Here is a 57,025-nt window from a genome sequence, read left to right as displayed (position 1 = left end):
CCACGGCCGTCACGGGAATGTTGTGGCGCACGCAGGTCATCGTTTCCATCAGGCTCATGCCCCAGGCGCCGTCGCCCGCATACGACACGGCGGGACGGTGCGGCGCCGCCACTTTCGCGCCGATGATGGTCGGGAACGCATAGCCGCAGTTGCCAAAGCTCATCGCCGCAAAGAAGCTGCGCGGCTTTTCGAAGCGCAGGTAACTATTCGCCACCGAGTTGATGTTGCCGATGTCGGTCGACACCATCACGTCTTCCGGCATGGCCTTTTCCAGCTCGCGCAGCACCTGGCGCGGGTGCAGGTAGTTGCCCGGCTCCTTCTTCTGCTCTTCGATCATGTCCAGGCTGTACGCATCCTTTTCGTGCGTCCAGTTCGTCAATTCCTCTTCCCACGCGGCCTTCTCGGCTTGCACGGTGGCATAGCGCGCGTCGCGCGTGGCGTCGCAGTCGAGCGTCTTGCCGTCCAGGCGAGCAATAATCGCTTTCGCGGCCGCCTTGGCGTCGCCGCAGATGCCGACCGAAATCTTTTTGACCAGACCCAGCATCTTGTTGTCCGCATCGATCTGGATGATCTTGGCATTCTTCGGCCAGTAATCCATGCCGTGCTGCGGCAAGGTGCCGAACGGTCCCAGGCGCGAGCCTAATGCGACGACGACGTCGGCCTGGGCGATCAGTTTCATGGCCGCCTTCGAACCCTGGTAGCCGAGCGGGCCGCACCACAGCGGATGGCTGGCGGGGAACGAGTCGTTATGCAGGTAGCTGTTCACGACGGGGGCGCCGAGGCGCTCGGCCAGGGCCTTGCACTCCTCGATCGCTTCGCCCATGACGACGCCGCCGCCGGAAATAATCACGGGGAACTTGGCCTTGGCCAAGAGCTCCGCCGCATCGTTGAGGCTTTGCTCGCCGCCGGCGCCGCGGTCCAGGCGGTTCGGTTTCGGGATCTCGGCCTTGATTTCGCCATAAAAATAGTCGCGCGGGATGTTCAGTTGCGTCGGACCCATTTCCGACATGGCGCGGTCGAAGCAGCGGCCCGTGAATTCCGCCATGCGGGCGGGATTGGTCACATGACCCTGATATTTCGTAAATTCCTCGAACATCGGCAACTGGTTCGCTTCCTGGAAGCCGCCCAGGCCCATGCTCATCGTGCCCGTTTCCGGCGTGATGATGACGACGGGCGTGTGCGCCCAGTAGGCGGCGGCAATGGCGGTGACGCAATTGCTGATGCCGGGGCCGTTCTGGCCGATGACGACGCCATGGCGGCCCGAGACGCGGGCATAGCCGTCGGCCATGTGGCCGGCGCCCTGCTCGTGCACGACGGGGATCAAACGGATGCCGGCGGGGGCGAAGATGTCCATCGGGTCCATGAAGGCCGAGCCCATGATGCCGAACATGTCGGTCACGCCATTGGCGGCCAGGGTTTCCACGAACGCTTCGGAAGGCGTCATCTTTTGCGGGCCGGTGGGGATGGCCGCTGCGGCGGCGGCTTTTTGCTCGGTCATGTCATTCATGGGTGTCTCCTGGTCTGTGGTAATGAACTGCAGCGTATTTATCAACTTATTTATCAAAAAACGGTATATTTTGTTCCGAAATTTGATATACAATTCAATTTAAGCGTTCGGCAATCAAAAGTCAAACAGAATTTCGAGGAAACGGTACAATTTGAGTTCGAAAATGAAATAAGCTGATGTAACACTCAGATACCCAACCGAGGCCACCATGGACATGATTTCATCCCCAAAACTTGAGCCGGAAAAACTGGAAGGCGACACGCCCACGATGCGTTTGTTTGCCTTGCTGGAAGTGATTGCCGAAAAAGACCAGTTGCTGTCGCTGCAAGCGCTGGTGGAAGAAACGGGGCTGCCGAAGCCCACCCTGCACCGCATGCTGCAACAGCTGGAAAGCGTGGGCGTGCTGCAGCGCGAAAGCGACGGCCGCCACTACAGCACGGGCGTGCGCCTGCGCCGCCTGGCGTCTAACCTCTTGATTAACAACACCTTCCATGGCGCCCGCCGCATGGTCTTGCGCCAGCTGGTCGAGGAAGTGGGCGAAAGCTGCAACCTGACGGCCTTCAGCGGCAGCGAAGTGGTGTACCTGGACCGGGTGGAAACGGCGGCGCCGCTGCGCTTCTACCTGCATCCCGGTTCGCGGGTGCCGGCACACTGCTCGTCGAGCGGCAAGCTGTTCCTGGCGCAAATGACGCCTGTGCAACGGCGCCGCCTGCTGGGCCACATGGAATTGACGCGCTTTACGGACAAGACGGAAACGGACCCCGTCAAGCTCGAGCGCGAACTGGAACTGGTGCGCCGCAACGGCTATGCGCTGGACGACGAGGAATTCCTGCCCGGCCTGCTGTGCGTGGCCGTGCTGGTGCCGAACCCGAACGGCCGCTCGAACCTGGCCGTGGCGATCCAGGCGCCCATCATCCGTTTGACGCACGACAAGGCTTTACATTTCTTGCCAGCATTGCAACGCGCCGCGCAAGCCCTGGCCGCCATCGAATCGGAAACCATGCCGACGACGGGCGGGGACGACGACGCATTGCAGACAGGTAATTCATAACCGCTGCGGCACCCATGCTGCGGCTTGACCAGGAGAACAAGGTGCCAGATTCACGCCAACATCCCCCCGCCGCCGCAGCGCAAACCTTGCAGTCCGTGCGCAGCCTGTTCCATATCGACAGCGACTTGCTCGTGCCCGTCTTCACGGAACGCGACCCGCACGTGCCCGACATCGATCCCGCCTACCGCTTCAACAAGGACGTGACCCTGGCCATCCTGGCCGGCTTCACGCATAACCGCCGCGTGATGGTGCAGGGCTTGCACGGCACGGGCAAATCTACGCATATCGAGCAGGTGGCGGCGCGCCTGAACTGGCCCTGCGTGCGGGTCAACCTCGACGGCCACATCAGCCGCCTGGACCTGGTCGGCAAGGACGCCATCGTGCTGCGCGAGCAGCAGCAGGTGACGGAATTCCAGGAAGGCATCGTGCCCTGGTCGCTGCAACGGCCCGTGGCCCTGATCTTCGACGAGTACGACGCGGGCCGCCCCGACGTGATGTTCGTCATCCAGCGCATCCTCGAGCGCGACGGCAAGTTTACTTTGCTCGACCAGAACCGGGTCATCACGCCGCACCCCCACTTCCGCCTGTTCGCCACGTCGAACACGGTGGGTCTGGGCAACCTGAACGGCATGTACCACGGCACGCAAGTGCTCAATCACGCGCAGATCGACCGCTGGAACATCGTTGCCACATTGAACTATTTGCCGCAGGACGAAGAAACGGAGATCGTGCTGGCGCGTGTCCCCGCCATGAATGACGACGCGGGCCGCCAGCTGGCAAGACGCATGGTGGCCGTGGCCTGCCTCACGCGCCACGGCTATGCGGCGGGCGACCTCGCGTGCCTGATGTCGCCGCGCACGGTAATCACCTGGGCGGAAAACTGCCAGATCTTCCGCGATCCGGCCCTGGCCTTCCGCCTGTCCTTCCTCAACAAATGCGACGAGGCCGAGCGGCCCATGGTGGCCGAGTATTACCAGCGCTGTTTCAACGAGGAATTGCTGTCGAGCCAGGCATGAGCACCGAAGCGACCGCGCCCGCCGCCTACACGCGCGAACAACAGGAAACGGACGAGTTGTGCGCGGGCGCGATCCGCGCACTGAGCGGCGTTGCCTCCGTCCGCTACCGGGGCCGGCGCCTGCACGACGGCCACCGTCCCCTGCCCATCCACGCGGCCCATCTGCAGCCCGATGCGGCGCTGCAGGATTTGCCCTCGCTGCGCGGCGCGGCCGACAGCGTGGCCCTGCGCCTGCTGCACACGGATGCGGCCCTGCACAAGTCGCTGTGCCCGCTTGACCCCGTGGCGCGGCTCGTCTTCGAGCTGCTGGAGCAACTGCGCGTGGAAACGCTGGCGCTAGATCAACATGCCGGCGTCATCGCCAACCTGCGCCACCGTTTTACGGTATGGTCGCACGCGTTCTACGATTCCGGCCTGGCCGAAGGCGCATCGGGCTTGCTCTTGTATACAGTGTTCCAGATGTGCTGGTCGCGCCTGACGGCCCGGCCCGTGCTGGAAAAGACGGAAGATTTCATCGAAGCGACGCGCTGGTCCCTGTCCTCGCAACTGAGCGGCGACCTGGCGGGCTTGCGCCGCCACCGCGCCGACCAGCTTGCCTTTGCGCGCCATGCGCTGGCCATCGCCCATGCCGTCGACGCCATGCTGAAAGAGGCGCAGGCGGCGCGCGACGGCAGCGAGGACGACGGGGGCGACGCGAAGGCGCAGGCCGCCTTCAAGCTGCTGCTCGATTTCGACAGCGACAATGACCACCTGCCCGATGCCGCCCCGCTGGGCGACAGCCGCGCCTTCAGCGATGGCGATGGCGGCTACAAGGCTTACTCCACGGCATATGACCGCGAAGACAAGGCGGGCGAGCTCGTGCGCCGCGCCCTGCTGCTCGAATACCGCGAACGCATGGATGCGCGCATCGCCAGCCTGGGCATCAACACGGCCCGCCTGGCGCGGCGCTTCACGCAACTGCTGGCCGTACCCCAGCGCGACGGCTGGTCGTTCGGCGAGGAAGAGGGATACATCGACGGCCGGCGCCTGGCCCAGCTGATCAGCTCGCCGTCCGAGCGCAGGCTGTTTCGCAAGGAACAATTCCTGCCGCAGGCCGATTGCCTCGTCACTTTTCTTGTCGATTGCTCCGGCTCCATGAAGACGCACGCGGAATCCGTGGCCGTGCTGCTGGACATATTGCTGCGCGCGCTGGACCAGGCGGGCATCACGACGGAATTGCTGGGCTTTACGACGGGCGCGTGGAATGGGGGAAGAGTCAAACGCGACTGGATGCGCGCCCGCTCGCCCGCCAACCCGGGCCGCTTGAACGAGCTCGTGCACATGGTGTTCAAGGATGGCGAGACGAACTGGCGCCGCGCGCGGCCCGATATCGCCGCCCTGCTGAAGGCGGACCTGTACCGCGAAGGCGTCGATGGCGAAGCCGTGGATTGGGCGTGCACGCGCATGCTGGCGCGGCCCGAGCGGCGGCGCATCCTGCTCGTCGTGTCAGATGGTTGCCCGATGGATACGGCCACGAATCTGGCCAATGACGAGTTTTACCTGGCGCAGCATCTGAAACAGGTGGTGGCGCGCCGCGAAGCGCAGGGCGCCGTGGAAATTTGCGGGCTGGGCCTGGGCCTGGACCTGGGCGCTTATTACAGCCGCAGCCTGGCCACCACCCTGCCCGCCTCGCTGAACAATGAACTGTTCAGCGAGATCGCCCAGCTGATCGCCGGGCGCGGCCGGCGCTGATCAGGCGCGGGGCTTGCGGCGGCGCGCCATCACGCCGGCCAGCGCCAGCCCCGTCAGCAGCATCACATAGGTTTCCGGCTCCGGCACGGCGCTCACGTATTCATACGTCACTGCCACGCGGCCGGAAGCGGACGTCTGGAACTGCGTCAGCAAATTGCCCGCGCCGCTGCCCATCGAGGAGCCGATGGCATTCAAGCCCAGGTAAATCAAACCGCCGCCCGCCGAGGAAAACAGGGCGAAGTCGCTGGCGCTGGCGCTCGTGTAGCCATTCGAGCCCGTGCTCGAGCGCAGGCCCGTGCTGGCGCCCGAGGTGCCGGCAAAATCGATGCTGCCATCAAAGGCGCTCAGGGCGAATGTCTGCGTGAACAGCGGATTGGCCACCAGCAAGGTGGAGTTGTCGGGACGGTACAAGGTCAGCAGCGAGGCCAGGCTCAGGGTCACATTCGACGCGCTGGCGTCCAGGCTTTCCGTCCGGCCGCTGCCCTGCACGGCGCCTTCCAGATGGAACTTGATCGACGTCAGGGTGCCCAGGTTGCTGTCGAACTTGCCCAGGCCCAGGGTATCGGACCAATTGGTGGCGCCCAGGGCGCGGTCGGCGCTGAAGCTGATGGTCTGGGTGGCCGCCTGCGCGGAAGATGCGGCGCCAAGGCCTAGCACGGCGGCTGCGGCCAGTGCGATAAGAGATTTGTGCATCGATGACTCCTGTTCATTCAATGAGGAAGAGTGGATCACGCAGTGATTCACGCAGGAAGCGCGAGGGAGGTCCCTCGCGCCACAGCCCGGCCATTCAGCTAACCAGACAATTCATTGTAATAAATGAAAGACTCACAATATACTCAGTTTGTTGCAATTTTAAAAATAACCATTAACATTTTGATTGCTCATGCAACTATCGCAAAAGCGGACGAACGCAGTGCGACACATTGGCGGGCGCCTCAATCGACGCAGTAACGCACCGCATGCGCCTCCATCGGCAGCGGAATTTCCCAGTTCCACAGCATCGCTTGCAGCTTCTTGTTGCTGAGCGATGTGTCGCGCTGGCCGTTGCGCCTGAGCAACTCCTTGCGCGGCTGTTCCAGGTACACGAGCTCCACCTGCGCATGGTATTTGTACAGCAGGTTGAGCGTCTTCTCGCGCATCAGCTTGGACAGATGCGTGGCATTCCACACGAACGGTTCGTGCTTGCGCAGCAGTTCGCGCGCCCGCTCTTCCGCATAATCGCCCACCTGCCCCTCGTTCTTGCCGTGCTTCAAGCCCAAGGCCGTCCGCGCATCGTCAAACGACACGATGGGCAGGCGCGGATGGTGCTTGTCCACCCACGTGTTCTTGCCCGATGCGGGCAAGCCCGACATGACGATCACGTGCGAACCCGGCTCCTGGAACAGCGGATAATCGGGATGCGCCTCGGCGCCGCGAAAGTATTTGACGCGCGTGTGGTCGTCGACGAAGACCCTGCGCTGGCCATAGCAGCCCTCCTCGCGCGCCAGTTCGCGGAACAGCTCGATGGCGTCGAGGATGCGCTGCGGGTCGGGACAGATGCGGCCGCGGATATCGGCCTCGGCCAGCATGGCCAGCAGGCGGATATCGACCTGCCACGACAGTTCGCGCACGGTAAATTCCGGCGTCACGCCGCGCCGCGATTGTTCCAGCGCAAAGAACGGCACCTGGTGCACATTGATCAGGCGGCAGATTTCCTCGCGCACGGCAAACGGCACGTCATAGTCCCACAAGGCAATGCGCGCATCGAGGGCGCCCTTGCGCGAGTGACCGGGCTGGCCGATGGCGCCCGTCACCGGGTCGATCACCGTGGTGCTGCACTTGGCCACGTCGTGCAGCAAGGCGGCGAGGAACACGATTTCCTGTTCCGCCCGCGTGGCTTGCTGATATTCAGGCATGCCCAGCAGGGATTCCACCACCATCATCGTATGCGTCCACACGTCGCCTTCCGCGTGATACACGGGGTTTTGCGGCGTCGTCTTCGCCAGTTCCAACTGCGGGAAGGCGGCCAGGCAGGCGCTGAAATCGGGCGACTGGCCCGCTGGCGGCACCAGTTGCTGCAGGGTTTTCCAGTTCATCATTGTGTACTCCTTGAGTAAGCTGCCAGCTCGTCGAGCGAGCTGCAGGTGTGTAAACCCAGGCTCTCCCACGTCACGAGCGGCTGCGGCGCATACAGGTCGACGCCGTCGGCCAGCTGGTTCGGGATCAATGGCCGCGCGCTGTGGTGCGAACCGCTGTCGAGGATGGTTTGCGTAAAGTCATGGCGCACCAGCTTGTAGCGGGCCAGCACTTGCTCGTCGTCTTCCACTTTCAGGTACAGGCCTTCCGCGTGGTCGGACTTGTCCGTCTGCTTCCAGCACAGGTCCAGCGGCAGGCGTTCGCGCGCCACCACGTTTTCAAAGGCCTCACGCCATAGCAGGGACTTGGCCAGCGAATGGCGCAGCAGCTGCCACAGCTGTTTCGGCGACGCGGGCATGGTGCCCGCGTACAGCACGGGGACCGACAGCACGGGCGAGCCGGCCAGCATGGCGTGGCGGCGCGCCGTCGACAGAAACATCTGGCTGCGGCGGCAATACACGTCGAACTCGTTGAAATAATGGGGCAGCCGGTCATAAAACACGGAATGCTTGCTGTAAGACCACTCGCCAAACAGCACATACTGGTCTTGCAGCAAGCCCAGCAAGGCGTGCTCGTGCGCATGGGCCCACGGTTTCAAGAGGTTGAACTGGCGTTCGCTGCCGCCGCCCGCCAGGTAGTGGCCGCGCGACTGCAGCAGCACCTCGCCCGCATCGCTGAACGACACGGCGGAGTTGGCGCCATCGATTTTTTCCTCGATGACGACGTACTGGCCGGCCAGCTTTTTCAATGGCATCTGGTCGGAACCGTCGTCGCCGTCCTGCAGGCGCGAGCCTTCCAGGTGCGGCGTGCGCGGGTATTTAAATAAAGGCAAAGATTGTAAAAACATAGCGTCCCACGCCGCGTTCACCGGGGCGTGTCCATACAGGGTCAGGGGTGCTGACGACGTGTTCGGGCGTGGACGATCAGGACGGTGGTCCTGGATACGTGCGCGGAAAGAGCAAAAACAGTGCCGCAGCAATCGGGGGCGTCAACGCGCCGAACGATGCTGCAGAGAGCATTTCGTCAGCGTTAGCAGGTGATGGCGAAGAAGCGAGGCACTTTTGGCTCCAATAAGGAAGAGGTTCGAGAAAGAACGGGGAATATAAAGGCTGTTTGATTATTTTGCAAGTGGCTCATCCGTATCGTGCGCATTCTTGTACGCTCCCCCGCTTTGCAATCCCCGCAAAATTTGCTAAGCTGGCGGCACTTCCTGTCGCTGCTGCGTGGAAAACAAACATGGCCCTTGCAAAAGGGCCGTGCATTCGTTATTTCCGGAGCAGAATCGTGTTTCCCCTATCCAGATTACAAAAAGCCCTGCGCCGCCAGGGCATCGACGTCGCCTATGCCGACGGTATTTATACGCTCAGCAATCCGCACGCCCAGGCGTCCGTGCTGCTGCCCCATAACTTTCCCCTCGAGGAAAAAGCCGTGCGACAGCTGATGGAATTTGCCGCCGTCGCCGTGCCCGGCCAGGATGGCCATGTGTGCAAGGCGTGCGCCACGCCCGACTTCCACCCTGGCAGCATCGCGCCCGTCGGCAGCATCGTCGCCACCAGCCCCGACATGGTGATCCCCGCCATCCCCGGCACGGACATCGCCTGCGGCATGCGCCTGATCACGACGGGCTTGACCCTGGCCCAGTTCGAAGCGCGCAAGCCGCAACTGCTCGCCAAGCTCAAACACGTGTTGCTGGAAGACGGCCGCAACGTGCCGCTGCGCTCGAAGGCGTTTGCCGCCCTGTTCGACGTGGGTCCGGCAGCGTTCATCGACAGCCTGCATGACGATGGCTTGTGGCCCCGCGTCGACAAGGAGCGTTTGCTGCGCGAGCTCGACGCTTGCATCGCCCTGCGCGAACTGGGCGGCGGCTTGCGCCATGCGCCCGCAGCGCTGGTCGGCACGCGCGAAGTGATACGCGATCCCAGCCTGGGCACGACGGGATCGGGCAACCATTTTGTGGAAATCCAGCTGGTCGATACGGTCATGGACCGCCACGCCGCGTACCGGCACGGGCTGGTACCGGGCGAAGTGGTCGTCATGATCCACAGCGGCAGCCGCGACGTGGGTTTTTTTGTCGGCAGCCGCTGGATGGATCGCGCCAGGGAGGCGTGGCCGAAAGGCGTGCGCCACCCGCAGTCGGGCCTGTACGGCTTGACGGGCGAACTGGCCGGCGAATACATGGACGCCATGGGCGTGGCCTCGCGCTATGCCTGGGTCAACCGCATGGTATTGGCCGAACTGGTGCGCGACAGCCTGTCGCAAGTGTTTGCGCAGGATCAATCGCGCCTGGTGGTCGACGTGCCGCACAACGTCATCCTGCGCGAGCATGGCATGAACATCCACCGCAAGGGCGCCACGCCGGCGCGCGAAGGCGACCTGGCGCTGATCCCCGGCTCCATGGGCGACTATTCCTACGTGGCAACGGGGATGGGCAACCCCGACTGGCTGTGGTCGTGCTCGCACGGCGCGGGACGCAGCATCCGCAGGCAAGCCATGCGCGCCATCCGGCCCACGGTGGGCGGCGACGAGATGATCTTCCAGTGCGTGACGCTGCGCGAGGAACGCCGCGTCGAGGAAGCGCCGATGGCGTATAAAAAGATCGGTCCCGTCATCGCCGCGCAGGAGGAAGCGGGCTTGCTGCAATCGGTGGCGCGCTTGAAACCTTTATTGACGTTCAAGGCCTAGCGCAGCAATTGCGGCACGGCCGCCGCCATCAGCGACAGGCCGATGGCGGTCAGCACGGCAAACGCGATGCGGCGCATGCCGCGCTGGGCGATCGGCGGCGGATAGCGTTTGCCGGCCATCGTGGCCAGTACGCCCACGGGCAAGGCCAGCGCACACAGCAACAACACTTTCCCATCGAGCTGGCCCTGGCTGCCCGCCATCAGCGAGCGCCCGCCCGCGCTGATGGCGAACAGAAAGATCAGGCTGTAGCGGATGGTGGTTAAACTCATTTCCTGACGGTAAAACTGGTACACGAGGGGCGGGCCGGCCAGCGAAAACAGGCCCGAGAACAGGCCGCCGCACACGCCGCTGATGAAGAAACTGCGCTTGTCCGCCGCGCCCGGTCCCGGCGGCGCCTGCAGCAGGATGCTGACGCCGCCATACACGATGGCCGCGCCCAGCAACAGTTTCAGCAAGGGCGCATATGCCTGGTCCAGATATCCCAACAGCAAGACGCCGGCCGCCATGGCCGGCAGCAAGCCGATGCTGGCAGCGCGGATGGCGCGCCAATCGAGGTGGTGCAAGGCGCCCGGCAAGGCCACGAGGCAATTGGCAAGCGACAATAAACTGACGAGGGCCGCCAGCGCGGGCACGGGCGCCAGGCCGAGGCCGCTGGCCACGCCCATGACGATCATGCCCAGGCCAAAGCCCGTGACGGTCTGGAAATACGTGCCGGCCGCCACCACGCCCAACAGCGCCAGCACGGGCAAGCTGAAAAACTCAGCTCCCACCCTGGGCCTGCACGGCCGTCACGGCAATGACGTTGTAGACGTCGTCGGCGCTGCAGCCGCGCGACAAATCGTTGGCCGGCTTGTTCAAGCCCTGCAGCAAGGGCCCGATGGCGACGGCGCCGCCCATGCGCTCGGCCAGCTTGTAGCCGATATTGCCCGCGTCCAGGTTCGGGAACACCAGCACGTTCGCGCGGCCGTTGACGACGGAATCCTTGACTTTTCTCTGCGAAATTTCGGCCACGATGGCCGCGTCGAGCTGTACGTCGCCATCGATGGCCAGCAGCGGGCGCTGGGCCTTGACCCGGTCCGTGGCCGCATGCACCTTGTCGACGGCCGCATGGTGGGCGCTGCCGCTGGTGGAAAACGACAGCATGGCGACCCGCGGTTCTTCCATCAGCAAGGCTTGCGCGCTGTCGGCGGCGGCCATGGCGATGTCGGCCAGTTCCTCGGCCTTCGGATCGACGACGAGGGCGCAGTCGGAAAAGATAAAACCGCCTTTGAGGCTGTGGAACGGTTCGCACAGCATCATCAGGAAAAAGCTCGACACGAGCTTGAAGGCCGGGTCGACGCCGATGATCTGGATGGCGCTGCGCACCACGTCGGCCGTCGTGTGCACGGCCCCCGCCACGCAACCGTCGGCGTCGCCCAGGCGCACCATCAGGTTGGCGTAGCACAACGGGTCTTGCACGGCGATGCGCGCCTGCTCCACCGTCATGCCCTTGGCTTGGCGCAACACGAACAATTGCTGGGCATAGTGTTCCGACTCGTCGGACGTGGCCGGGTCGACCAGGCGCACGCTATCGAGGTCGAGCCCGTGCTCGTGCGCCAGGGCGAGGATGGCGGCCGGCTGGCCGACGAGGGTGATGTGCGCCAGACCTTCGGCGGCAGCCCGCGCGGCCGCCTGCAGCACGCGCGCATCGCCGCCCTCGCACAACACGATGTTTTTCGGCACGGCGCGGGCTTGCTCGATGATGCGGTGCAGGGCTTTCATGGCGACTCCAATTCGGTAAAAAAAGTGCCGGAACCATGGAAGCATAAAGATGGTTCCGGCACATAAAACCCGGCAAGCCGGGGTCATACAAGGATCGGTCGGGGTGGTGTCGGATGACGCCGGGCCTGGCTACTGCCCGGGTGGTGTCGGATTACGCCGGGCTTTGCCCGGCTAATCCGACCTACGCCAGCACCACGCGTAAATTGCGTAGGTTGGGTAGGTTGGATTAGCCCAACGGGCGTAATCCAACAACCTCAGCGCATCAAACGTAGTCTTTATACTTATCCAGATGACGAATTGGTTTACTCAGCGCATCGCGGCGGAACGGGTCGCCCAGCTCGCGCGTGCACATGATCTCAATGATGGTCGTCTTGCCTTCATTCATCTGCATGTCGATCGCCTTCTTCAATGCCGGTCCCACGTCTTCCAGCTTGTCGACCGTGATGCCTTCGGCGCCCATGGCCCGCGCAATTTCCGCGAAACTCTGGTTGTCGAGCTCGCCGGCAACAAAACGGCGGTTGTAGAAATCGACCTGGTTCTTCTTTTCCGCGCCCCACTGGCGGTTGTGGAACACCACGGCGGTGACGGGAATGTTGTGGCGCACGCAGGTCATCGTTTCCATCAGGCTCATGCCCCAGGCGCCGTCGCCCGCATACGACACGGCCGGACGGTGCGGCGCCGCCACCTTGGCGCCGATGATGGTCGGGAACGCATAGCCGCAGTTGCCAAAGCTCATCGCCGCAAAGAAGCTGCGCGGCTTTTCGAAGCGCAAGTAACTATTCGCCACCGAGTTGATGTTGCCGATGTCGGTCGACACCATCACGTCTTCCGGCATGGCTTTTTCCAGCTCGCGCAAGACCTGGCGCGGGTGCAGATAATTGCCCGGCTCTTTCTTCTGCTCTTCGATCATGTCCAGGCTGTACGCATCTTTCTCGTGCGTCCAGTTCGTCAATTCCTCTTCCCACGCGGCCTTCTCCGCTTGCACGGTGGCGTAGCGCGCGTCGCGCGTGGCGTCGCAGTCCAGCGTCTTGCCATCGAGGCGGGCAATAATCGCCTTGGCGGCCGCCTTGGCGTCGCCGCAGATGCCGACCGAAATCTTTTTGACCAGGCCCAGCATCTTGTTGTCGGCATCGATCTGGATGATCTTCGCATTCTTCGGCCAGTAATCCATGCCGTGCTGCGGCAAGGTGCCGAACGGTCCCAGGCGCGAGCCTAAAGCGACGACGACGTCGGCCTGGGCGATCAGTTTCATCGCCGCCTTCGAACCCTGGTAGCCAAGCGGACCGCACCACAGCGGGTGGCTGGCGGGAAACGAGTCGTTGTGCAGATAGCTGTTGACGACGGGCGCGCCGAGGCGCTCGGCCAGGGCCTTGCACTCGTCGATGGCTTCGCCCATGACGACGCCGCCGCCCGAGATAATCACGGGGAACTTGGCCTTGGCCAAGAGCTCCGCCGCATCGTTGAGGCTTTGCTCGCCGCCGGCGCCGCGGTCCAGGCGGTTCGGTTTCGGGATCTCGGCCTTGATTTCGCCATAGAAATAATCGCGCGGGATGTTCAGTTGCGTCGGGCCCATTTCCGACATGGCGCGGTCGAAGCAGCGGCCCGTGAATTCCGCCATGCGGGCGGGATTGGTCACATGACCCTGATATTTCGTGAATTCCTCGAACATCGGCAACTGGTTCGCTTCCTGGAAGCCGCCCAGGCCCATGCTCATCGTGCCCGTCTCGGGGGTAATGATGACGACGGGCGTATGCGCCCAGTAGGCGGCGGCAATGGCGGTGACGCAATTGCTGATGCCGGGGCCGTTCTGGCCGATGACGACGCCATGGCGGCCCGAGACGCGGGCATAACCGTCGGCCATGTGGCCGGCGCCCTGCTCGTGCACGACGGGGATCAGCCGGATGCCGGCGGGGGCAAAAATGTCCATCGGGTCCATGAAGGCCGAGCCCATGATGCCGAACATGTCGGTCACGCCATTGGCGGCCAGGGTTTCCACGAACGCTTCGGAAGGCGTCATCTTTTGCGGGCCTACTGGAACGGCAGCGGCGGCGGCTTTTTGGTCGGACAAATCGGTCATGGCTCAGTCTCCTTACGGTTTTATGAAAAATCGGTATATTTTGTTCCGATATTTGAAATACGTGTTCAATTTAACGGTTGCGAAATGCGCTGTCAATGAAAATTCATGAAAAATCGGACTGTTTCATTCCTGAATCCGGAATCCATGACTTAGGCCCATTCCTGAAACAACAATGGCGGCTTATCCGCAACAGACAAGCCGCCATCGCCACCTGCGCTGCCGCGCTTAGAACTTCAGGCGCATGCCGGCCGTGAAGGCGCTCGAGTTATGCCCAGGCAAGGGCACGCTGCCGCCGCTCGATGCATCGCCGACGAAGTTGGTGCCCGCGCCATCGTTGCTGATGCGCCCGTACGAGGTGTACAGGTTCGTGCGTTTCGACAAGGCATACGTGTAGCCGATGGCCAGCTGGCGCCCGCCGCGGCGCGCATTCGTGCGGTCATCCTTGCGGATGTACGAGGCCATCACGCTGCCCGCCGCGCCCACAGGGGCGGACACGCCCAGCATGTAATCGCGGAAATCCGTGCCCGCATCGTCCTTGTCCGTCTCATACGCGGCATGCAGCTTGGCGGGACCGAAGTCGTAGGTGCCGCCCAGCAAGGTCACTTTCGCCGTGTTCAATGGCGTGTCCTTGCGGTTGTCGTGCGCCAGGGTCAGCACGAGCGGACCGTTGGCGTAGTCGATGGAAAAGTCGATGGTGCGGCCCAGGGTATTGCTGTCCGGCTTTTCGCCCAAGCCATACATGACGGCGGCCGACAGGCCGTTCACCTTTGGCGTTTCATACATGATGGAATTTTTCGTGCGCAGGCTAGCCACGCTCATCAGGTTGATCGAGGCGCCCGTCATGCCCGTCTCGAAGGGGTCGATATTGTCCAGCGCGGTGAACAGCGGGTTGTGCTGCAAGCCCAGGTTCACGGCGCCGAAGCCGCCGGACAGGCCCACGTAGGCCTTGCGCCCGAACAAGGCGCCCTGGCGGTTGGCGCCCGTGTCCACGTCGAGGCCATTTTCCAACAGGAAATTGGCTTTCAAGTTGTTGCCCAGGTCTTCCGTGCCCTTGAAGCCGATGCGGCTGCCCGACTGCACGCCGGTGGCCAGCTTGGTGACGGAACCGTCCGCGCCGCCGTGCTCGGACGTGAAGCCCGCGTCGAGCAAGCCGTACACGGTGACGGACGATTGGGCGCTGGCGTTGCCGGCGAAGAAGGAGGCCAGGATGGCTGCCGCTACGAGTGTGTGTTTCATGTCATCTCCAGGTATTGTGGTTTTTATGGGTGCTTCAAACAGAATCAACAACGGTGCTGCAAACTGCGGTAAATGCGGTAAATGCGGCAACTCAGGCGATCAGCCCGGCCATCGGCGACGAGGGCGAAGCGCTCATGACGCCCGCTCTCCGGGGCATGCGTCCGGCCAGATAGGCCTCGCGTCCGCCCTGCACTGCCAGTTTCATGGCGCGCGCCATGCGGATCGGCTCGCGCGCCGCCGCGATGGCGGTATTCATCAAAATGCCGTCGCAACCGAGTTCCATGGCGATGGCCGCGTCCGACGCCGTGCCCACGCCCGCGTCGACCAGCACGGGCACCTTGGCTTGCTCGATGATCAGCGACAAGTTCCATGGATTGAGAATGCCCATGCCAGAGCCGATCAGGGACGCCAGCGGCATGACGGCGATGCAGCCGATGTCTTCCAGCATGCGCGCCTGGATGGGGTCGTCGCTGCAATACACCATCACCTGGAAGCCGTCGCGCACCAGCTGCTCCGCCGCCTTTAACGTTTCCGGCATGTTCGGGAACAGGGTCTTTTCATCGCCCAGCACTTCCAGCTTGCACAACTGGTGGCCGCCCAGCAGCTCGCGCGCCAGTTGCAGAGTGTAGACGGCATCGCGCGCGTTGTAGCAGCCGCCCGTGTTGGGCAAAATCGTGTATTTCGACGGCGGGATGAAGTCGAGCAGGTTAGGCTCGCCCTTTTCCTGGCCGATATTCACGCGCCGGATGGTCACGGTGACGATTTCGGCGCCGCTTTCCTCGATGGCGAGGCGCGTTTCCTCGAAATCCTTGTACTTGCCGGTGCCCACCAGCAGGCGCGACTGGTAGGTGGTGCCGGCCAGGGTCAGGCCGACGGGGGGGTGGCTGGGGGTGGCGTCGTCTCTCATCGTGATCTCCTAAGTTAAAGCTGGGGTCAGACCCGGCGGGTCTGACCCCGGAACTCCTCTGCCGCAGACTGCGGTGCCAAGCGTTGCCCGCAAAACGCAAAATCGACTTCCGGCCGCCGTCCCGACACGAGCTCGGCGATCGCCCTGCCCGCGCCGCAGCCCATGGTCCAGCCCAGGGTGCCGTGGCCCGTGTTAAGGAACAGCTGGCGGTAGCGCGTGGCGCCGATGTAGGGGACGTTCGACGGTGTCAGAGGGCGCAGGCCGGCCCAGTAGACGGGGTCGCTGTAATCGCAGGCGCCGGGAAACAGCGCTTGCACGCGGCGCGTGATGGCGGCGCAGCGCACAGGATTGAGTTCCCGCGTGTAGCCGTTCAGCTCGCACGTGCCCGCCACGCGCAGGCGCGATCCCAGGCGCGAAAACACGAGCTTATGGCCGTCGTCCGTCAGCGACACGCTCGGTGCGGCGGCGGAATCAAGAATCGGATACGTGGCGGAATAACCTTTGCCCGGATACAGCATCAGCCGGATGCCCAGCGGCTGCAGCAGCGGTGCGGAAAAGCTGCCCATGGCCACCACCACGGCGTCCGCGTATTCCAGGCGATGGCGCCCCTGCGCATCGATGCATTCCACGCCCGTGATGCGTGCGCCATTCGCACCATCTTCCAGCAGCCGCGTCACCGTCGTGCTGTACTGAAAATCCACGCCGGCCGCCGCCGCGCGGGCAGCCAAGGCCGTGGTAAACAGATGCACGTCGCCCGATTCGTCGCTGGCCGTAAAATCGCCGCCCACGATGCGGCTGCGCGCGTGGCGCAAGGCCGGCTCCAGCCGGATCACTTCATCGGCGCTGACGGGATTGCGCGGGCAGCCCAGCTCACGCAGGAGCGCGGCGCCCGCTTGCGATTTATCAAACTCCTGCTCGTCCGTATAGAAATGCAGAATGCCCCGCTCCAGGTGGTCATAGGCGATGCCCGTCTCGCGCCGTAATGCCTGCAAACTCTGCCGGCTGTACTCGGCCAGGGCGACGATCTGGCGCATGTTGCGCGCCACCCTGGACGGCAGGCATTCGCGCAGGTAGTGCAAGGCCCACTGCCATTGCAGCGGATCGAGGCGGGGACGGAACAGCAGCGGCGCGTCGTCCTTGCCCAGCCAGCTAACGACCTTGCGCAGGGTGGCGGGATTGGCCCACGGTTCCGCGTGCGAGACCGAAATCTGCCCGCCGTTGCCGAAACTGGTTTCCTGCGCGGCGCCCGCCTGGCGTTCGAGCACGCGCACGTCGTGGCCCGCCTGGCGCAAGTACCAGGCCGATGCCGTGCCGACCACGCCGGCGCCGAGAACGAGGACTTTCATGGCGGGCCCGATGCGCTTAACGCGTCAGCAGCACGGCGATGGCGACGAAGGCGGCGATCCACACGGTCTCCATCACCAGCATGATCACGGGACGCCAGCCCAGCGAGGCCAGCGACTGGAACGAGGTTTTCACGCCCAGAGCGGCAATCGCAATGACGAGGCAGGCGCGCGAGGCATTGTTGATCCAGCCATTCACTTCCTGCGGAATCAGGCCCAGGCTGTTCGTGATGACGAGCCAGACAAAGCCGATCAGGAAGAACGGCACGAGCGGCGGCGCATCGACTTCGCTCTTGCCATCCTTGCGCTTGAACATGATCGACAGGCCCAGCACGACGGGCACGAGGCAGGCGACGCGCGTCAGTTTCACGAAGGTGGCGACGTCGCCCGTATGGTTGCTCACCAGGTAGCCGGCACCCACAACTTGCGCCACGTCATGGATGGTGCCGCCGATGAACACGCCCGCCTCGGTCGGGTCAAAGCCCAGCAGCTTGACCAGCAGCGGGTAGACGATCATCGCCAGGGTCGACAGCGAGGTCACGCCCACCACCGTCAGCAGGGTGAACTTTTCGTTTTCCTTGGTTTGCGGCAGCACGGCCGAAATGGCCAGCGCGGCCGACGCGCCGCAGATGGCGACGGAGCCGCCCGACAAAATACCTTCCGTGATCGGACGTTTCAGCCATTTGGCCAGCAGGTAGCCGAAGCCCAGGGTGGCGATCAGGCCGCCCACGACGATCAATAACGGCGTCACGCCGACCGAGGCGATCTGGTTGAAGGTGATGCGCGCGCCCAGCAGGGCCACGCCCGTGCGCAGCAGCACCTTGCTGCAAAACTCGATGCCGGGCTTGCAGGTGGGATCGGACGCGAGGAAGTGGAAGGCCAGGCCGAAGAACAGCGCGTACAGCAGCTGGGGCCCACCGTAATTGCTGGAAATAAAGGTCGCCGACAGGGCGATCACCAGCGCGATGGCCACGCCGGGCCAGCTGCGCAGCACGGCGCGGGGCCGCCAGATGGCGACGGCGGAAGACAAATAGGGAATGTTCTTGTCGACAACGCGTGTTATCGCTGAGGAGTTAGTTTTCATGCTGGTCCGCTCATAATGTTTTAAAAATTGGGACATTTCATCTCGTTTTTTAATAATACACGATGAGCTAGCGAAGTCCATGCTTTTCCATGAAAATCGAAACCAGATGTTCCGGAAACTGACGTTTTAATGGTATCAGCACCGTAAACGACAAGCGGCGCGGCCCTGGGCAGGGACGCGCCGCTCTTTACTGAAGAGTTAAAAAGTTACTTTTTGTTCAGGCGGGTAATCAGGCTGGAGGTGTCGTAGCGGTTGCCGCCCGCCTGCTGCACTTCGCCATAGAACTGGTCCGTCAAGGTCGTCACGGGCAAGTCGCTGCCGTTGCGTTTCGCTTCGGCGAGGCAGATGCCCAGGTCTTTGCGCATCAGGTCGACGGCGAAACCGAAGTCGAACTTGCGCTCGATCATGGTCTTGCCCCGGTTTTCCAGCTGCCATGACTGCGCCGCGCCCTTGGAAATCACGTCCACCACCAGGGCCGCGTCGAGGCCCGCGTTTTCCGCAAAGGCAATGCCCTCGCTCAAGGCTTGCACGAGGCCGGCGATGCAGATCTGGTTGACCATTTTCGTGAGCTGGCCGGAACCGGAAGCGCCCATATAGGTGACGGCGCGCGCGAACAGGGCGATGACGGGCTCGGCACGTGCATACGCTTCCGCGTCGCCGCCCACCATCACGGTCAGCTTGCCGTTTTCCGCGCCCGCCTGGCCGCCGGACACGGGCGCGTCGAGGAAGAACACGCCCTGCTCTTTCGCCGCCGCGTGGATGGTGCGCGCCGCTTCGGCCGAGGCCGTCGTATGGTCGATCAGGATGCTGCCCGGCGCCATGGCGGACAGCAAGCCGCCCTCTTCCAGGATCACTTGATACAGGTCGTTATCGTTGCCGATGCAGGTGAAGACGAATTCGGCACCCGCTGCGGCGGCGGCCGGCGTGGCGGCGCTGCTGCCCTTGTATTGCTCCAGCCAGGCGGCCGCGCGGGCCGGGTTGCGGTTGTACACGGTGACGTCGTGCCCGCCCGCCGCCAGATGACCTGCCATGGGGAAACCCATGACGCCCAAGCCGATGAATGCCACTTTTGCCATTTTGTCCGTCCTGTCGATGTGTGAATCCGATTATTGTTGCACAAACAGTCGCCGCCGGCAGCATCAAGGCGCGGGGGCGCGCCGATAATACAGGTCGAACTCTTCCTCGCCATCCGGCACGAAGCCGTGACGCATATAGAAGCGGTTCGCCTCGCTGCCGCGCAAGGCGCCCACGCGCACGCTCTTGCGGGCCGCATCGGCCTCGGCAAACACGCGCGCCAGCACGGACGCACCCATGCCTTGCCGCTGGCATTCCGGCGCCAGGTAGAGGTGGTCGAGCAGCAAATAATCCGCTTGCGGGCGCAACACATAGAAGCCGGCCAGCGCGCCGCCGTGGCGCAACTGCCAGGCGCAATCGGGGTCGTAGGTGGACAGGAAACGCTGGCGCGCCCGCTGCGGATCATAGCGGCCGATGCGCTCCAGGCTGTCGCGCATGGCGGCCACGCGCAGGCTGGCCAGCGCCTCGCCATCGGCGCTGCTGGCTGGGACGAAGGTCAGCATGGCGTCACAGCACTGCGCGCAAGGCCGCCATCAAGGCGGCGCACTCGGCCGGGTTGCCGATGCTGATGCGCAAATACTGGCTGATGCGCGGTGCATTGAAATGGCGCACGATCACCGACTTGGCGCGCAAGCCGGCCGCCAGTTGCGCCGCATCATGCTGCGGGTGGCGGGCAAAGACAAAGTTGGCCACCGACGGCAGCACCTCGAAGCCCAGCGCCGCCAGGTCCGCCGCCAGCTGTTCGCGGCTGGCGATCACGGCCTGGCGCGTCTGCTGGAAATACGCTTCGTCTTGCAGCGAAGCGACGGCGCCGGCCAGGGCCAGCCTATCCAGCGGATACGAGTTGAAACTGTTCTTCACGCGCTCCAGCGCCTCGATCAGGTCCGCATGGCCGAAGGCGCAGCCGACGCGCAAGCCGGCCAGCGAGCGCGACTTCGAGAACGTCTGCACCACCAGCAAGTTCGGATACCGGTCGACCAGGGCCACGGCGCTCTCGCCGCCGAAATCCACATACGCTTCATCGACCACGACCACGGCGTCGGGATGCTCGCGCAGCAAGGTTTCCACGCCGGCCAGCGGCAAGTCCACGCCCGTGGGCGCGTTGGGATTCGGGAAGATGATGGCGCCGCACGGCCCTTGATAGTCTTCCGGGCGGATGCGCATGGTGTCGTCGAGCGCGACCGTCCGGTAATCGATGCCGTACAGCTTGCAATACACGGGATAGAAGCTGTAGCTGATGTCCGGGAACAGCAGGGGTGCGTCGTGCTTGAGCAAGGCCATGAAGGCCAGCGCCAGCACTTCATCGGAACCGTTGCCGACGAACACCTGCGCGCTGTCGAGTCCGTGGTAGGCGGCCAGGGTTTGCTTCAGTTCGCTGGCCGTGGGATCGGGGTAGAGGCGCAGGCTGTCGTTGGCCGCTTCGCGCAGCGCGGCCAGCACCTGCGGCGACGGGCCGTAGGGGTTTTCGTTGGTGTTGAGTTTCACCAGGTCGGGCAGTTTCGGCTGCTCGCCGGGGACGTAGGGGGTCAGCTCGCTGACGATGTTGCTCCAGAATCGGCTCATTGCTTTTATGGGTGGGGTCGGGATGGGAGGGGGTAGATTAACATAGGCTGAGCGGGGTCAAGGTGGCGGGGGGTGTCGAAGCCAGATATGCAACAGCGCAATAGCCGGACCGTGCACGATACCCTCGGGACACGGTTTGACAGCGCTGAAAGAAGCGCGGAGCATGAAGTGGGTAATGAGGAGGATACTGTCATGAGCGGATGGGGCGACACACAGGAGCGGGATACGGCGGATATGAAAATGGAGCATGCCGATTACGCGACCAAAAGCGATGTGGCTGCGGCCAGATTGGCCATGATTTTATGGTGCGTGGGGACGATGATTGCTACGTCAGCTGTAGTGTTTGCGGTGGCGCGGCTGGTGCACTAGCTTGCGTTGCGTTAGTGGGGTGCTGGCTTTCAAGGCCTGAATGGAGGAAAAAACGCCTTGCGCTGCGCGCTTTGGGCGGTTTTTCTACCTGCATTGATACGTTGGTGGTTTTTTTGGCGTTGCGGGCATAAAAAAAGCTCCCTTGCGGGAGCTTCTCTTATGTATTCTGGCGGAGAGGGTGGGATTCGAACCCACGGTACGATTTAACGTACGCTTGATTTCGAGTCAAGTACATTCGACCACTCTGCCACCTCTCCGTTTACTGCGGTCTATTCGTTCAAACTGGCATGCCTGTTTGAACGAGGCGCTATTTTAGCATGGGTGTTGTTGGGTTGGGTAGGGGTTTATTGGTGATTTGCAACTGAGGGCTGGCAAACCAAAACCTATCTGGGCGATTCGGAGAGCCCCGCGCGAGTATGCGCTCGTCTTCGAACCTGCCGCCTTGGCGCACGCGTAAAAACCAATTGGGCGATTCGGAGGGCCCCGCGCAAATATGCGCGGGGCTTCGAATCCCACGCGTACGCCCCGCAGGGGGCGTACTCCTCTTCGCCGCCACAAATAAAAAAAGCTCCCTTGCGGGAGCTTTCTCTATTTGTTCTGGCGGAGAGGGTGGGATTCGAACCCACGGTACGATTTAACGTACGCTTGATTTCGAGTCAAGTACATTCGACCACTCTGCCACCTCTCCATTTGCTGCGGTCTTTTCCCGCATTGCTGCGAGAAGGCAAGATTATAGCAGCCGCTTGAAAAAATGGAAGGACTATTTTAAGCCTTCCATTGCAGCAAGCTGCCTGGTCTTTTTTACGCCTTCAGATGCGTCAGGCCGCCCATGTACGGGCGCAGCACTGGCGGGATTTCGACGCTGCCGTCCGCTTGCTGGTAGTTTTCCAGCACGGCGACCAGGGTGCGGCCCACTGCCAGGCCGGAGCCGTTCAGGGTGTGGGCCAGTTCCGGCTTGCCGGCTGCGTTGCGGAAACGTGCCTGCATGCGGCGGGCCTGGAAGGCTTCCGTGTTCGACAGGGACGAGATTTCACGGTAGGTGTTCTGCGCCGGCAGCCATACTTCCAGGTCGAAGGTCTTGCTGGCCGTAAAGCCCATGTCGCCCGTGCACAGCGACATCACGCGGTATGGCAGGCCCAGGCGTTGCAAGATCGTTTCCGCGTGGCCGACCATTTCTTCCAGCACCTGGTACGAGGTGTCCGGGTGCACCACTTGCACCATTTCCACCTTGTCGAACTGGTGCTGGCGGATCATGCCGCGCGTGTCGCGGCCATAGCTGCCCGCTTCCGAACGGAAGCATGGCGTGTGGGCCGTCATTTTCAGGGGCAATTGATCGAGCGCGAGGATTTCATCGCGCGCGATGTTGGTCAGCGACACTTCCGACGTGGGGATCAGGTAGAAGGTCTCGCCCTCGCCTTCCACGCCGCCTTTTTTCACCGAGAACAGATCGGCTTCGAATTTCGGCAGCTGGCCCGTGCCGCGCAGCGAATCGGCGTTGACCATGTACGGCGTATAGCATTCCGTGTAGCCGTGCTCGTCCACGTGCGTGTTGAGCATGAATTGCGCCAGTGCGCGGTGCAGACGGGCGATGCCGCCCTTCATCACGGAGAAGCGCGAACCGGTCAGCTTGGTGGCCACTTCGAAGTCCAGGCCCAGCGGGGCGCCCACGTCGACGTGATCCTTGACTTCGAAATCGAACGTGCGCGGCGTGCCGACCTTGCGCACTTCCACGTTGCCCGACTCGTCCGTGCCTACCGGTGCCGATTCGTGCGGCAGGTTCGGCACGGCCATGATGAATTCGCTCAGCTTGGCTTGCACCACGGTCAGGGCCGCTTCATCGGCTTTCAGTTCATCGCCCAGGCCGGCCACTTGCGCCATCACGGCCGAGGTGTCTTCCCCCTTGCCTTTCAACATGCCGATTTGCTTGGACAGCGCGTTGCGCTTGCCCTGCAGCTCTTCGGTGCGCGTCTGGATCGCCTTGCGTTCGGCTTCGAGGGCGGTAAAACCTGCCACGTCGAGCTGGAATTTGCGCGTCGCCAGGCGTTCTGCGACGTTTGCGATGTCTTTACGGAGAAGTTGGATATCTATCATGGGTGGATGGCGGTGCCGATGTATCGAAAGCACTCATTGTACCAAGACCCGTTCAGTTCTTTATGAGTTTTGCACTCGCTCTGCCATCGTCATGGCGGCATGGCCGGGCACTCGCGCCCGCTTTACGGCGGATACTTAAATGAAAGCGGCTTTTTCGGCGGCGGTCAGGCGGCGGGCGCTGACGGTGACGACGGGCATCGTGCTGTCGGCGGCCTGGGCGATCAGGGTCGACGTGGCGCTCACCTCCACCGTGTTGGCGCCGGCGGTGGCGAAGCTGCCGCCGATGGCCAGGACGGCGGCGGCGATAAAGGCGATTTCCATGTTTTTCAGTGCGTGCATGATGTGACTCCTGGTTAGTTTGCGTCGTTGACTGCTGCTGGTATGGTGCTACTTTAGCCAACGGCGGCAAACAAGGCCACCGGCTTGCGACCGGCGGCGAAAAACAGGGAGCGAACGGTGAAAAACGGGGACTGAAACGCAAAGAATAGTTACAAGGCCTCATGCACCAGGCGGCCCAGCCGGCCGATCGCCTGCTCGATGCGCGGCGTCCACGCATTGCCGCAATTGAGGCGCAGATAATTGCCGAACTTGCCCGAAGCCGAGAACAGCTGGCCCGGCATATACGCCACGCCGTCCGCAATGGCTTGGCCATGCAGGGCCAGCGCATCGACCTGCGGCGGCATCTGCACCCACAGCACGAAACCGCCCTGCGGCTCGGACAGCATGCAGTCGACCGGAAAGCTGGCCGCCACGGCATCGGACATGCGCGCGATGCGCTGCACCAGCGTGCGCCGCATCTTGCGCAGCTGCTGGTCGTAGCCGCTGCCCTCCAAGAAATCGGCCAGTACGGCCTGGAAAAAATGGCTGGTGGCGCCGCTCGACACGGTTTTCAGCAAGGCCACTTCCTGCGCGAAACGCCCGGCCAGCACATAGCCCACGCGCGACGCGGGCGTGATGGCCTTGGAAAACGAGGAACACAGCAGCACATTGCCGCTCGTGTCGTAAGCCTTCACAGGCCACGGGCGCTGCGGCGCAAAGCACAGGTCGCCATACACGTCGTCTTCCACCAGCGGAATATTGAATTCCGACAGCAGCCCCGCCAGCCGCTTCTTGTTCGCTTCCGGCATGACGCAGCCGAGCGGATTATTCGCGTTCGGCACGAACAGGCACGCCTGCACGAGGCCGGCGCGCAAGGCCAGCTCGAGCGCATCGAGCGACGGCCCCGTCTTCGGGTCGGTGGGGATTTCCAGCGCCTTCATGCCCAGGCTTTCTATCATCTGCAGCAGCACGAAATACGTGGCCGACTCGATGGCGATGGTGTCGCCCGGCTTGGCCACGGCGCGCAGGCACAGGCTGATCGCTTCCGTGCAGGAATTCGTCACGACGATCTCGTGCGGGTCCAGCTTGCCCCAGTCCAGCGCCCGGCGCGTGACCTGGCGCAAGAAATTGCCTTCGCTGACGTCGTAGCAACTGACCTTGCTCAATAAAGCGGGCTCGCGCCGCGCCACCGCGCTGATGGTGCGCTGCATGCGCTTGATGGGCAATATCTCGTCGGGCGGCCAGGCCGTGCCCAGCTGCACGATAGCGGGCGCCTCATTTTCCTTCAGCACGCGCATCAACAGGTTGTTGATGCCGACAAAGGCCGGCTCCTTCAAATGCTGCGCGTCCGCGCTGCAGGGCCGGCGCGGCGCCCGGTGGCGCACGAAATAGCCGGACTGGGGCCGCGCATCGACCTGCCCCCGGTCTTCCATCAGGCGCAAGGCTTGCATCACCGTGCTGACGGAAATGCGCTTTTGCTGCGCCAGGTGGCGGATCGACGGCAGGCGGTCGCCGGGCGCGAACACGCGCGCGTCGATCAGGGCGCCCAGCTCGTTGGCCAGGTGCTCGTACAGATTCAAAGGCGCATTCATGTTCATCCCTTCAGTATGCGGCTGGCGCGCGCGGCACGCACAGATACAGTTGCCCGTTTTTTTGACAAGCACAGTGTACGACGAAGCACACTGTATGCATGACAATTTCGGTTTCCTGCATCTGTCATGGTTCAAGCCCAGCGCCTAAGCTGTTCCTGTCCGCACAACAGGAGCGATGCCATGCAAACCGACCACGAATTACGCAGCGAACGCCCCTTGCGCCTGGAAAAAGCGCGCGCCAGGGTCATCGAATGCCTGTCCGGCACGGCCTGGATCACGGCCTATGCCCAGTTCGAGGATTGCGTGCTGCGCAGCGGTGAACGCTACACGATACCGAATGACGGCCTGGTGCTGGTCGAAGCCGTGGGCAACGGACGCATCCGCGTGCATGGGACGGCCGCCCCGCGCCCCGCCCTGCTGCGCTGGCTGAACCAGACACTGCCTCACACACTCAATACAAGGAATACATGATTCAACAACCTTTGCGCGTCCTCGTCACGGGCGCCGCCGGCATCATCGGCACCGCTTTCTGGAAGCGCCGGCACGGGGAATTCTCCCTGCGCCTGGCCGACCTGCACACGGACGGGCTGACGCAAGCGCCCTGCCCGTCCATGCAGCTCGACGTCAGCGATTACGCCGCCTGCCTGGCCGCCTGCCTGGACATTGACGTGGTGCTGCACCTGGCCGGCGTGCCGCACGCCAGCGCCGATTTCGATGCGCAACTGCTGCAGCCGAACATCATCGGCACGCACAACATCTTCCGCGCGGCACAGGCACAGGGAGTGAAAAGAGTGGTATTCGCCAGCAGCGCGCAAGCCATCGAAGGCTATCCGCTCGATATGCAAGTGCATGAGAACATGCCGGCGCGCCCGGCGAACATGTATGGCGCCAGCAAGGCCTTCGGCGAAGGCGTGGCGTCGGCCTTCGCGCACCAGCATGGCATGACGGCGATCGCCGTGCGCATCGCCAACGTGGCCCGCCTTGCGCCAGGCCAAGAGCACAGCGCGCGCGACATCGCCGCCTTCATCAGCGAGCGCGACGTGGTGCAGCTGCTGGCCCGCTGCATCGTGGCGGACGTGCCGCCCGGCTACCACGTCGTGCATGGGGTGTCGGACAACCGCTACAAGCGGCTATCCATCGACGCGACGCGCCGGCTGGTCGGCTACGCGCCGCAGGACGACGGTTTTACCTTGCTGGGCCTGTAGCCTCAGCCCTTGCCGGCCGGCTTTCCTGCTTTCCTGTCAAGCTCGCGCAGCCAGGCCAGCTTGTCGGCAATCTTGCTTTCCAGCCCGCGCGGCACGGGCTGGTACCAGCCCGGTTCCGCCATGCCGTCCGGAAAATACGTTTCGCCGGCCGCATAGGCATCGGGCTCGTCGTGCGCATAGCGGTAGGCGTGGCCGTAACCGAGTTCCTTCATCAGCTTCGTCGGCGCATTGCGCAAGTGCACGGGCACTTCCTTCGACTTGTCTTTCTTGACGAAGGCCATGGCCGTATTGAACGCGTTGTAGCCGGCATTGCTTTTCGCGGCGATCGCCAGGTAAATCACGGCCTGGCCCAGGGCCAGCTCGCCTTCGGGCGAACCGAGGCGTTCATATGTTTCCGCCGCATCATTGACCATCGTCAAGGCGCGGGGGTCGGCCAGGCCGATGTCCTCCCAGGCCATGCGCACGATGCGCCGCGACAGATAGCGCGGGTCGGCGCCGCCGTCGATCATGCGGCAAAACCAGTACAAGGCTGCATCCGGGTTCGAACCGCGCACGGACTTGTGCAGGGCGGAAATCTGGTCATAGAAATTGTCGCCGCCCTTGTCGAAGCGGCGCGAATTCAAGGTCAGCGCATTGTCGACGAAGGCCGCGTCAATGGTGGTCGTGCCCGTCGAGCTGGCGGCCGTCTCGGCCTGTTCCAGCAAGTTCAAAAAGCGGCGCGCATCGCCATCCGCATAGCCGATCAGGGTATCGGCGGCCGCCTCGTCGAAGGTCAAATGCGTCAGCGCCGTGCTTTGCGCCTTGGCCAGCAACTGCTTCATCTCGTCTTCGTTGAGCGACTTCAACACATACACTTGCGCGCGCGACAGCAGCGCCGAGTTGACTTCGAAGCTGGGGTTTTCGGTGGTGGCGCCAATAAACGTCACCAGACCCGACTCCACGAAAGGCAGCAAGGCGTCCTGTTGCGATTTATTAAACCGGTGGATTTCGTCGACAAACAATAAAGTGTGCTTGCCGAACTGGTCCAGGCTGTGGCGGGCCTGGTCCATGGCCGCGCGGATATCTTTCACCCCTGCAAACACGGCCGACAGGGCGATGAATTCGCTGTCAAACGCGTTAGCCATCAGGCGCGCCAAGGTCGTCTTGCCCACGCCGGGCGGCCCCCACAAGATCATCGAATGGGCCTTGCCCGCCTCGAACGCCAGGCGCAGCGGCTTGCCGACGCCCAGCAGATGCGTCTGACCGATGACTTCGTTCAGGGTAGCAGGCCGCAAGGCTTCGGCCAGCGGCTGGCGCGGTGCGGTGGAAAAAAGATCCGCCATAATATGTACCGGGTAAGAATGCAAAGGCCCCGCATGGTGCGAGGCCGGTCAAAAAAACAGCACGTGAAAAACTTAGTTGTTGATCACGTCCGCGCCTTTAGGCATCACGAATTTGAAATGGTTCGCAGACAGTGCCGGATTCTTCTGGAAATTCTTGAACGCCAGCACCGACGTCTGCCCGAACGAGTCGCGCAATTCCATCGCCTCCGGCACGCCGTTGCGCAGGCCGATGGTGATTTCGTCGAAGGTCGTGTCCTTGGCCTTCGGCGTCGCCTTCAGCCATTCCAGGCCATCGCGCGTGCCCGCTTCGGCCAGGGTGAAATTCTTTTCCAGGTCGTTGCTGCCAAACAAGATGGCGGCTGGCGAGGAACCGAGCGCGTCGCCCAGTTTCTTGACCGTCACCTGGCTCAAGTCCTTGTCGTAGATATACAGCTTGTCACCGTCCGCCTGCAGCAGTTGCTCGTACGGCTTCAGATAGGTCCAGATGAACTTGCCCGGGCGGGCAAACTCGAACGTGCCGCTGGCTGGCGTCGACACTTTCGCCTTGCCGCTGGCGTCCGCCTTCTTGACTTGCCGCTGCACGAACTCGCCCTTGGCCGACTTGGTGCCGGCGGCAAAGCTCTTGAACTGCTCCAACGCACTGGCCGAGGCGCTGGCCGCGAACAGCATACTGCAGGCGACGCTGGCCGCGCCGATGATCATTTTTGCTGCGAAAGTCGTATTCTTCATTCCGTTACCCTTGTTCACTACTCGCCGCCGGCACCAGGATTTCCCGGTTGCCATTGGATTGCATGGTTGATACCACCCCGCTCTGCTCCATCTGCTCGAGCAGACGGGCCGCGCGGTTGTAGCCGATGCGCAAATGACGCTGCACCAGCGAAATTGAGGCGCGGCGGTTTTTCAGCACCACCGCCACCGCCTGGTCGTACAGGGCATCGGCCTCGCCGCCGCCCTCGCCCGGCGCGCCGCCTTCGGCGCCGTCGCCTTCCAGGGTGCCGCCTTCGAGGATGCCCTCGATGTAATTCGGTTCGCCCTGCAGCTTCAGATGGCTGACAACGCGGTGGACTTCTTCATCCGACACGAACGCGCCGTGCACGCGCATCGGCAGGCCGGTGCCGGGAGGCATGTACAGCATGTCGCCCATGCCCAGCAGGGTTTCCGCGCCCATCTGGTCGAGAATGGTGCGCGAGTCGATCTTCGACGAGACCTGGAAGGCGATACGCGTCGGGATATTCGCCTTGATCAGCCCCGTGATCACGTCTACAGATGGGCGCTGCGTGGCCAGAATCAAGTGCAGACCGGCGGCACGGGCCTTTTGCGCGATACGCGCGATCAATTCCTCGACTTTTTTACCCACCACCATCATCAAGTCGGCCAGCTCGTCGATGATGATGACGATGGTCGGCAGTTTTTCCAGCGGCTCGGGCGAATCCGGCGTCAGGCTGAACGGATTCGGGATATGTTCTTCGCGCTTTTTCGCGTCGGCAATCTTCGCGTTGTAGCCGGCCAGGTTACGCACGCCCATCTTGCTCATCAGCTTGTAGCGGCGTTCCATCTCGTTCACGGCCCAGTTCAGCGCGTGGCCGGCCTGGCGCATGTCCGTCACGACGGGCGCCAGCAAGTGCGGGATGCCTTCGTAGACGGACATTTCCAGCATCTTCGGATCGATCAAAATCAGGCGCACGTCGAGCGGATCGGACTTGTACAGCAGCGACAAAATCGTGGCATTGATGCCGACCGACTTGCCGGAACCGGTCGTGCCGGCCACCAGCAAGTGGGGCATCTTGGCCAGGTCGGCCACGACGGGCTTGCCGGCGATATCCTTGCCCAGCGCAATCGTCAGGCTTGACACGCCATCGTTGTAGACCTTGGAGCCGAGGATTTCCGTCAGGCGCACGATCTGGCGCTTGCTGTTCGGCAGTTCGAGCGCCATATAGTTCTTGCCGGGAATGGTTTCCACGACGCGAATCGAGGTGAGCGACAGCGAACGGGCCAGGTCGCGCGCCAGGCCGACGATCTGGCTGCCTTTGACGCCCGTGGCCGGTTCGATTTCATAGCGCGTCACGACGGGGCCGGGGTAAGCGGCCACTACCTTGGCATCCACGCCAAAGTCCGACAATTTCTTTTCGATCAGGCGGCTCGTAAATTCCAGGGTTTCCACGGACACGGTTTCCACCACGGGCGGCGCTTCGTCGAGCAAGGACAGCGGCGGCAGCTTGCCATCGCCCAGGTTCTCGAACAGATGCGCCTGGCGTTCCTTTTCCACGCGCTCGGATTTCACCACGGTCACCACCTGCGGCTCGATCTTCACGGGCGGCGCGGCCACGTGCTTTTCCACGTGCTTGGCCCGCTCGATGACCACCACTTCATCGCGGCGCACGGCAGCCACTTCGCCCTGGCGGCGGTCTTCGCGGTCCTGGTAGCGCAGCACGAACCAATTAAATGCGTCTTCGATGGCGCCGCCGATGCGTTCGGCCACTTGCAACCACGACACATGGAAGAACAGGCTGAAACCGAGGCCGAACAGCAGCAACAGTAATAAAGTAGCGCCGGTGAAACCGAAAGCCACGTGGGCCGAATGCCCCACCAGCTGGCCCAGCACGCCGCCCGGATCGCGCGGCAGCTGCACGTGCAGGCTTTTCGCCATGCGCAGGTATTCGAGCCCCATGCTACCGATCAGCATGATGGAAAAGCCGACGATGCGGATCAGCATCTCGACATGGTGCTCGCGCTCCACCTCTTCCTCTTCCAGCAGGAAGCGCTTACTCAGCCGGCGATAGCCATTCCACACCGTGCGCAGCAGCCACACGCACCACCACCAGGCGGAAAAGCCGAAGATATACAGCAACAGATCGGAAAAGGTCGCGCCGAGCTTGCCGCCCAGGTTGGCCACCTTGTCGACATTGGTGGCGTGCGACCAGCCGGGGTCGAGCTTGTTGAAGCTGGCCAGTATCAGCACGAAATACAGGGCAAACGCGGCCAGCGCGAACCAGCGCGCCTCGGACAGCAGCCGTACCAGCCGGTTGGGCAAGGGCCGGCGTTCGACCGGTTTTCGGGTGTAGCTATTTTGATTGGCCTGGGCTGGTTTAGTCATTCTGGGAAGCGCTGCAAGGTGAAAAATGTTTCTGAAAGGGAATTTCCCATAATAAGGAAGTATTCTAAGCCATATATGCCCCGGACGGCCCCACGATTCGTCGCTACAGGCGGCTTGGTCTATAATCGAGGATTGCTTGCGCAAGCGCAATACAGCCTTGTTCTTCGCGCGTATGCCCCCAATTCGGATAGACCCCACTCATAGAGAAGCCTCCCATGACCACTACCAAACACGCCCGCGTTTTGATCCTCGGCTCCGGCCCAGCCGGCTACAGCGCCGCCGTCTACGCCGCCCGCGCCAACCTGAACCCGATGCTGGTCACCGGCGTGGAACAAGGCGGCCAGTTGATGACCACCACCGACGTGGAAAACTGGCCCGGCGACCCGATGGGCGTGCAAGGCCCGGACCTGATGCAGCGTTTGCTGCAGCATGCCGAGCGTTTCAATACGGAAATCGTGTTTGACCACATCCACACCACTTTCCTCAATGAAAAGCCGATCCGCCTGAAGGGCGACAGCCACGAATACACGTGCGACACCCTGATCATCGCCACGGGCGCGTCCGCGCAATACTTGGGCTTGCCGTCGGAAGCGGAATTCATGGGCAAGGGCGTGTCCGCCTGCGCCACCTGCGATGGTTTCTTCTACCGCAACCAGGAAGTGGCCGTCGTCGGCGGCGGCAATACGGCCGTCGAGGAAGCGCTGTACCTGTCGAACATCGCCAACAAAGTCACGCTGATCCACCGCCGCGACAAGTTCCGCGCCGAGGCGATCCTGATCGACCGCCTGAACGCCAAGGTTGCCGAGGGCAAGATCGTGTTGAAATATAACCACACTCTGGACGAAGTGACGGGCAACGAAGGCGGCGTGACGGGCCTGAACATCAAATCGACCATCGACGGCAAGGTCGAAGCGCTGAGCGTGCATGGCGTCTTCATCGCCATCGGCCACAAGCCGAACACGGGCATCTTCGAAGGCCAGCTGGAAATGCATAACGGCTACATCAAGACCAAGACGGGCCTGGAAGGCATGGCCACGGCCACCAGCGCACCGGGCGTGTTTGCCGCCGGCGACGTGCAAGACCATATCTACCGCCAGGCCATCACCAGCGCCGGTACGGGTTGCATGGCAGCACTGGACGCCCAGCGCTACCTGGAAGGCCAGGAGTAAGCGTCGCATGGCGTCGATGAAAGACTTTGCCGACCTGAAAGCGGTCAGCAAGCAGCTCAAGGAGCAGGCCGATGCGCGCGCGCAAGCCGCGGCTGAGCGCGCGCAACAGGTCAAGGTGCAGGCCGTGGAAAGCAATCTGTTCAAGGCCAGCATCGGCGGCGTCAAGCGCCTGCCCGAGTCGGACCGCTACATGCCCAGCCTGCCCAAGGCGGGCGCGGCAAGCGTCCAGCAGCCCGCGCGCAAGTTATCCCCGGAAGAGGACGACGCGGCCGTGCTGCGCGAGTCGCTGTCGGACTTGTTCGAGGTCGACCATTATCTGGAAAACGATCCGGCCCTGAACTACGCCCGCCCCGGCGTGGGGCCGGACGTGATCAAGAAGATGCGCAAGGGCCACTGGCCCATCCAGGATGAGCTGGACTTGCACGGCTTGCGCCGCGACGAGGCGCGCGACGGCATCGGCGCCTTCCTGAACCAGGCGACGCGGCGCAAGCTGCGCTGCGTGCGCGTAATCCACGGCAAGGGTTTTGGCTCGAAAGGCCAGGAACCGGTCTTGAAATCGATGGTGCACAGCTGGCTCGTGCAAAAGGATGAAGTCATCGCCTTTTGCCAGGCGCGCCGCTCCGAAGGGGGCGATGGCGCCCTCGTCGTGCTGCTCTCGGCAGCCCTGCAGCCCATCCGCTAGGATAGATAGCAAGAAATTACAATTCAGTAACAAGTTACACCCTGCACACGGCCCCGTTTGCCACCATTCGGGGCCGTGTCATGTTAACCTGTGACAATTATTTCCTGCTTAGCGTCTCGTGCACGCGCTCCACCCATGATGCCACCCCAATTGCCGCCTGGCTCGCTGATCAAGATCATTGAGGTCATCGCTATCCTGGTGGGCGCGTTTTCCGGCTTCATCGAAGCGCGGCGCAAGCGCATGGACCTGGTCGGCGTATTCGTCGTGGCCTTCATCACGGCGTTCGGCGGGGGCACCTTGCGCGACATTCTGCTCGACAAGCGGCCCCTGTTCTGGGTCTCGCACCAGGAATATGCGATCCTGATCTTCGTTCTGGCCCTGACGGCCGCGCCCCTGATCCAGCATTTGCGCCAGATCGTCTCGGAACGCCTGATCGTCATCGCCGACGCCATCGGCCTGGGCATGTTCGCCATCGCCGGCGTGGCCGAAGCCATGCGCGCCGGCATGCCGATCTTTATTGCGTCGATGATGGGGGTAATTACGGGAATCTTTGGCGGCGTGATGCGCGACATCGTCTGCAACGAAGTGCCGATGGTGTTTCGCGACGGCAAACCGTATGCGATCTGCGCGTTCTTCGGCTGCTGGGCTTATTTATTGCAGATGCACTTCGGCGCCGAGCACGACTTCGCGCTGTGGACCAGCGCCAGCGGCATCACGATACTGCGCCTGATCTGCTGGAAATTCGACATGCGGCTGGGGCGCTGATGCGCAATCCGGCAGCTTGGGTGGCTCAGCAGCGTCGGCTTACGCGCTGGCGCGCTAAGCCGACCTACGCGTAGCAACGTATATCAGGCGGTAGGTCGGATCAGGCTCGAAGAGCCGTAATCCGACAACATCGTTGGCGCAGCCTCCGGCAAGAAAACTTAGACCGCGTCCGGACCCGTCTCGCCCGTGCGGATGCGGATGACCTGCTCCACGTCGCGCACGAAGATCTTGCCATCGCCGATCTTGCCCGTGCGGGCCGCCTTGATGATGGCGTCGACCACCAGTTCCGACACGCTGTCGTCCACCACCACTTCGACTTTGACTTTCGGCAAGAAGTCGACCACGTACTCGGCGCCACGGTACAGCTCGGTATGACCCTTCTGGCGGCCAAAGCCCTTCACTTCCGTCACGGTCAAGCCCGTCACGTTCACGTCGGCCAGCGCCTCGCGTACTTCGTCGAGCTTGAATGGTTTGATGATGGCGGTAATCTGTTTCATGGCTTTCTCCTTATTGATAATCGTCAGTTCTTCATTAGCTGGCTTAACGGGACCCCGCCTTACTCGTAAAACTTCGAGGTAATCGGATAGCGCCAGTCGCGGCCAAAGCCACGGTGCGTGACGCGGATGCCCACCGGCGACTGGCGCCGCTTGTATTCATTGATCTTGATCAGGCGCGTGACCCGGGCCACATCGGCCGGCGGGTAGCCAGCCTCGATAATCTCGGCGATCGGCCGGTTTTCTTCCATGTACAGCTGCATGATGCCGTCGAGTACGTCATATGGCGGCAAGGAATCCTGGTCCAGCTGGTCGGCGCGCAGCTCGGCCGACGGTCCCCGCGTGAGGATGCGCTCGGGAATCACGTCCGACACGCTGTTGCGCCAGGCACACAGGCGGTACACGAGCGTCTTGGCGATATCCTTGATCACGGCAAAGCCGCCCGCCATGTCGCCGTACAGGGTGCAATAACCGACCGCCATCTCGCTCTTGTTGCCCGTCGTCAAGACGATACTGCCATGCTTGTTCGACAGGGCCATCAGCAGGGTGCCGCGGATGCGCGCCTGGATGTTTTCTTCCGTCGCGTCTTCCGCCAGCCCCGCGAACTCACCGGCCAAGGTAGCGCGGAAGGCGTCAAAGGTTTGCTTGATCGGAATTTCATCGTAGCGCACATTGAGGCGTTTTACCATGTCGCGCGAATCGATCCACGAGATATCGGCCGTAAATTGCGACGGCATCATCACGGCGCGCACCTTGTCGGCGCCCAGTGCATCGACGGCGATGGCCAGGGTCAGCGCGGAATCGACGCCGCCCGACATGCCGATCAGCACGCCCGGAAAGCCGTTCTTGACTATATAGTCGCGCACGCCCAGCACCAGCGCCTGGTACACCTGCGCCTCGGTGGTCAACGGCGTGGCCAGCGGCTGCGGCACGGGCGTGGCGCCGTCGAACTCGACCAGTTGCAAGTCTTCCTCGAAATGGCGCAGCTGAGCGCAAATCGTGCCGGCCGCATCCATGACAAACGAATCGCCGTCGAAAATCAGCTCGTCCTGGCCGCCGACCAGGTTGGCGTACACGAGGGCCATGCCTTGCGCGCTGACGTTCTTGCGCATGGTTTCATAACGCAGATGCTGCTTGTTCATATGGTAGGGCGAACCGTTCGGCACCAGCAGCACTTGCGCGCCGGCAGCGCGGGCGCGCATCGGTGCATGCTCGAACCACGTGTCTTCGCAGATATTGATGCTGAAACGCACGCCCTTCACGCCAAACACGAAAGCCTGGTCCGACGACGTAAAGTAGCGTTTTTCATCGAACACGGTGGTGTTCGGCAAGTCGTGCTTGCGGTAGGTGCCCAGCACTTCGCCATTGAGCAGCACGGAGGCGGCATTGTGGCGCACGCCCTTCTCGTCCTGCAGGGGCACGCCCACCACCACGTGCAAATCCTTGAACTGGGCCAGGTCGGCCGCCAGCCCCGCAAACGCTTCCTGCGTTTTTGCGTAGAATGCATTGCGCAGTAATAAGTCCTCGGGTGGATAGCCGACCAGCGACAGTTCCGGCGTGAGCACGATATCGGCGCCCGCTTCAAAGGCGCGGCGGGAAAGGTCGAAGATCTTGGCACGGTTGCCGGCCAGATCGCCGACCGTACTATTCATTTGAGCAATTGCGACTTTGACTGTCATGATGATGGATATTTTCGTTCTATTAAACAAGACAGGGGCACACAGGCCGATGGTGGCGCCCCGAGAGTGATGAATGCACACTACAACAATGAATTATCGCACGGCTATCGTCACTACCCTGGCTGAAATTGGCGAAGCGGCCTGGTCTGAACTGCTGGCGCGCCAGGCGGATAGCAATCCCTTCCTCTCGTATGCCTTTTTGCACGCGCTGCACGAGTCCGGCTGCGCCAGCGCGGACACGGGCTGGCAACCGAATTACCTGGTGCTGTGGCAAGGAGACACGCTGGCCGCCGCCCTGCCCCTGTACCTGAAAATGCACTCGTATGGCGAATACGTGTTCGACTGGGCCTGGGCCGATGCCTATCAGCAGCATGGCCTCGAATACTACCCGAAACTGCTGTCCGCTATTCCCTTTACGCCCGTCAGCGGCACGCGTTTGCTGGCCCGCGATGGCGAAGCGCGCGCCGCCCTGCTGGCCTTCCTGCAGGCCCAGCAGCAGGCGGCCGACGTGTCGTCCTGCCATATTCTGTTCCCGCCGGAAAGCGAGGCGCGCCAGCTGGCCGAGGCTGGCTACCTGATGCGCAGCGGCGTGCAGTTTCACTGGCTCAATCCCGGCTACGCGGATTTCGAGCAATTCCTCGCCACCCTGGAACACAAGAAACGCAAGAATATCCGCGCCGAGCGGCGCAAGGTGCGGGAAGCGGGCGTGACCATGCGCCAGGTCCGGGGCGTCAATGCTGTTGATGCCGATTGGAAGCTGTTCCACCGCTGCTACAGCAATACCTATGCGGAACACCGCTCCTCGCCCTATCTGTCGCTGGACTTCTTCCGGCGCATAGGCGCGACCATGCCGCAGAACATTCTATTGGTGATCGCCGAGCGCGAAGGCCGGGCCATCGCCGCCTCGCTGGTGATCCACACGGCCGACACCCTGTATGGCCGCTACTGGGGCGCGCTCGAGCATGTGCCGTGCCTGCACTTCGAGACGGCCTACTACCAGCCGCTGGAATTTTGCATCGCCAACGGCATCGCCACCTTCGAAGGGGGCGCCCAGGGCGAGCACAAGATGGCGCGCGGCTTCCTGCCGCAAAAGACCTGGTCCGCCCACTGGCTGGCGCACCCGGCCTTTGCCGACGCCGTGCAGCGCTTCCTCGAGCGCGAACGGGGCGGCATCGATGCCTATCTCGATGAGTTGAACGAACACAGTCCGTTTCGCGCATAAAAAAACGCTCCCGGCCATGACTGGCGGGGAGCGTTTTTTAACTGATGCTGTTAGGCTTTTGCAGCATCTGCCTTGTAGGCGGCGACGCCGCCCAGGATTTCTTCCTTGGCCACGTCAGGGCCATACCAGCCGTCGATCTTGACCCATTTGCCTTTTTCCAGATCTTTGTAGTGCTCAAAGAAATGCTGGATCTGGCGCAAACGCAGTTCGTTCAAGTCTTCCGGCTTTTGCCAGTGGCTGTAAATCGACAGGACCTTGTCGACTGGCACGGCCAGCACTTTCGCGTCTTCGCCCGACTCGTCGGTCATTTTCAGCACGCCGATAGGACGGCAGCGCACGACCACGCCCGGGATCAGCGGGAACGGGGTGATGACCAGCACGTCGACCGGATCGCCGTCCGGCGACAGGGTGTTCGGCACGTAGCCGTAGTTGCACGGGTAATGCATGGCGGTACCCATGAAGCGATCGACGAAGATCGCGCCGCTTTCCTTGTCGACTTCGTACTTGATCGGATCGGCATTCATCGGGATTTCGATGACGACGTTGAAATCGTTCGGCAGGTCGCGGCCGGAAGAGACGTTATTCAAACTCATGGGGTTCCTCATTAGCGGATGGTGTTTTAACCGCGCAATTATAGCGAAGTACAGGCAGCTTGTGCGATGCAGCAGCGGCCCGCCGGCGTTTTGCGCGTCCAGCCAGCAACACTCGCCAGCACGGCCGTCCGGCACGCGCAAGCTGCTGCCGAGAGAATAAACAGGCCATTGGGAATAATAAGTAGAAACACTTAAGCATTACTACGGTCGCCCCCGAGTTAATACCTGAAATATCGTCATATTTTCATTTCAATATCACCATCCAGCGAACATGGTTATCATAACCGGCATTGCATTTATTGCAGCCACTTATAACAACTGTGTCAGGCTTATTCTCCCCGAACTGTCAGCGCGTGATGGCGCGGCCGTCTCACCATCGATGGCCATCAAGCCTGCCAGCCCCGAAACTCAACCATCCAGCATAATCTTTGCGCTTATTTGAAGCATTTATTTGATTCAAATGACGACCTGGCCAAAAAATGGCGCGACCAGAAGACAATCATCAATTCTGATAAACTGTCACATTCTGGTGATTCCAAACTTTGTATATTCTGCAATCGACGCCTTCCCTGAATTCAATATGGCGCTTTCAACGCGCCACCGATAAATCCTTGCAAAAAGGAATATGATGATTCCCTCTTTCCGGCCCGGGCCTTTATTAAAGGTCACCGGCGTTATTTTCATTCTGTTTGGCCTCGCCCTGCTGGGCGGCGGCATCTGGCTGGCCACGCTTGGCGGCTCCTGGTACTACCTGCTGGCCGGCATAGGCATGCTCGTCGCCGGCGTGCTGGTATTCCAGGGCAAGCGCAGCGCGCAAGCTTTCCTCGCCTTCTTGCTGACCGCCACCCTCATCTGGTCCGTCATCGAAGTGAAATTCGACTGGTGGCAATTGCTGCCGCGCCTCGACATCTGGTTTGCCGCCGCCGTCTGGCTGCTGCTGCCCTTCGTCAGCCGCCGCCTGGCGCCACCCGCCGCCACGAAACAGGGGCAATTGGGACGCACGGCCCTGTCCGCCGCCGTGGCCCTGACCGTCATCGCCGGCGTCATCGCCCTGTTCCAGGACTACCATGACCTGCATGGCGACGTGCCAGCCGAAAACATGGCCGCCACCGCCACCGGCGACCAGGCGCCCGGCGTCGAGCACAACGACTGGTCCGCGTATGGCCGCTCCGGCTATGGCGACCGCTATGCCCCGGCCGCGCAGATTACGCCGGCGAATATTTCCGGCCTGAAAGAAGCCTGGACCTACCACACGGGCGACTTCAAGGGACCGAACGACCCGGGCGAGATCGCCAACGAAGTGACGCCGCTGAAGGTCAATGACATGCTGTACCTGTGCACGCCGCACAATATCGTCATCGCCCTGAACCCGGACACGGGCAAGGAAATCTGGCGCCACGATCCGAAGATCAACCGCGACGCAGCCAGCTACCAGCACATGATCTGCCGCGGCGTCGCCTACTGGGACGTCAACGCGGGCCGCGCGAAGAACAACCCGGCCCCCGAAGCGGCCGGCATGGAATGCCCGCGCCGCATCCTGGCGCCGACCATGGACGGCACCATGATCGCCGTCAACGCCGATACGGGCGAGTCGTGCAAGAGCTTTGGCAACAACGGCGTCGTCAACCTGTATAAAAACATGGCCATGATCAAGCGCGGTTTCCTGATGCCGACCTCGCCGCCCGCCGTCTCGCAGAAAATGGCCGTGATCGCCGCCAGCGTGACGGACAACCATTCGACGGAAGAACCGTCGGGCGTGATCCGCGGCTACGATCCCGTCACGGGCAAGCTGATGTGGAACTGGGACCCGGCCACGCCGGAAGATACCAAGCCCTTCCCTGAAGGCAAGAACTACACCAACAACTCGCCCAACTCGTGGGGCGTGGCCAGCATCGATGAAAAGCTGGGCATGGTGTACATCCCGATGGGCAATGAAACCCCCGATACCTGGGGCGGCAACCGCAACAAGAATGGCGAGAAATTCAACAGCGCCATCGTCGCGCTCGACCTGGCGACCGGCAAAGTGCGCTGGGTCTACCAAACCGTGCACCACGATATCTGGGACATGGATATCGGCGGCCAGCCTAGCCTGGTCGACATCGACACGCCGAAAGGCAAAGTCCCGTCCGTCGTCGCCACGACGAAACGGGGCGACATCTATGTGATCGACCGCCGCGACGGCAGCCTGGTCGTGCCGGCGCCGGAAAAACCCGTACCGACGAGCAATCCTGCCACCGGCGACACCCTGTCGCCCACGCAGCCGTTCTCGGCCCTGACCTTCTTGCCTGAACGCAATATCAGCGAAGCGGACATGTGGGGCACGACGCCGTTCGACCAGCTCGCCTGCCGCATCATCTTCAAGGAACGCCGCTATGAAGGCCCGTTCACGCCGCAAACGGCCGGCAAGGGCGCCGTCATCTCGCCGGGCCCGCTCGGCATCTTCGAATGGGGCGGCGCGGCCATCGACCCCGTGCGCCAGTTACTGATCGTCAACCCTGACTACATGGGCTTCCTGGAAAAACTCGTACCGCGCGCCGAAACGACGGCCAAGGGCGGCACGGGCGGCGAAATGGGCTTGCAGCCGCAGACGGGCGTCCCGTTTGCCGTGGAAATCAAGGCCTTTTTGTCGCCGCTGGGCTTCCCATGCCAGGCACCGCCGTGGGGCTATGTGGCCGCCGTCGACCTGCGCACCATGAAAAAAGTGTGGATGCACAAGAACGGCACCACGCGCGACAGCGGTCCCGTGCCGATCCCGTTGCCGCTGGGCGTGCCCAGCCTGGGCGGCATGGTCACCACGGGCGGCGGCGTGACCTTCCTCAGCAGCACGCTCGACTACTACATCCGCGGCTACGACGTCAGCAACGGCAAAGTCATCTGGAAAGCCCGTTTGCCAGCCGGCGGCCAGGCTACGCCGATGAGCTATGTGTCGAACAAGTCGGGACGCCAGTTCGTCGTTGTCATGGCCGGTGGCCACGGCTCGCTGGGCACGAAGATGAGCGACACGCTGATCGCGTATGCCCTGCCCGAAGGCACCGCCGTACCGAAGAAGTAAATAGCAACGCAGCAGCGCACTCCGCCATGGGGTGCGCATAAAAAAAGCCGTTCAGTCTGCACTGAACGGCTTTTTTACGTCTGGAGAAATGGCCTACAAGGCTTACAGGATGGTGGCCAGCGCGCACTGCCGGTAATGGGCGGCAGCCTGTTCCGTCTGCTGCAAGGCGTCGTGCATCTGCGCCAGCTTCAAGTGGGCGTCGCGCACCATCTGCGGCTCGTTGGCGTCCGACAAAGCCTGCTCCAGGTGGCGCTGGGCCTTGCCCCACAGTTTTTGCTTGAGGCACAAGGTACCGAGGGTCAGCGCCAGTTCCGCATCGAGCGGACGCTGTTTCAGCCATTGCTCGCAATGCTCGATCTGCAGCAGCAAGGCCGGCGTGCCGCTCGGGGCCGCCGCTTCGCGGTAGGCGCGCACGACGCGCTCGTCCCAGTCGGCGGCCAGCGACTCTTCGCACACGAGGCGCGCTTCGTCATGCAGGCCGCGCGCATTCAGGGCCGTGGCGGCGCGGCAGGCGATATACGGCTTGACCCGGTCGGCGCTCGGCACGGTCGACCATACGCGCAGCAAGGATTCCGCGTCATGCGACGGGTCGGACAGCAAATGGTCATAAGCCAGTTCGCGCAGGCGCGACGACAGGGCCGGATGCAGGGCGCGGTGCTTGTCGAGCGAACGCACGAGGCGCAGCACTTCCGGCCAGTTCTTCGCCTGCTGCTCGGCTTTCAGCGACCATTGCAGCGCGTGGATATGGCGCGTGCCGCTGGCGTTGAGTTCGCGCACGGCGGCCAGCGCCGCTTCCGGCTGGTGGTCGTCGACCAGCAATTCCGTCACCGTCATCAGACGGGCCGTCTTCAGGCTGGCGTCGCCTTCGACGCGGGCCAGCCAGCTGTCGCGGCGTTCGGACTGGCGCATGCGGTGCGCGGCGCGCGCGCCGATCAGCGCGGCCAGGCCGGCGTTTTCGTCCAGTTCGGCGGCGCGCAAGGCGGCCTTCTCTGCATGGCCGAAACGGCCTTCGAACAGGGCTTTCAAGGCTTCGCGCAAACCCTTGTTGCCATCGCGCTCACGCTTGCGCTGGCGGTAGGCCGCCACTTGCGCCGGCATGCGCACGGTGGCGCGCACGGCGCGCACCAGCAGGTACAGCAGCACGAACAGCACGACCTGCAGCAGCAGGAAGAAGTTCAGCGACAAATCGATGCGGTACGGCGGATAGAACAGCACCACGTTGCCAGGGTTGAAACGGGCCGTCACGGCGATACCGATCGCCGCGGCCATCAGGGCGAGTAACCAGAGAAATAGACGCATGGGCTCAGGACTTCGCTTTGTAGTTGCGCACAGCAGTCAGGCTGTCGGACAAGGTTGGCATTTCGATGGCCAGATTGCTGCCCTGCACCTGGCGCAGCAGGGCTTGCGCCGTCTGCGTGCTCTTGGCGCGGGTGTCGAAATACTTGGCCAGCGCATCCTGCGCGGCGATCAAGTCGTTGCGGAACGCCGTTTCATTGCGCGACAACAAGGCCATGCGGGCATTGAGCAAGCGCAGCTTGACGTTTTCGCGCAAGAAATACGATTGCGTCGGCGACAGCATCAGCGCTTCCGGCGTATCGACCCGGCGGATACGGATCAATTGGCGCACGTCGGCCCACATGTCGCCGCTCCAGGTATTGAAGCCGTCGCGCACCTTTTGCAGCAGCGGTTCCGGCGCCGGCGGACCCACCAGCTTGCCGCTGGCATCGCGCACGGGCTTGGCCTTGCCCGGTTTTTCCGGCGCGGCCGGCAAGGCCGGCGTTTCGTCGGACAGCATCGGCAAGGAATCGACCTGGGCGATCACGGCGTCGAGACGCAGGGCCACGCCCGTCGAATCGACGCTGGGCAGGGCCTTGAGTTTTTCCATGTCGCGCCCGATGGCGCGGCGGATAGTGATGAATTGCGGCTTGTCGGAACGCGACAGGCTGCGGTCCGCGTTTTGCAGGGCGATCAGCGCGCCGGGCACGTTGCCGGCCAGTTGCAGCTGCTGGCTGGCCGTCGACAGCACTTGCTCGATTTCCGTCAGCGCCCACTCGTCGCGGTTCTTCGACAAGTCGTTATACAGTTGTTCCAGGGCCAGCTGCTGGCTTTGCGTTTCGCTCTGGCGGTTTTCCAGCGCCCCCACCTTGATTTCCAGCTCTTTCGTGCCTTCTTGCACGGTGCGCGCCAGCACGCCCGTTTCGGCATTGCTGACATCGCCCTTTTGCAGGCGCTTGGCCACTTCTTCGCGCAGGTTGCGGATCTGCTTGCTGGACGACCAGCTTTGCGCCGCCAGCAGCACGGCCAGCACGATGACGGCGATGCTCATGGGCTTTTGCAGCTGTTCCAGCAAGGTCGGCGCGCGGCCGGCAGGTTGGTCGGCCGCCTGCGGCGCCGTCTTCACGGCGCTGCCAGGCGTTGCATTCGGTTCGGAGAGTGTAGGCATTTCGTTCATGGTCGTGATTGTAACGCGGCGAGCACTCCTGCGTCGCCTGATCCTGTCAGGGTGACACGGGCAAAACCCAGGGCCGCCGCCGTTTGTGCAATGCGGGCGTGCGGCACGATCAGATGTTGCTGTTGCATTTTCACAACAGCCGTCTTTTCAGCATCCAATTCCTCAAGAAGCGCCAGCAAACCGCGCAGCGCTTCCGAGCTGGTGATGATCCAGTCATTATTATGCTGCAACAGCTTTTCCAGGGTCGCCCGCAAGGCCGGCGTCAGCGTTGGCACCTGGCGGCGGTAGGCTGTGACGAACTCGACCTCGGCGCCAGCGGCGCGCAAGCCCTCGGCCAGGTAATCGCGTCCGCCGTCGCCGCGCACGATCAGCACGCGCTTGCCGCGCAGGGCCGGCAAGTCCAGCGCCAGCAATAAATGTTCGGAATCGCTGCGCGCCGTGTCGAGCGGACTGGTGATGCTGGCATTCGCATCCGTGACGCCATGCGCGGCCAAGGCCATCCGGCTGCCCTCGCCCACGACGGCCAGCGGCACGCCTGGCGGCCAGGCGGACAGGTGCGCAAAGACGCAATCGATGGCGTTCGGCGAGACGAAGGCCACCAGGTCATATTCCGCCAGGCGCGCCAGCACGGCTTGCAGCTGCGCGCATTCATCTGCGCCATCGAGCGCGTGGATTTCCAGCAGCGGCAGCAGGGTCACGGGCCAGCCCAGCGCCGCGATCCTGGCGGCCAGCGGCCCCGCTTGCGCCGCGGGCCGCGTGATCACCACCGTGTCAGGCATGCGGCGCCAGGCCTTCATGGTTGTCGGGCGTAATGGCGCACGAGGCGAGGATGCCGGCGGCATCCTGTGCGCGCAGCAGCTCGGCCACCTGTTCGCCCAGCAGCTCCGGCGCGCTGGCCGGGCCTTCGAACTCGGCGCTGGCCATGCGCGCGCCGTCCGGCGTGGCGACCATGGCGCGCAAGCGCATGCTGTCGCCTTCGACAGTGGCAAACGCGGCCAGCGGAATCTGGCAGCTGCCGCCGAAGATCTTCGACACCTTGCGCTCGGCCGTGACGGCTTGCGCCGTATCAATATGGTTCAGCGGCGCCAGCAGGGCCGTCATGTCGACGCCGTCGGCGCGACCGGCGCGCACCTCGATCGCCATCGCGCCCTGGCCGGCGGCAGGCAGGCTGTCTTCCGGCGCCAGCACGGCGCGGATGCGCGACGCCAGGCCCAGGCGTTTCAGGCCGGCGGCGGCCAGGATGATGGCGGCGTAATCGCCACGGTCCAGCTTGCCCAAGCGCGTGTCGAGGTTGCCGCGCAGGGGCAGAATCGTCAGGTGCGGGTAGCGCGCGGCGATCAGCGACTGACGGCGCAGGCTGCTGGTGCCGACGACGGCGCCGTGCGGCAGCTCGGCCAGGCTGGCGTAATCGTTGGACACGAACGCGTCGCGCGGGTCTTCGCGCTCGAGGATGGCGGCCAGGGCAAAGCCTGCCGGCAACTCCATCGGCACGTCTTTGAGCGAATGCACGGCCAGGTCGGCGCGGCCCTCTTCCATCGCCACTTCCAGTTCCTTGACGAACAGGCCCTTGCCGCCTACCTTGGACAGGGCGCGGTCCAGAATCTGGTCGCCGCGTGTGGTCATGCCGAGAATTTCAACGCTACACTGCGGATACAGGGCGGCCAGGCGCGCGCGCACGTGTTCGGCTTGCCACATGGCAAGACGGCTCTCGCGCGTGGCAATCACCAGGCGGGAAGGAATATTTTGGGTCAATTCGGATGCTTTCAAAACAAGTTCTTTCGCTGTGGCTGTCGTTGTCGTTGCCAATTCGCCCGTCCGATATCAATTTGTATCGGAATGACGCCCGGCCTCGCTATAATCGTTATCCCTTAGCCTAGAAGGCCAAGTCAGGCTAGCGTCCATGTTGAAGACCACAAATTTTATCATGCGCCCCCTCCCCTCTGCGGCCAAACGCCCGGTGCGATCCACATTCCCTTGCTTTTACACTTACTTTGGTTCTTTATTATGCTCAATGACGCAGTAGCACCAGAAATAGTTCCAGCGGCCGGCTCCGACAAGGACGCGCCGCTGAAAGAAGATATCCGCCTGCTGGGCCGCCTGCTGGGCGACGTGCTGCGCGAACAGGAAGGCGACGCCGTCTTCAATGTGGTGGAAACCATACGCCAGACTTCCGTGCGCTTCCGCCGCGAAGCGGACGCCGACGCCGCGCTGGAACTCGACGCCATGCTGAAGGAACTGAGCCGCGAACAGACGATTTCCGTCGTGCGCGCCTTTTCCTATTTTTCGCACCTGGCCAACATTGCGGAAGACCAGCATCACATCCGCCGCCGCCGCGCCCACCTGCTGGCTGGTTCCCCGGCGCAAAAGGGCAGCGTCAGCTTCGCACTGAAGAAGCTGCGCGCCGCCGGCGTGCCGCGCAAGACCGTCGACACCTTCTTCCAGGACGCCCTGATCGCGCCCGTGCTGACGGCCCACCCGACGGAAGTGCAGCGCAAGAGCATCCTCGACGCCGAGCACGACATCGCCCGCCTGCTGGCCGAGCGCGACCTGCCGCAGACGCCGAAGGAACGGCAGGCCAACATGCAGCTGCTGCGCTCGCGCGTGGCCACCCTGTGGCAGACGCGCATGCTGCGCTACTCGAAGCTGACGGTGGCCGACGAAATCGAAAACGCCCTGTCCTACTACCGCATCACCTTCCTGCGCGAATTGCCGGGCCTGTACGACGACATCGAGGAAGACATCGCCGCCGAGTACCCGAACGGCAACGGCACGATCGAGCCGATCAATGCAGCCTACGTGCAGATGGGCAGCTGGATCGGCGGCGACCGCGACGGCAACCCGAACGTCAATGCGGGCACCATGCAGCACGCGCTGGCGCGCCACGCCACCACCATCCTCGACTTTTACCTCGACGAAGTGCACGCGCTGGGCGCGGAACTGTCCGTCTCGACCCTGATGGTGGGCGTGAGCGCCGAACTGCAGGCGCTGGCCGACCAGTCGCCGGACGCCTCGCCGCACCGCAGCGACGAACCGTACCGCCGCGCCCTGATCGGCATCTATGCGCGCCTGGCCGCCACGGCCCGCGCGCTGGGCGCCACCAACATCCTGCGCAAGGAAGTGGGCGCGGCCGCCCCCTATCCTGACGCGGCCGCCTTTGTGGCCGACTTGCGCACCATCGTCGCCTCGCTCGAGTCGCACCACGGCGCGGCCCTCGTGCGCCCGCGCCTGGCCACGCTGGCGCGGGCGGCCGACATCTTCGGTTTCCACCTGGCGTCGCTCGACATGCGCCAGACTTCCGACGTGCACGAGCGCGTGCTGGCCGACCTGTTCGCGAAAAGCGGCGTGGCCGCCGACTACACGACCCTATCCGAGGAAGACAAGCAGGCGCTGCTGCTGAACGAACTGGCCCAGCCGCGCCTGCTGTACTCGCCCTACATCGCCTACGCCACGGAAACGGATTCCGAGCTGGCCATCCTGCGCGCGGCGCGCGACATCCGCCAGCGCTACGGCGCGCGGGCCATCCGCAACTACATCATCTCGCACACGGAAACCGTCTCCGACTTGCTGGAAGTATTGCTGCTGCAAAAGGAAACAGGCTTGCTGCGCACCGACTGGCAGGCCGGGGGCGACGGCGACAGCACGTGCGAGCTGATGGTCATCCCCCTGTTCGAGACCATCCCCGACCTGCAGCGCGCGGCCGGCATCATGAGCCAGCTCATGGCCTTGCCGCTGGTCAAGCAATTGATCGCCAAGCAGGGACAGTTGCAGGAAGTCATGCTCGGCTATTCCGATTCGAACAAGGATGGCGGTTTTCTCACGTCGAACTGGGAACTGTACAAGGCGGAACTGGCATTGGTGACGGATTTCCAGAAGGCCGGCGTCAAGCTGCGCCTGTTCCATGGCCGCGGCGGCACGGTGGGCCGTGGCGGCGGACCCAGCTACGAAGCCATCCTGGCGCAGCCGCCGGGCACCGTCAACGGCCAGATCCGCCTGACGGAGCAGGGCGAAATCATCGCCTCGAAGTTTTCCAACGCGGAAATCGGCCGGCGCAACCTGGAATTGCTGGTCGCCGCGACCCTGGAAGCGAGCCTGGCGCCGCAGGAAGCCAATCCGGCCCGCAACGGCCAGCTGGCGCAATTCGAAGCCGTGATGGCGCAGCTGTCGGACCTCGCCTATCACGCCTACCGCCACCTCGTGTATGAAACGCCGGGCTTTACGGAGTATTTCTTCTCGGCCACGCCGATTGCGGAAATCGCCGAGCTGAACCTCGGTTCGCGCCCCGCCTCGCGCAAGGCCAACCAGCGCATCGAAGACTTGCGCGCCATTCCCTGGGGCTTTTCCTGGGGCCAGTGCCGCTTGCTGCTGCCGGGCTGGTTCGGCTTCGGCAGCGCCATCGAAGCGTGGATCAACGATGGCGAGCCAGCGTCGAAGGATGACAGGATCGCCACCCTGCGCGCCATGTACGCCGAATGGCCGTTCTTTGCCACCCTGCTGTCGAACATGGACATGGTGCTGGCCAAGACGGACCTGGCCATCGCCTCGCGCTACGCGGAACTGGTGGCGGACCAGGACTTGCGCGAACGCATCTACAAGCGCATCACGGAAGAGCATGGCAACACCTTGCGCTGCCTGGAGCTGATCACCGGCAATACCGAGCGCCTGGCGGGCAATCCGCTGCTGGCCCGCTCGATCCAGAACCGCTTCGCCTACCTCGACCCGCTGAACCATTTGCAGGTGGAATTGATCAAGCGCAACCGCGCCCTGTCCAGCGCCAGTAAAGTCGATGAACGGGTGCACCGCGGCATCCAGCTGTCGATCAATGGCGTGGCGGCAGGCTTGCGCAACACGGGCTGATCGCGCCGCATTGCCTTCGGCAAGCAGGGGCCGGCACCGCAAGGGCCGGCCCTTTTGCTTTCCAAATGGAAAAATATTCTCAATAAAACAACATTTGGTATTACACTAGCGTCGAATACTTTTCCCACTCCGGCGCCACGTGCACCGCAGCGGCCAACGATGACGCCAGGGACGCGTATGAGCAAATGGTCGATTGAAACGCTGAGTACGGCATGCGCCGCCCTCGTCCTGGTGGTGCTGGGCTGGCTGGCCGGCGCGGCCTGGCAGGAGCTCGACTCCTGGGAACATATCTGGCTGTTGCTGCTGCTGGCGGCAGCCGCCGGCACGGCCATGTGGCTGATGCGCAAGCTGCGCGCCCACCTCGCCAGCACGCGCTTGCAGCTCGATGCCAGCACCATGCGCTACCGCCACCTGAGCGAGACGGCGCAGGACGGCATGTGGCAAACGGATGCGCAAGGCACGATATTGCATCTCAACCAGCGCCTGTGCGACATGCTCGATATGCCTGCGGAAAAGCTGCTGGGCCATAAAATGAGCGAATTCTACGATGAGGCGACCTTGCTGCGCCTGTGTCCGCTGCGCCAGACAGCCACGGATAGCTGCATGGGAGAACTGCAATACCGGCACAGCGACGGTTCGGAACGCTGGGCGATGATCAGCGGCCGCCGCCTGTACGACCAGCAGGGCACGCTGACGGGCGCGCTCGTGCTGGCCAGCGACATCACCGAACAAAAGCGGGCCGAACATGCATTGAGCGTCGCCCATGCGGAACTGGAAAGCCGCGTGGCCCTGCGCACGGCCCAGCTGCTCGACGTCAATCTCCAGCTATCGGCGGAAATCGCCATGCGCGCGCAAACGGAAGCGGCCCTGGCGCGCAGCGAAGAACGGCTGCAGGACATCATCTCCATGATGCCCCTGTCGCTGTTCCTGAAAGATGCCGATTCGCGCATCGTGCTGATGAACCAGGCCTGCGAGCAGCAATGGGGCGTGCGCCAGCAGGACATTGCCGAAGGGCGCGACTTGCAGCATTTCCCCAGCGACCAGAACGTGGGCTTCCACGCGGCGGACCAGGAAGCGTTTGCCAGCCGCAAGGTGGTGATACGCGAAGAACTGGTATGGAATGCGCAGCTGCAGGAAAATCGCCTGCTGCAGACACACAAGAAACCCATCTTCGATGCCGAAGGGCGGCCGCAGATGATCATCGCCATGGCCATCGACATCACCGACAGCAAGCGCAACGAGGAAAACCTGGAGCGCACCCTGGCCCAGCTGCGCGAACTGAGCGACCACCAGCAAACGATCAAGGAAGAGGAACGCCGGCGCATCGCGCTCGACATTCATGACGACCTGGGCCAGAACCTGATGGTGCTGCGCATCGATGTGTCGCTGCTGCACGCGCGCACGGCCAAGACCCATCCGCGCCTGCACCGCCACGCGCAGCGCGTGCTCGACACCATCGACACCACCATCCGCTCGGTGCGCACCATCATCAATGACCTGCATCCCAGCACCCTCGAACTGGGACTGGGTCCGGCGGCCGAATGGCTGCTCCGCCAGATGGAGGGCCGCGGCGCCATCCGCTACCGGCTCACGCTCGACAGCGAGGTGCCGGACCTGGGCCTCGATCAGCGCCAGACCTCGGCCATCTTCCGCGTGCTGCAGGAATCGCTGTCGAACATCGTGCGCCACGCCCAGGCCAGCGAAGTGGAGGTGGCGCTGGAGCAAAATGCGGATTCCATCATCCTGCGCATCAGCGACAACGGCATCGGCATGCAGCCGGGCGACGACGGCAAGCGGGCCGCCTTCGGCCTGAAAAGCATACGCGAACGTGTCCACGCGCTGGGCGGCGAACTGCGCATCGACAGCCAGGCGGGCCGGGGCACGGTGCTGACCATCTACCTGCCCCACGCCGCCAGGCGCGCCATGCCGGCCATGCCCGAACACAAACATTACCAAAAACAGTAACAAATTAGATATGCATTTTTGGCAAATAAAAGTATAGTAAGTTTTTTCCTAGAGGAAACTATCATGCTGACACGGTTCTCCCGCCTCCCCGCCCCATTGCTCGGCCTGCTCCTGCTGGCCGCCGTTTCCAACGCCAGCGCCACCATTTATGCCGAACGGGGCTTTGGAGAAAGGGATGGCAACGGCAGCATCGCATCCGACCTGAACCCGGCTGGCCTGGTGGCCGGCATCATCATGGAAGAAGAAGGACGGCGCCGCGCCGTGACGTATCAGCATGGCCGCCTCCGCGAGCTGGGCACCCTGGGCGGCGATGAAGGTTTTACCAAGGCCATCAATATCCATGGCGCGGTGGTCGGTTCGGCGCAAACGGCCAGCGGCGCCTGGCACGCCTTCCGCTACGACGCGGCCGGCGGCATGCGCGACCTGGGCACCTTGGGCGGTACCAGCAGCTATGCCACGGCCATCGCACAAGGCGGCCAGGTGGCCGGCTATGCCGACACGAGCGGCGGCGATTTCCACGCCTTTGTGACAAAAGCCGACCACAGCCTGCAAGACCTGGGCACCCTGGGCGGCGCCAGCAGCTATGCCAGCGGCCTGAACAACCATGGCGTGGTGGTGGGCACGGCCCAGCGCGGCGATGGCTACCGCCGCGCCTTCGTCTACCACCCCGGCGCGGGCATGCAGGAAATCGGTACCCTGCCCGGCGGGCGCATCAGCTCGGCCACCGCCATCAATGACGCGGGCCTGATCGTGGGCGCCTCGGAAACGGAAAAACGCCGCTGGCACGCGTTTGCCTGGGATGGCAAGCGCATGCTGGACCTGGGCGCCCTGATCGGCCAGGGCGACAGCTACGCCACAGCCGTCAACGCGGCCGGGCACGTCGTCGGCAGCGTCAACATCAACGGCTTTGAACCGATGACCTTTGTCTACAAGGAAGGCGTGATGACGGTACGCCGCCGCGACGACGGCCTGTATCTGACCAACAAGATCACGGACGCCGGCCTGGTGGTGGGCGCCGTCTACACAGGGCATAAATTCCAGGCCTTCGCCGTGCCCTCGCAAGCATCGCCGCCGCCGCCGCGCCGCAACCCGCTGGACTGGTTCTTCCTGACCGTCATCGCCGCCGCCTGCGGCGCAGCCCTGTTCCGCGCGCGCCGGCACGTGCGCGCCGGCCTGCTGGGACAGCGCACGCATTTTCTGTAAATCGTCACAGGTAGGGACGAAAAAAAAGAGGCTTGCGCCTCTTTTTTTATTGCCTGCTGACCGCTTAGTTTTGCGTCAGGAAAGTCTTCAGCTTGTCCGAGCGCGAAGGCTGGCGCAGCTTGCTCATGGCTTTCGCTTCGATCTGGCGGATGCGCTCGCGCGTCACGTCGAACTGCTTGCCCACTTCTTCCAGCGTGTGGTCGTTCGACATTTCCACGCCGTAACGCATGCGCAGCACTTTCGCTTCGCGCGGCGTCAACGAGTCCAGCACTTCCTTGATCACGTTGCGCATCGATGCGTGCAGCGCGGCGTCCAGCGGCGCCAACGTCGTGTTGTCTTCGATGAAGTCGCCCAGTTGCGAATCGCCATCTTCGCCCATCGGCGTTTCCATGGAAATCGGCTCTTTCGCGATCTTCATGATTTCGCGCACCTTGTTTTCCGGCATTTCCATCTTGACGGCCAGGGTCGCCAGGTCCGGCTCGCTGCCCGTTTCCTGCATGATTTGGCGCGAGATGCGGTTCATCTTGTTGATCGTTTCGATCATGTGCACCGGCACGCGAATGGTGCGCGCCATGTCGGCGATCGAACGCGTGATCGCCTGGCGTATCCACCAGGTGGCGTAGGTCGAGAACTTGTAGCCGCGGCGGTATTCGAATTTATCGACGGCCTTCAGCAGACCAATGTTGCCTTCCTGGATCAAGTCGAGGAATTGCAAGCCGCGGTTGATGTATTTCTTGGCGATCGAAATGACCAGGCGCAAGTTGGCGACCGTCATTTCGCGTTTCGCGTGACGCGCGCGCTTTTCGCCGGCAGCCATCTGCTTGTTGATCTTGCGCAAGTCCGCCAGCGGCAGGGCCACGCGCGCTTGCAGGTCGATCATCTTCTTTTGCAGTTCCTTGACGGCAGGCACGTTACGGCTGAGGATGGCGCTGTACGGGTACTTGCAGTCGACTTCGCGGTCGACCCATTCCAGGTCGCATTCATTGCCCGGGAACACCTTGATGAAGTGGGCGCGCGGCATGCCGCATTTGTTCACGCACAGTTCCAGCACGGCGCGCTCGATGTGGCGCACTTCTTCCATCTGGCCGCGCAGGGTGTCGCACAGCTTTTCGACGACCTTGGCCGTGAAGCGGATGCCCAGCAATTCCTGCGAAATGGCTTCCTGCGCCTTGATGTAGGCTTTCGAGTTGTAACCCTCGGGCGCCTTGCGCATCTTGTCGTACTGCGTGGAAATGACGTTGAATTTCTCCAACGCATTCTTTTTCAGCTGGGCCAGTTGCTCGCTGGAGAAACCGGCCGCGCCGCCATTGGCGTCGCCGTCTTCTTCCTCGGCTTCTTCTTCCTCTTCCTCGTCGTCACCGCTGGCGGCGGCGGCGGCGGGAGCGGCGGCCGGCGCCGGGGCATTGCTTTCGTTCAAATCCACAAAGCCGTCGACCACTTCATCAACCTTGATTTCATCGCGCGCAATTTTTTGCGACAGCGCAACGATTTCGCCGATCGTGGTGGGGCAGGCGGAAATAGCCTGGATCATGTCCTTCAGGCCGCCTTCGATGCGCTTGGCGATCTCGATCTCGCCTTCGCGCGTCAGCAGCGCCACGGCGCCCATTTCACGCATGTACATGCGCACGGGGTCGGTGGTGCGGCCGAAGTCGGAGTCGACCGTCGACAGGGCCGTGGCGGCAGCCGCTTCCACTTCATCGTCGCTGGTGACGGTGGCGACGTTGTCAGTCAACAACAGGCTTTCCGCATCAGGGGCACGCTCGTAGACGGCGATGCCCATGTCGTTGAAGGTGGCGATGATGCCTTCGATCGCTTCCGGATCGATGATGTTTTCCGGCAATTGGTCATTGATCTCGGCGTAGGTGAGGAAACCGCGTTCCTTGCCCATGTTGATCAAGCCCGTGATCTGCTTGCGGCGGCGTTCCAGGTCCGCTGCCGATGCTTCCGGATCTCCCAGCGCGTCCGCCAGGCCGCCCTTGGCCTTGCGGTCGCGCGCTTTCGACACGGCCTTCAGTTCGGCGCGCTCGACGGCGTTCAGTGCCGCCACTTCATCGTTTTCCGGCGTGAATTCGCTCGGCTTGCGGCCGCGGCGGCCTGGCACCTTGACGGTCGGCAGGAAGTAATTCGAGGTGTCGATGGCGGCCAGGGCATCGGCGTCCGTGGTCTTGCTGACCACTTGCGCGCCGGTGATGATGGTCACGGGCGCTGCCTCAGGCTTGGCGCGCACGACTTTCGAGCGGGCTGCCGTCACCACCTTGTTCGTGGCGGCGCTTTCGCTGACCTTGCGCGGCGCGGCCGGGGCCTTGGCGCCGGGGGCGACCTTCACGCTTGGCGTTTTGGCCGGTGCGGCGTCGGCCACCTCGGCCACTTCGGCAACGGCGTCGACAGCCGCCACTGGCGCTTCGGCAGCCGCATCGGCCGGCGGCACGGCAGCCAGGCGCGAGCGGCTTTTCTTCACCACGGTGACGACGGTCGGCGCCGTCGTGACGGTGGCTTCCGGATTCGCTTGCGCATTATCGATGAAGTAAGATAAAGTCGTTTTGGGTACGGCAAGTGGCGCCGCGGCTGGGCGTGGCGCCTTGGCGGACAACGTTAAAGTTTTTGGCGTATTCTTCATGAGATATCTCTTAATGCGAGACCAGATGGTGTCGGCGCGAAGTGAATGATTCCACCTAAGCCTGCGAAACCGGACTCGATGGAGCGTATTGTTGCGGCTGCCGTGTTAACGGCAGCGGCGCCTGTCTATCGGGACGTTCAAAGCCCGCGCATCCGTCATGCGGAGCGGCGGGGCCGAAGCCGGGTCAGATAAATAAGCGATGTACATTGCGGAATGAAAAAAAGCCCGTACCAGAACGGGCTTGAATCTATTGTTGTTCAGTGAAGACACAGCGGAGAGCAAGATTATGCACGAAGGCCAGTTATCTGGATAATTGATAAGCAAAATATCTGATATCAAAAATATCAATAATGATGGCCCTGCACCGCACTGCTCCTATCCCCTGCACACCTGAGCCAGACCATCAAAAACGGGGTCCAGTCATCAGCGCAAGCCGACATTATACACATTTCCCGTATTTCGCGCTGTGTCCGCTGTAGGGCGGACCCGCTTGTTGCAGCGCAAGTTGCCAAAAAAGACAATGCACTTGCCTGTGGCGCGTGCTATGCTCCCCTTTTATAGCCCAACCAATGATGTCGATGACCAGCTCCACGCCAGACCAGCAAGCCACCACTCCTGACACGCCAGTCGATGCAGCCCCAGCGGCGGCACCGGCCGCAGCGACCACGCCGGCGCCTGCCGGCCTGACCGCACGCGCGCTGCTGAAGCAGTTCCAGGAGCAATTCCCGCCATTCCGCGATTGCCTGCCCTTGTCGATCGGTATCGACAAGCAGATCCTGGCGCGCCTGCCGGACCTGGATCGCAAGCTGATGCGCACGGCGCTGGGCATCCACACGGGTTCGCTGCGCTACCTGCGCGTGATGGAAAAAGCCAAGATCCGCTACGACCTCGACGGCACGGCCGGCGCGGAAGTGACGCAAACGCACCGCGACCACGCCACGCAAGTCTTGCAGCAACGCTTCAAGAAGGAAGCCGAGCGCAAGAAAGCCGAGCGCGACGCGGCCGCCGCCGAAGAAGCGAACCGCTTGCGCCTGGAAAAACTGAATCAGCTGACCGCGAAATTCTCGCGCAAAGGCTGATCCGGTTTCATGGACACAGCTGCCGTACCGCCACTCCCCCCGTATCAAGGCATCGCCCTCGACCACGTCAAGCTGGTACGCACCAGCGATGATGCACAGGCGGCCATGGCCGCCCTGCTGGCAGCGGACGCCATCGGCTTCGATACGGAGTCGAAGCCTACTTTTGTGAAGGGCGAGTCCTCCACGGGGCCCCATCTGATCCAGCTGGCTACCGACGACATCGCCTACCTGTTCCAGGTGGGCAGCGCGCCGGCGCCGGCCCTGGCCGAACTCAAAGCCATCCTCGAATCGACCACCACCCTGAAGGTGGGCTTTGGCCTGTCCGACGACGTCAAGCGCCTGCGCAACAAGCTGGGCATCGCGCCAGCCCAGGTGCTCGACCTGTCCGTCGCCCTGCGCGGCGGCCAGCGCAACGACCTGGGCGCGAAGACGGCCGTGGCCAAATTTTTCGGCCTGCATCTGCAGAAATCGAAAAAGATCTCCACTACCAACTGGGCCACGTCGCGCCTGACGGAAAAGCAGATCCTGTACGCGGCCGACGATGCGCAAGTGGCCCTGCGCGTGTACCGCCGCTGGATCGCCGAAGGCGGCAAGGTGGCGCCGCAAAAAGCTCCGCGCGTCAGCACGCCGCCTGCCCCGCCGCCAGTCGCCGTCTGAGCCGGCGCGCCTTCCTGCAACATGAGCAAGAACAAGTCCATCGGCACCACGCCTGACGCGATCACCGCCGCCGAACAGGCGCTGGGGCGTGGGCTGCCCGCGTCCTACGTGCAATGGTTATTGGTCAACAATGGCCGCGCGCTGGGCGCCTTGAGCATATTTCCCGTCTACGACGCGGCCAATGCGCGCAAGACGTGGGAATCGATAGAACGCCATTACCGCACCGATTGGCAAGAGTGGCTCGAGAATACGGATGACGGCGATGCCGCATCCCTGCTGCCCTTTGCCCAGTTCGGCACGGGCGATTACTATTGTTTTGACTATGCGCAAACGGGGCCATCGGGCGAGCCGGTGGTCGTGCTGTGGTCGCACGAAACAGGGACTGCCACCACGGTGGCGCCCGACTTTGCGTCATTCCTGATACTGCCCGGCCGCCCGGGCTGACACCCGGCGGCCGGCGCAGCCTTATTTGACCAGACGCAAGGTCAGGGGATAGCGGTAAGTGATGCCATTACTGGCCTTGACGGCCGCGACGATCGAGCACACCAGATTGGCCAGCGCCACGATCCAGAACAGGAACAGGCCGATCAGCACGAACGACAGGATGAAGCAGGCAAAATACCAGATGATCAGGGTGATCTGGAAATTGAGCGCCTCGCGGGCGTTCTCGGCCGAGAATTTATCCGCATCGTCTTTCTTGATCAAGTAAATGATCAGCGGCGCCACCCAGCTGGTGAACAGGCCGCCAACGTGGGACAGAATGGCCAGCGTCGTATCTTGCGTACGACCCAGTTCCGGCTGCGTGTTATCCATTATCATTCCCATCATTCGTTATAGATACTTCAATATAACAGCAATATTTCCTTTTGGAATGAAACACTTGCTGGCGCAAGGACTTTTTTTCATGTACCGCTTGCCGCCCTCTGCGCCAGCCGCCCCAGGGTGGCGATGGCCTCTTCCAGCTGCGGACTCCACGGGTGGCCATAATTGAGGCGGATGCAGTGGCGAAACGCGCGCGTGGCGGAAAAGATGGGGCCGGGCGCGATGCTGATGCCGGCCGCCAGCGCGCTGCGGTGCAAGGCCAGCGCATCGATGCCCGCCGGCATTTCAACCCAGACGAAATAGCCGCCCTGCGGCCGCGTTACCCGCGTGCCGGGCGGAAAATGCACGGCGATCGCTTGCAGCATGGTGTTTTGCTGCGCCGCCAGGGTCAAGCGCAGCTGGCGCAAATGGCGGTCGTAGCCGCCCTGCGCCAGATAATCGGCCAGCGCCATCTGCAGGGGGATGGGCGCCGACAGGCTCGTCGTCAGTTTCAAGCGCTCGACCTGTCGCGCATAGCGGCCCGCCACGGCCCAGCCCAGCCGGAAACCGGGCGCCAGGGTCTTGGAAAACGAGCTGCAATGCA

General features: G+C 62.9%; 48 protein-coding genes and 2 tRNA genes (2 of these 50 cut by a window edge). 18 read left to right on the top strand and 32 right to left on the bottom strand.

Going from position 1 to position 57,025, the window contains the following annotated elements:
- Nucleotides 1-1,498, bottom strand: the 5' portion of a protein-coding gene (gene xsc, locus AC1RBA_RS18950; protein WP_474295692.1) for a sulfoacetaldehyde acetyltransferase. Its footprint begins 311 nt before the window's first position; only the first 1,498 of its 1,809 coding nucleotides appear in the window; its start codon is at nucleotides 1,496-1,498; its stop codon lies beyond the left edge, outside the window.
- A gap of 223 nt (nucleotides 1,499-1,721) precedes the next feature.
- Between xsc (AC1RBA_RS18950) and AC1RBA_RS18945 the strand changes: the two genes are divergently transcribed.
- From AC1RBA_RS18945 to AC1RBA_RS18935, 3 genes are read left to right on the top strand one after another with little or no spacing between them, the layout of a single operon-like run.
- Entirely contained in the window at nucleotides 1,722-2,558 is an 837-nt protein-coding gene (locus AC1RBA_RS18945; protein ID WP_373632440.1) for an IclR family transcriptional regulator, read from the top strand.
- 41 nt (nucleotides 2,559-2,599) lie between these two features.
- Nucleotides 2,600-3,574 carry an AAA family ATPase gene (locus tag AC1RBA_RS18940; RefSeq protein WP_492419575.1) on the top strand — a complete coding sequence of 325 codons (975 nt, stop codon included), beginning with the start codon at nucleotides 2,600-2,602 and terminating at the stop codon, nucleotides 3,572-3,574.
- Entirely contained in the window at nucleotides 3,571-5,304 is a 1,734-nt protein-coding gene (locus AC1RBA_RS18935; RefSeq protein ID WP_492419574.1) for a cobaltochelatase CobT-related protein, read from the top strand. Before AC1RBA_RS18940 ends, AC1RBA_RS18935 begins: the two co-directional genes overlap by 4 nt.
- Here the strand turns inward: AC1RBA_RS18935 and AC1RBA_RS18930 are convergent, their stop codons facing one another.
- The 3 genes from AC1RBA_RS18930 to AC1RBA_RS18920 form a co-directional block, all read right to left on the bottom strand.
- Nucleotides 5,305-5,997: a choice-of-anchor E domain-containing protein gene (locus tag AC1RBA_RS18930; RefSeq protein ID WP_492419573.1), complete on the bottom strand. Its 693-nt coding sequence runs from the start codon at nucleotides 5,995-5,997 to the stop codon at nucleotides 5,305-5,307.
- Between the two features lie 242 nt (nucleotides 5,998-6,239).
- Entirely contained in the window at nucleotides 6,240-7,382 is a 1,143-nt protein-coding gene (locus tag AC1RBA_RS18925; RefSeq protein ID WP_492419572.1) for an AAA family ATPase, read from the bottom strand.
- On the bottom strand, nucleotides 7,379-8,266 hold the full coding sequence (locus AC1RBA_RS18920; protein WP_492419571.1) for an RNA ligase family protein: 888 nt from the start codon (nucleotides 8,264-8,266) through the stop codon (nucleotides 7,379-7,381). Before AC1RBA_RS18920 ends, AC1RBA_RS18925 begins: the two co-directional genes overlap by 4 nt.
- A 437-nt stretch (nucleotides 8,267-8,703) precedes the next feature.
- Here AC1RBA_RS18920 and AC1RBA_RS18915 point away from each other — a divergent pair, with 437 nt between their 5' ends.
- Nucleotides 8,704-10,101, top strand: a complete 1,398-nt coding sequence (locus AC1RBA_RS18915; RefSeq protein WP_492419570.1) for an RtcB family protein — start codon at nucleotides 8,704-8,706, stop codon at nucleotides 10,099-10,101.
- On the opposite strand, the gene AC1RBA_RS18910 is transcribed toward AC1RBA_RS18915, so the two are convergent.
- The 10 genes from AC1RBA_RS18910 to hisC all read right to left on the bottom strand — a co-directional run bounded on the left by AC1RBA_RS18910 (nucleotide 10,098) and on the right by hisC (nucleotide 21,146).
- Nucleotides 10,098-10,871: a TSUP family transporter gene (locus tag AC1RBA_RS18910; protein WP_492419569.1), complete on the bottom strand. Its 774-nt coding sequence runs from the start codon at nucleotides 10,869-10,871 to the stop codon at nucleotides 10,098-10,100. The genes AC1RBA_RS18915 and AC1RBA_RS18910 overlap by 4 nt on opposite strands.
- Complete coding sequence (gene pta, locus AC1RBA_RS18905; RefSeq protein ID WP_409026796.1) at nucleotides 10,861-11,862, bottom strand: phosphate acetyltransferase; 1,002 nt, start codon at nucleotides 11,860-11,862, stop codon at nucleotides 10,861-10,863. The genes AC1RBA_RS18910 and pta overlap by 11 nt, the downstream gene beginning before the upstream one ends.
- A 262-nt stretch (nucleotides 11,863-12,124) precedes the next feature.
- Entirely contained in the window at nucleotides 12,125-13,939 is a 1,815-nt protein-coding gene (gene xsc, locus AC1RBA_RS18900) for a sulfoacetaldehyde acetyltransferase (protein WP_492419568.1), read from the bottom strand.
- 225 nt (nucleotides 13,940-14,164) lie between these two features.
- Nucleotides 14,165-15,175 (bottom strand): porin, encoded by a 1,011-nt coding sequence (locus tag AC1RBA_RS18895; RefSeq protein ID WP_492419567.1) that lies wholly within the window; start codon nucleotides 15,173-15,175, stop codon nucleotides 14,165-14,167.
- 91 nt (nucleotides 15,176-15,266) lie between these two features.
- Nucleotides 15,267-16,082, bottom strand: a complete 816-nt coding sequence (locus AC1RBA_RS18890; protein WP_492419566.1) for a thiazole synthase — start codon at nucleotides 16,080-16,082, stop codon at nucleotides 15,267-15,269.
- A 26-nt stretch (nucleotides 16,083-16,108) separates the two neighbouring features.
- Nucleotides 16,109-17,428 (bottom strand): D-amino acid dehydrogenase, encoded by a 1,320-nt coding sequence (locus tag AC1RBA_RS18885; protein WP_492419565.1) that lies wholly within the window; start codon nucleotides 17,426-17,428, stop codon nucleotides 16,109-16,111.
- A gap of 16 nt (nucleotides 17,429-17,444) precedes the next feature.
- Nucleotides 17,445-18,509 (bottom strand): YeiH family protein, encoded by a 1,065-nt coding sequence (locus tag AC1RBA_RS18880; RefSeq protein ID WP_101480444.1) that lies wholly within the window; start codon nucleotides 18,507-18,509, stop codon nucleotides 17,445-17,447.
- Between the two features lie 206 nt (nucleotides 18,510-18,715).
- A complete protein-coding gene (locus AC1RBA_RS18875; protein WP_492419564.1) occupies nucleotides 18,716-19,585 on the bottom strand; it encodes an NAD(P)-dependent oxidoreductase in 870 nt (289 codons plus the stop codon).
- A 63-nt stretch (nucleotides 19,586-19,648) separates the two neighbouring features.
- Complete coding sequence (locus tag AC1RBA_RS18870) at nucleotides 19,649-20,086, bottom strand: GNAT family N-acetyltransferase (protein WP_492419562.1); 438 nt, start codon at nucleotides 20,084-20,086, stop codon at nucleotides 19,649-19,651.
- Between the two features lie 4 nt (nucleotides 20,087-20,090).
- Entirely contained in the window at nucleotides 20,091-21,146 is a 1,056-nt protein-coding gene (gene hisC / locus AC1RBA_RS18865) for a histidinol-phosphate transaminase (protein WP_070291279.1), read from the bottom strand.
- A gap of 87 nt (nucleotides 21,147-21,233) precedes the next feature.
- On the opposite strand from hisC, the gene AC1RBA_RS18860 reads away from it, so the two are divergent.
- Complete coding sequence (locus tag AC1RBA_RS18860; RefSeq protein WP_070291280.1) at nucleotides 21,234-21,515, top strand: hypothetical protein; 282 nt, start codon at nucleotides 21,234-21,236, stop codon at nucleotides 21,513-21,515.
- A 167-nt stretch (nucleotides 21,516-21,682) separates the two neighbouring features.
- On the opposite strand, the gene AC1RBA_RS18855 is transcribed toward AC1RBA_RS18860, so the two are convergent.
- From AC1RBA_RS18855 to AC1RBA_RS18835, 5 genes are all read right to left on the bottom strand, one after another.
- A tRNA-Ser gene (locus tag AC1RBA_RS18855) sits at nucleotides 21,683-21,772 on the bottom strand.
- 341 nt (nucleotides 21,773-22,113) lie between these two features.
- Nucleotides 22,114-22,203, bottom strand: a tRNA-Ser gene (locus AC1RBA_RS18850).
- A 113-nt stretch (nucleotides 22,204-22,316) separates the two neighbouring features.
- Nucleotides 22,317-23,606 carry a serine--tRNA ligase gene (gene serS / locus AC1RBA_RS18845; protein WP_492419560.1) on the bottom strand — a complete coding sequence of 430 codons (1,290 nt, stop codon included), beginning with the start codon at nucleotides 23,604-23,606 and terminating at the stop codon, nucleotides 22,317-22,319.
- Nucleotides 23,607-23,741: 135 nt separating this feature from the next.
- A complete protein-coding gene (locus tag AC1RBA_RS18840; RefSeq protein ID WP_492419558.1) occupies nucleotides 23,742-23,945 on the bottom strand; it encodes a hypothetical protein in 204 nt (67 codons plus the stop codon).
- 149 nt (nucleotides 23,946-24,094) lie between these two features.
- The gene (locus AC1RBA_RS18835; RefSeq protein WP_492419556.1) at nucleotides 24,095-25,516 is read right to left on the bottom strand and encodes an aminotransferase-like domain-containing protein; all 1,422 of its coding nucleotides are present in this window, start codon (nucleotides 25,514-25,516) and stop codon (nucleotides 24,095-24,097) included.
- A 180-nt stretch (nucleotides 25,517-25,696) separates the two neighbouring features.
- Between AC1RBA_RS18835 and AC1RBA_RS18830 the strand changes: the two genes are divergently transcribed.
- Together AC1RBA_RS18830 and AC1RBA_RS18825 are read left to right on the top strand one after the other, a co-directional pair.
- Entirely contained in the window at nucleotides 25,697-25,987 is a 291-nt protein-coding gene (locus AC1RBA_RS18830; RefSeq protein ID WP_492419554.1) for a DUF2917 domain-containing protein, read from the top strand.
- Nucleotides 25,984-26,721, top strand: coding sequence for an NAD-dependent epimerase/dehydratase family protein (locus tag AC1RBA_RS18825; protein ID WP_492419552.1), 738 nt, complete (start codon nucleotides 25,984-25,986; stop codon nucleotides 26,719-26,721). The genes AC1RBA_RS18830 and AC1RBA_RS18825 overlap by 4 nt, the downstream gene beginning before the upstream one ends.
- 2 nt (nucleotides 26,722-26,723) lie before the next feature.
- On the opposite strand, the gene AC1RBA_RS18820 is transcribed toward AC1RBA_RS18825, so the two are convergent.
- The 3 genes from AC1RBA_RS18820 to AC1RBA_RS18810 all read right to left on the bottom strand — a co-directional run bounded on the left by AC1RBA_RS18820 (nucleotide 26,724) and on the right by AC1RBA_RS18810 (nucleotide 31,137).
- The gene (locus AC1RBA_RS18820; protein WP_070225008.1) at nucleotides 26,724-28,043 is read right to left on the bottom strand and encodes a replication-associated recombination protein A; all 1,320 of its coding nucleotides are present in this window, start codon (nucleotides 28,041-28,043) and stop codon (nucleotides 26,724-26,726) included.
- Between the two features lie 72 nt (nucleotides 28,044-28,115).
- Complete coding sequence (gene lolA, locus AC1RBA_RS18815; RefSeq protein ID WP_099410692.1) at nucleotides 28,116-28,745, bottom strand: outer membrane lipoprotein chaperone LolA; 630 nt, start codon at nucleotides 28,743-28,745, stop codon at nucleotides 28,116-28,118.
- A gap of 31 nt (nucleotides 28,746-28,776) precedes the next feature.
- Nucleotides 28,777-31,137 (bottom strand): DNA translocase FtsK, encoded by a 2,361-nt coding sequence (locus AC1RBA_RS18810; protein ID WP_070225006.1) that lies wholly within the window; start codon nucleotides 31,135-31,137, stop codon nucleotides 28,777-28,779.
- 215 nt (nucleotides 31,138-31,352) lie between these two features.
- On the opposite strand from AC1RBA_RS18810, the gene trxB reads away from it, so the two are divergent.
- The 3 genes from trxB to AC1RBA_RS18795 all read left to right on the top strand — a co-directional run bounded on the left by trxB (nucleotide 31,353) and on the right by AC1RBA_RS18795 (nucleotide 33,753).
- Entirely contained in the window at nucleotides 31,353-32,306 is a 954-nt protein-coding gene (gene trxB, locus AC1RBA_RS18805; RefSeq protein WP_034786153.1) for a thioredoxin-disulfide reductase, read from the top strand.
- Nucleotides 32,307-32,313: 7 nt separating this feature from the next.
- Nucleotides 32,314-32,988: a Smr/MutS family protein gene (locus AC1RBA_RS18800; RefSeq protein WP_492419549.1), complete on the top strand. Its 675-nt coding sequence runs from the start codon at nucleotides 32,314-32,316 to the stop codon at nucleotides 32,986-32,988.
- Nucleotides 32,989-33,123: 135 nt separating this feature from the next.
- The gene (locus AC1RBA_RS18795) at nucleotides 33,124-33,753 is read left to right on the top strand and encodes a trimeric intracellular cation channel family protein (protein ID WP_034786156.1); all 630 of its coding nucleotides are present in this window, start codon (nucleotides 33,124-33,126) and stop codon (nucleotides 33,751-33,753) included.
- Nucleotides 33,754-33,911: 158 nt separating this feature from the next.
- On the opposite strand, the gene AC1RBA_RS18790 is transcribed toward AC1RBA_RS18795, so the two are convergent.
- Together AC1RBA_RS18790 and AC1RBA_RS18785 are read right to left on the bottom strand one after the other, a co-directional pair.
- A complete protein-coding gene (locus tag AC1RBA_RS18790; protein ID WP_034758685.1) occupies nucleotides 33,912-34,250 on the bottom strand; it encodes a P-II family nitrogen regulator in 339 nt (112 codons plus the stop codon).
- Between the two features lie 59 nt (nucleotides 34,251-34,309).
- Nucleotides 34,310-35,926, bottom strand: a complete 1,617-nt coding sequence (locus tag AC1RBA_RS18785) for an NAD+ synthase (RefSeq protein WP_492419547.1) — start codon at nucleotides 35,924-35,926, stop codon at nucleotides 34,310-34,312.
- A gap of 88 nt (nucleotides 35,927-36,014) precedes the next feature.
- On the opposite strand from AC1RBA_RS18785, the gene AC1RBA_RS18780 reads away from it, so the two are divergent.
- On the top strand, nucleotides 36,015-37,148 hold the full coding sequence (locus tag AC1RBA_RS18780; RefSeq protein WP_492419613.1) for a GNAT family N-acetyltransferase: 1,134 nt from the start codon (nucleotides 36,015-36,017) through the stop codon (nucleotides 37,146-37,148).
- Between the two features lie 50 nt (nucleotides 37,149-37,198).
- On the opposite strand, the gene ppa is transcribed toward AC1RBA_RS18780, so the two are convergent.
- Nucleotides 37,199-37,741: an inorganic diphosphatase gene (gene ppa, locus AC1RBA_RS18775; protein ID WP_070225002.1), complete on the bottom strand. Its 543-nt coding sequence runs from the start codon at nucleotides 37,739-37,741 to the stop codon at nucleotides 37,199-37,201.
- A gap of 625 nt (nucleotides 37,742-38,366) precedes the next feature.
- Between ppa and AC1RBA_RS18770 the strand changes: the two genes are divergently transcribed.
- Nucleotides 38,367-40,793, top strand: coding sequence for a membrane-bound PQQ-dependent dehydrogenase, glucose/quinate/shikimate family (locus tag AC1RBA_RS18770; RefSeq protein WP_492419545.1), 2,427 nt, complete (start codon nucleotides 38,367-38,369; stop codon nucleotides 40,791-40,793).
- A 102-nt stretch (nucleotides 40,794-40,895) separates the two neighbouring features.
- On the opposite strand, the gene AC1RBA_RS18765 is transcribed toward AC1RBA_RS18770, so the two are convergent.
- Genes AC1RBA_RS18765 through hemC form a run of 4 tightly spaced genes read right to left on the bottom strand, consistent with a single transcriptional unit; the run spans nucleotide 40,896 to nucleotide 45,012 of the window.
- Nucleotides 40,896-42,092 carry a heme biosynthesis protein HemY gene (locus tag AC1RBA_RS18765; protein WP_071650305.1) on the bottom strand — a complete coding sequence of 399 codons (1,197 nt, stop codon included), beginning with the start codon at nucleotides 42,090-42,092 and terminating at the stop codon, nucleotides 40,896-40,898.
- Nucleotides 42,093-42,096: 4 nt separating this feature from the next.
- Nucleotides 42,097-43,245, bottom strand: coding sequence for a uroporphyrinogen-III C-methyltransferase (locus AC1RBA_RS18760; RefSeq protein WP_070291290.1), 1,149 nt, complete (start codon nucleotides 43,243-43,245; stop codon nucleotides 42,097-42,099).
- Nucleotides 43,242-44,024, bottom strand: coding sequence for a uroporphyrinogen-III synthase (locus AC1RBA_RS18755; RefSeq protein ID WP_492419612.1), 783 nt, complete (start codon nucleotides 44,022-44,024; stop codon nucleotides 43,242-43,244). Before AC1RBA_RS18755 ends, AC1RBA_RS18760 begins: the two co-directional genes overlap by 4 nt.
- Entirely contained in the window at nucleotides 44,017-45,012 is a 996-nt protein-coding gene (gene hemC / locus AC1RBA_RS18750) for a hydroxymethylbilane synthase (protein WP_409026811.1), read from the bottom strand. The genes AC1RBA_RS18755 and hemC overlap by 8 nt, the downstream gene beginning before the upstream one ends.
- A 237-nt stretch (nucleotides 45,013-45,249) precedes the next feature.
- Between hemC and ppc the strand changes: the two genes are divergently transcribed.
- The 3 genes from ppc (at nucleotide 45,250) to AC1RBA_RS18735 (ending at nucleotide 51,267) form a co-directional block, all read left to right on the top strand.
- Nucleotides 45,250-48,099 carry a phosphoenolpyruvate carboxylase gene (gene ppc / locus AC1RBA_RS18745; RefSeq protein ID WP_492419542.1) on the top strand — a complete coding sequence of 950 codons (2,850 nt, stop codon included), beginning with the start codon at nucleotides 45,250-45,252 and terminating at the stop codon, nucleotides 48,097-48,099.
- Between the two features lie 177 nt (nucleotides 48,100-48,276).
- The gene (locus AC1RBA_RS18740) at nucleotides 48,277-50,064 is read left to right on the top strand and encodes a PAS domain-containing sensor histidine kinase (protein ID WP_492419540.1); all 1,788 of its coding nucleotides are present in this window, start codon (nucleotides 48,277-48,279) and stop codon (nucleotides 50,062-50,064) included.
- 63 nt (nucleotides 50,065-50,127) lie between these two features.
- Entirely contained in the window at nucleotides 50,128-51,267 is a 1,140-nt protein-coding gene (locus AC1RBA_RS18735; protein ID WP_492419538.1) for an HAF repeat-containing protein, read from the top strand.
- A gap of 64 nt (nucleotides 51,268-51,331) precedes the next feature.
- Here AC1RBA_RS18735 and rpoD read toward each other — a convergent pair whose 3' ends face one another.
- Nucleotides 51,332-53,884, bottom strand: a complete 2,553-nt coding sequence (gene rpoD, locus AC1RBA_RS18730; protein WP_492419536.1) for an RNA polymerase sigma factor RpoD — start codon at nucleotides 53,882-53,884, stop codon at nucleotides 51,332-51,334.
- 569 nt (nucleotides 53,885-54,453) lie between these two features.
- Between rpoD and AC1RBA_RS18725 the strand changes: the two genes are divergently transcribed.
- From AC1RBA_RS18725 to AC1RBA_RS18715, 3 genes are read left to right on the top strand one after another with little or no spacing between them, the layout of a single operon-like run.
- Complete coding sequence (locus AC1RBA_RS18725) at nucleotides 54,454-54,963, top strand: ProQ/FINO family protein (RefSeq protein ID WP_070224995.1); 510 nt, start codon at nucleotides 54,454-54,456, stop codon at nucleotides 54,961-54,963.
- A 9-nt stretch (nucleotides 54,964-54,972) separates the two neighbouring features.
- Nucleotides 54,973-55,620: a 3'-5' exonuclease gene (locus AC1RBA_RS18720; RefSeq protein ID WP_492419534.1), complete on the top strand. Its 648-nt coding sequence runs from the start codon at nucleotides 54,973-54,975 to the stop codon at nucleotides 55,618-55,620.
- Nucleotides 55,621-55,641: 21 nt separating this feature from the next.
- A complete protein-coding gene (locus AC1RBA_RS18715; protein WP_070313169.1) occupies nucleotides 55,642-56,064 on the top strand; it encodes an SMI1/KNR4 family protein in 423 nt (140 codons plus the stop codon).
- Nucleotides 56,065-56,085: 21 nt separating this feature from the next.
- On the opposite strand, the gene AC1RBA_RS18710 is transcribed toward AC1RBA_RS18715, so the two are convergent.
- Both AC1RBA_RS18710 and AC1RBA_RS18705 read right to left on the bottom strand, forming a co-directional pair.
- Nucleotides 56,086-56,433 (bottom strand): DUF4870 domain-containing protein, encoded by a 348-nt coding sequence (locus AC1RBA_RS18710; RefSeq protein WP_492419532.1) that lies wholly within the window; start codon nucleotides 56,431-56,433, stop codon nucleotides 56,086-56,088.
- Between the two features lie 89 nt (nucleotides 56,434-56,522).
- Nucleotides 56,523-57,025: the final stretch of an aminotransferase-like domain-containing protein gene (locus tag AC1RBA_RS18705; RefSeq protein ID WP_492419530.1), read on the bottom strand. Its footprint extends 919 nt past the window's final position; 503 of the gene's 1,422 nt are visible here — the last part of the coding sequence; its start codon lies off the right edge, out of view; it ends in the stop codon at nucleotides 56,523-56,525.

Source organism: Janthinobacterium sp. GW823-FHT03B06 (assembly GCF_058796955.1).
The sequence above is the reverse complement of the archived record's forward strand: the minus strand, read 5'-3'. Positions and strand labels throughout refer to the sequence as shown.

Excerpts from the sequence above, each read along its gene's own strand:
- AC1RBA_RS18880 (WP_101480444.1), bottom strand. The coding sequence starts at position 18,509 with ATGAAAACTAACTCCTCAGCGATAACACGCGTTGTCGACAAGAACATT.
- AC1RBA_RS18820 (WP_070225008.1), bottom strand. The coding sequence starts at position 28,043 with ATGGCGGATCTTTTTTCCACCGCACCGCGCCAGCCGCTGGCCGAAGCC.
- AC1RBA_RS18810 (WP_070225006.1), bottom strand. The coding sequence starts at position 31,137 with ATGACTAAACCAGCCCAGGCCAATCAAAATAGCTACACCCGAAAACCG.
- AC1RBA_RS18780 (WP_492419613.1), top strand. The coding sequence starts at position 36,015 with ATGAATTATCGCACGGCTATCGTCACTACCCTGGCTGAAATTGGCGAA.
- AC1RBA_RS18830 (WP_492419554.1), top strand. The coding sequence starts at position 25,697 with ATGCAAACCGACCACGAATTACGCAGCGAACGCCCCTTGCGCCTGGAA.
- AC1RBA_RS18835 (WP_492419556.1), bottom strand. The coding sequence starts at position 25,516 with ATGAATGCGCCTTTGAATCTGTACGAGCACCTGGCCAACGAGCTGGGC.
- AC1RBA_RS18825 (WP_492419552.1), top strand. The coding sequence starts at position 25,984 with ATGATTCAACAACCTTTGCGCGTCCTCGTCACGGGCGCCGCCGGCATC.
- AC1RBA_RS18930 (WP_492419573.1), bottom strand. The coding sequence starts at position 5,997 with ATGCACAAATCTCTTATCGCACTGGCCGCAGCCGCCGTGCTAGGCCTT.
- AC1RBA_RS18800 (WP_492419549.1), top strand. The coding sequence starts at position 32,314 with ATGGCGTCGATGAAAGACTTTGCCGACCTGAAAGCGGTCAGCAAGCAG.
- ppa (WP_070225002.1), bottom strand. The coding sequence starts at position 37,741 with ATGAGTTTGAATAACGTCTCTTCCGGCCGCGACCTGCCGAACGATTTC.
- AC1RBA_RS18710 (WP_492419532.1), bottom strand. The coding sequence starts at position 56,433 with ATGGATAACACGCAGCCGGAACTGGGTCGTACGCAAGATACGACGCTG.
- AC1RBA_RS18765 (WP_071650305.1), bottom strand. The coding sequence starts at position 42,092 with ATGCGTCTATTTCTCTGGTTACTCGCCCTGATGGCCGCGGCGATCGGT.
- AC1RBA_RS18770 (WP_492419545.1), top strand. The coding sequence starts at position 38,367 with ATGATGATTCCCTCTTTCCGGCCCGGGCCTTTATTAAAGGTCACCGGC.
- AC1RBA_RS18925 (WP_492419572.1), bottom strand. The coding sequence starts at position 7,382 with ATGATGAACTGGAAAACCCTGCAGCAACTGGTGCCGCCAGCGGGCCAG.
- rpoD (WP_492419536.1), bottom strand. The coding sequence starts at position 53,884 with ATGAAGAATACGCCAAAAACTTTAACGTTGTCCGCCAAGGCGCCACGC.
- AC1RBA_RS18840 (WP_492419558.1), bottom strand. The coding sequence starts at position 23,945 with ATGCACGCACTGAAAAACATGGAAATCGCCTTTATCGCCGCCGCCGTC.
- AC1RBA_RS18935 (WP_492419574.1), top strand. The coding sequence starts at position 3,571 with ATGAGCACCGAAGCGACCGCGCCCGCCGCCTACACGCGCGAACAACAG.
- ppc (WP_492419542.1), top strand. The coding sequence starts at position 45,250 with ATGCTCAATGACGCAGTAGCACCAGAAATAGTTCCAGCGGCCGGCTCC.
- AC1RBA_RS18720 (WP_492419534.1), top strand. The coding sequence starts at position 54,973 with ATGGACACAGCTGCCGTACCGCCACTCCCCCCGTATCAAGGCATCGCC.
- AC1RBA_RS18725 (WP_070224995.1), top strand. The coding sequence starts at position 54,454 with ATGATGTCGATGACCAGCTCCACGCCAGACCAGCAAGCCACCACTCCT.
- AC1RBA_RS18790 (WP_034758685.1), bottom strand. The coding sequence starts at position 34,250 with ATGAAACAGATTACCGCCATCATCAAACCATTCAAGCTCGACGAAGTA.
- AC1RBA_RS18785 (WP_492419547.1), bottom strand. The coding sequence starts at position 35,926 with ATGACAGTCAAAGTCGCAATTGCTCAAATGAATAGTACGGTCGGCGAT.
- AC1RBA_RS18885 (WP_492419565.1), bottom strand. The coding sequence starts at position 17,428 with ATGAAAGTCCTCGTTCTCGGCGCCGGCGTGGTCGGCACGGCATCGGCC.
- AC1RBA_RS18740 (WP_492419540.1), top strand. The coding sequence starts at position 48,277 with ATGAGCAAATGGTCGATTGAAACGCTGAGTACGGCATGCGCCGCCCTC.
- AC1RBA_RS18875 (WP_492419564.1), bottom strand. The coding sequence starts at position 19,585 with ATGGCAAAAGTGGCATTCATCGGCTTGGGCGTCATGGGTTTCCCCATG.
- AC1RBA_RS18945 (WP_373632440.1), top strand. The coding sequence starts at position 1,722 with ATGATTTCATCCCCAAAACTTGAGCCGGAAAAACTGGAAGGCGACACG.
- hisC (WP_070291279.1), bottom strand. The coding sequence starts at position 21,146 with ATGAGCCGATTCTGGAGCAACATCGTCAGCGAGCTGACCCCCTACGTC.
- AC1RBA_RS18715 (WP_070313169.1), top strand. The coding sequence starts at position 55,642 with ATGAGCAAGAACAAGTCCATCGGCACCACGCCTGACGCGATCACCGCC.
- serS (WP_492419560.1), bottom strand. The coding sequence starts at position 23,606 with ATGATAGATATCCAACTTCTCCGTAAAGACATCGCAAACGTCGCAGAA.
- trxB (WP_034786153.1), top strand. The coding sequence starts at position 31,353 with ATGACCACTACCAAACACGCCCGCGTTTTGATCCTCGGCTCCGGCCCA.
- lolA (WP_099410692.1), bottom strand. The coding sequence starts at position 28,745 with ATGATCATCGGCGCGGCCAGCGTCGCCTGCAGTATGCTGTTCGCGGCC.
- AC1RBA_RS18795 (WP_034786156.1), top strand. The coding sequence starts at position 33,124 with ATGATGCCACCCCAATTGCCGCCTGGCTCGCTGATCAAGATCATTGAG.
- AC1RBA_RS18735 (WP_492419538.1), top strand. The coding sequence starts at position 50,128 with ATGCTGACACGGTTCTCCCGCCTCCCCGCCCCATTGCTCGGCCTGCTC.
- AC1RBA_RS18860 (WP_070291280.1), top strand. The coding sequence starts at position 21,234 with ATGCAACAGCGCAATAGCCGGACCGTGCACGATACCCTCGGGACACGG.
- xsc (WP_492419568.1), bottom strand. The coding sequence starts at position 13,939 with ATGACCGATTTGTCCGACCAAAAAGCCGCCGCCGCTGCCGTTCCAGTA.
- AC1RBA_RS18760 (WP_070291290.1), bottom strand. The coding sequence starts at position 43,245 with ATGAACGAAATGCCTACACTCTCCGAACCGAATGCAACGCCTGGCAGC.
- AC1RBA_RS18755 (WP_492419612.1), bottom strand. The coding sequence starts at position 44,024 with ATGCCTGACACGGTGGTGATCACGCGGCCCGCGGCGCAAGCGGGGCCG.
- pta (WP_409026796.1), bottom strand. The coding sequence starts at position 11,862 with ATGAAAGCCCTGCACCGCATCATCGAGCAAGCCCGCGCCGTGCCGAAA.
- AC1RBA_RS18920 (WP_492419571.1), bottom strand. The coding sequence starts at position 8,266 with ATGTTTTTACAATCTTTGCCTTTATTTAAATACCCGCGCACGCCGCAC.
- AC1RBA_RS18870 (WP_492419562.1), bottom strand. The coding sequence starts at position 20,086 with ATGCTGACCTTCGTCCCAGCCAGCAGCGCCGATGGCGAGGCGCTGGCC.
- AC1RBA_RS18890 (WP_492419566.1), bottom strand. The coding sequence starts at position 16,082 with ATGAGAGACGACGCCACCCCCAGCCACCCCCCCGTCGGCCTGACCCTG.
- AC1RBA_RS18895 (WP_492419567.1), bottom strand. The coding sequence starts at position 15,175 with ATGAAACACACACTCGTAGCGGCAGCCATCCTGGCCTCCTTCTTCGCC.